The organism is Bradyrhizobium sp. AUGA SZCCT0105 (genome assembly GCF_018129565.1).
In the GTDB taxonomy this organism is placed as follows: Bacteria; Pseudomonadota; Alphaproteobacteria; order Rhizobiales; family Xanthobacteraceae; genus Bradyrhizobium.
On sequence record NZ_JAFCMK010000001.1, the window covers coordinates 1,879,389 to 1,937,059 of the forward strand.

Consider the following 57,671-nt stretch of genomic DNA (forward strand, 5'->3'; position numbering starts at 1 on the left):
GATCTTGACCTGCGACAGGATCACGAACGTCCCGGTCAGCGCCATTGCAAGATCCGGTTGCGACAGCACGTAGCGGAAGGCTTCGAGATACATGTTCGCGGGTTCGGCCGCGTGCTCGGCCGACACGCCGTGGCTGAGCGCAAAGAAGGCCAGGAACGAGCCGGCGAGCAGCTTGAGCGCGCCGAGCACGATCCAGCCGGGACCGGCGCTGAGCAACGCGATCCACCAGGCCTTTCGCGAGGTGCGGCGGTCGCGCGGCAGGAAGCGCAGGAAGTCGACCTGCTCGCCGATCTGCGCCACCAGCGCGAACACGACCGAGGCCGCCGTGCCGAACAGCAGGAGATCGAGGTTGCCCGCGGGATCGCCGTGCTCGCCGGCGAACTTGCGCCACTCGGTGAACGAATGCGGATTGGCCCAGGCGATCGCCGCGAACGGCATGATGTGGAGGATCACCCACAGCGGTTGGGTCCAGAGCTGAAAGCGGCTGATCAGCGTGATGCCGTAGACGACGAGCGGAATGATCACGACCGCGCTGATCAGGTAGCCGATCGGCCGCGGGATGCCGAAGCACATGTCCAGCGCGCTGGCCAGGATCACGGCCTCGATCGCGAAGAAGATGAAGGTGAAGGAAGCGTAGATCAGCGAGGTGATGGTCGAGCCGATATAGCCGAAGCCGGCGCCGCGGGTCAGCAGGTCGATGTCGATGCCGCTTTTCGCGGCATGGTAGGCGATCGGCAGTCCGCAGAGGAAGATGATGACGCTGACGACCAGGATCGCCGCGGAGGCGTTGATCGCGCCGTAGTTCAGCGTGATGGTGCCGCCGATCGCCTCGAGCGCAAGGAAGGAGATCGCGCCGAGCGCGGTGTTGGCGACGCGGGCGGCGGACCAGCGCCGCGCGCTCTTGGCGGTGAAGCGCAGCGCATAGTCTTCCAGCGTCTGGTTGGCGACCCATTGATTATATTGGCGCCTGACGCGGTCAATCCGCTGCCGCCCTGCCACTCGCTCTACTCCTGGTCCACGATGCTCTGATCGCGGGCAAATCCCGTACCAAAAACCTACGTCGCTATTTTGCGGTGCAGTATACGCGATCTCACGTATCAGTGCGCTGCACAAAAGTGAGCAATCCTCGCCCGATCAATAAGCGTTCTCGAACCAATGGGGTGCTCATGTCAGACGAAACCAAACCAGGCCTGAAGTCTCCGCTCCGCCGCAAGCTCTTGATGGGAATGGCGGCTTTGCCGGCTGTTTCGATGCTGGGGCGTCCCGCTTTTGCCGACGTTCCTGCAACCTCCGCGGTCAACACCACGGGTCTTGCAGTCACCGATAGCGAAGTCACGGTCGGTATCCTGCATTCGGTGACCGGCACTATGGCGATCTCCGAGACCGGATCGGTCGAGGCCGAGAAGCTCGCGATCGAGCAGATCAACGCCGCCGGCGGCGTGCTCGGCCGCAAGATCAAGTTCATCCAGGAAGACGGTGCGAGCGACTGGCCGACCTTCGCGGAAAAGGCGAAGAAGCTCCTGGTCAACGACAAATGCGCGGCCGTGATGGGCTGCTGGACCTCGGCCTCGCGTAAGGCGGTGCTGCCGGTGTTCGAGCAGTACAACGGCATGCTGTACTACCCGACCTTCTACGAAGGCCTCGAGCAGTCCAAGAATGTGATCTACACGGGGCAGGAGGCGACGCAGCAGATCATCGCCGGCCTCGACTGGGTCAACAAGACCAAGGGCGCCAAGAGCTTCTATCTGCTCGGCTCGGACTACATCTGGCCGCGCACCTCGAACAAGATCGCGCGCAAGCACATCGAGAACCATCTGCAGGGCTGCAAGGTCGTCGGCGAGGAATACTTCCCGCTTGGCTCGACCCAGTTCAACTCGGTGATCAACAAGATCAAGCTGACCAAGCCGGACGTGATCTACGCGATCATCGTCGGCGGCTCGAACGTCGCGTTCTACAAGCAGCTCAAGGCGGCCGGCATCGACCTGTCGAAGCAGACGCTGCTGACGATCTCGGTCACCGAAGACGAGATCGACGGCATCGGCGGCGAGAACATCGCCGGCGCCTATGCCTGCATGAAATACTTCCAGTCGCTCGACAATCCGAACAACAAGGCCTTCGTGCCCGCGTTCAAGAAGATGTGGGGCGAGAAGACCGTGATCGGCGACGTGACGCAGGCCGCCTATCTCGGTCCGTGGCTGTGGAAGTTGACGGTGGAGAAGGCGGGCTCCTTCGACATCGACAAGATCGCTGCGGCTTCCCCCGGTGTCGAATTCAAGGGCGCGCCGGAAGGCTATGTCCGGATCCACGAGAACCATCATCTGTGGTCGAAGACCCGCGTCGGACGTGCCAAGGCCGACGGCCAGTATGAGCTGATCTACGAGACCGCCGATCTGGTCGAGCCGGATCCGTTCCCCAAGGGCTACCAGTGAGTTCTAGCGCTTAAAGCGCAACCTCACTTCAACGCGTCGCGGCGTGGACGTCATCGTCCACGCCACGGAACGAGCGTCGCTTGACCGGCGGCGCGTGCCCTTTGGAATGACGGAGGACCAGATGTTCGGCGACTATTCGATCAGCGATCTCGGCGCCATCCTTGCGATGCAGGGATTTGCCGGGCTCATCCTGTTCTCCGTCTATGTGCTGATGGCGCTGGGGCTTGCCATCATCTTCGGCCAGATGGGCGTCATCAACATGGCCCATGGCGAGTTCATGATCCTGGGCGCCTACGTCACCTGGATGACGTCGAACGCCGTGCAGCACGTCGCGCCCTGGCTGTTCCCCGGTTACTTCTTCATCGCGATGATCCTGGCGTTCATCGCCTCCGGCGCGCTCGGCATGCTGGTCGAATGGGCGCTGATACGCCATCTCTACAAGCGCCCGCTCGATACGCTGCTGGCGACCTGGGGGCTCAGCCTGATCCTGCAACAGGCCTATCGCTCGATCTTCGGCGCGCGCGAGGTCGGCGTCGAATTGCCGGAATGGATGATGGGTTCCTGGCAGGCGACCGACTCGATCCAGATCCCGATCAACGGCATGTTCGTGATGGCGCTGACCATGCTGATCACGATCGCGGTCGCCTACGTGCTGTTCTGGTCGAGCTGGGGCAAGCAGGTGCGCGCCGTGGTGCAGAACCGCGTGATGGCAGGCGCCGTCGGCATCAATACCGAGAAGGTCGATCGCTACACCTTTGGCTTGGGTTGCGGCATCGCCGGCATTGCGGGCTCGGCCTTCACCATGATCGGCTCGACCGGGCCGACCGCCGGCCAGCTCTACATCGTCGACACCTTCTTGGTCGTCGTGTTCGGCGGCGCCGCTTCGCTGTTCGGCACCATCGCCTCCGCCTTCTCGATCTCGCAGACCCAATCGACGCTGGAATTCTTCCTGTCGGGATCGATGGCCAAGGTGATCACGCTCTTGACCATCGTCGCGATCCTGATGGTGCGTCCGCAGGGGCTCTTCGCGCTCAAGGTCCGCAAATAAGAACAAGCAGGCAGGTCATGGTCATCAACTCGCGCTTTTTCAATCGCTCCGAACTGCTCGGCTTCCTTGCGCTCGCGGTGCTGTTGCTTCTCATCCTGCCGCTGTCGCTGGATATCTTCCGCCTCAATTTGGTCGCCAAATACCTGACCTACGCCTTCGTCGGCATCGGCCTCGTGTTGTGCTGGGGCTATGGCGGCATCCTGAGCCTGGGGCAGGGCGTGTTCTTCGGTCTCGGCGGCTACTGCATGGCGATGTACCTCAAGCTCGAGGCGTCCTCGGTCGCGAACACCAAGATCCAGTCGACGCCGGGCATCCCGGACTTCATGGATTGGAACCAGATCACGCAGCTTCCGCTGTTCTGGAAACCGTTCCACAGTTTTCCGGTCACGGTGCTGGCGATCCTGCTGGTTCCTGCGTTGTTCGCGCTGATCATCGGCGCTGCGATGTTCAAGCGCCGGGTCGGCGGCGTGTACTTTGCGATCATCACGCAAGCGATCGCGGCGATTCTCACCATTCTGATCGTGGGGCAGCAGGGCTACACCGGCGGCATCAATGGCATCACCGACTTGCGCACGCTGCACGGCTGGGACATCCGCACCGATCACGCCAAGTTCATTCTGTATTTCGTCGAGGTTGTGCTGCTGTTCGGATGCATCGTTACCGCGCAATTCATCCGGCTGACAAAACTCGGGCGCATCCTGGTGGCGATGAGAGAGCAGGAGGATCGCGTGCGCTTCTCCGGTTACAGCGTCGCCAACTTCAAGATCTTCGCGTTCTGTGCCGCGGCGGTGTTCGCGGCGATCGGCGGCGCCATGTTCACGCTCGAGGTCGGCTTCATGTCGCCGTCCTTCGTCGGCATCGTGCCGTCGATCGAGATGGTGATCTACACCGCGGTCGGCGGCCGGATGTCGATCTTCGGTGCGGTTTGGGGCGCGCTGCTGGTCAATTTCGCCAAAACCAGCCTCTCGGAGTCCTTCCCGCAGCTCTGGCTGTTCGGCCTCGGCGCGCTGTTCATCGCGGTGGTGCTGACCTTCCCGAACGGGCTCGCCGGTGTCTGGGCGGACCATATCCAGCCGGGCATCGATCGGCTGTTCGCATCACGCAAATCGAAATCGGCGGCCGGCCTGGTCGCCGACGGCGCACCGGCCGAGTGAGGAGGGACCATCATGCTCGTCGGCCATCAGCCCAAGGATTTCCTGCTCGCGGTCTCCGGACTCACCGTGTCCTTTGACGGCTTCAAGGCGGTGAACGATCTCTCCTTCTATGTCGAGGAGAACGAGATCCGCGTCATCATCGGCCCGAACGGCGCCGGCAAGACCACCGTGCTCGACCTGATCTGCGGCAAGACAAGGGCCACGTCAGGCTCGATCCAGTTCCGCGGCCAGGAGCTGACGAGATTGCGCGAGAACGAGATCGTGCAGGCCGGCGTCGGCCGCAAGTTCCAGACGCCGTCGGTGTTCGAGGACCTCACCGTGTTCGAGAACCTCGAAATCTCCTACCCGCGCGGCCGCACCGTGTTCGGCTCGCTGACCTTCCAGCGAGATGAAGCCGTCAAGCAGCGGGTCGAGGAGGTCGCCGAGATGATCTTCCTGAAGGACCGCCTCAGCACCTATGCCGACCAGCTCAGCCATGGCCAGAAGCAGTGGCTCGAGATCGGCATGCTGCTGATCCAGGACCCGGACCTCTTGATGCTCGACGAGCCGGTGGCCGGCATGAGCGTCTCCGAACGCGCCAAGACCGCCGAGCTGCTCAACCGCATCATCAAGGACCGCTCGGTGCTGGTGATCGAGCACGACATGAAGTTTGTCGAGGACATCGCGCACAAGGTCACTGTGCTGCATCAGGGCCAGATCCTCTCCGAGGGGACGATGGAGCACGTCAAGAACGATCCTAAGGTGATCGAAGTTTACCTGGGTCATTAAGGAGCGCGTCGATGCTGGCAATCAATGATCTTCACGTCGCCTACGGCCAGAGCGAGGTGCTGCACGGCCTCAACGTCTCCGTCGCGCCCAACGAGATCGTCGCGATCATGGGCCGCAACGGCATGGGCAAGACCACGCTGATGAAGTCTCTGATGGGCATCCTGCCGGCCAAGAGCGGCAAGGTGACCATGGACGGCATCGAGCTCGGCGCGATGAAGAGCTACGAGCGGGTGGCGAAGGGGCTCGCCTACGTGCCGCAGGGCCGCATGATCTTCTCCACCATGACGGTGAAGGAGAACATCGAGACCGGGCTCGTGGTGTCAGGCGGCTCCGAGGTGCCCGGCGACATCTATGAGCTGTTCCCGGTGTTGCTCGAAATGAAGGGCCGCCGCGGCGGCAATCTCTCGGGCGGACAGCAGCAGCAGCTCGCGATTGCCCGCGCGCTGGCGACCAAGCCGAAGGTGTTGCTGCTCGACGAGCCGACCGAAGGCATCCAGCCGTCGATCATCAAGGACATGGCGCGCACCCTGAAACGGATCCGCGACGAGCGGGGGCTGTCGATCGTCGTCTCCGAGCAGGTCCTGAGCTTCGCGCTCGACATCGCCGACCGCGTGCTCGTCATCGAGAACGGCGAGATCGTCCGCGACGATCCGCGCGCCAGCGTCGATGCCGCACAGATCTCGAAATATCTGTCCGTCTAACCAGTAAACGAAGGGGAGCATCTCGATGCCTGATACACTGATCAAGGTCGATCTCAGCAAGTCGGCCTATGAAAACGACAAGATTCACAACCGCTGGCATCCGGAGGTTCCGATCGTCGAGTGGGTCAGCCCGGGCGACGACTTCATCATCGAGACCGTCGACTGGACCGGCGGCTTCATCAAGAACAACGATTCCGCCGATGACGTGCGCGACATCGATCTGTCGATCGTGCACTTCCTGTCCGGTCCGATCGGCGTCAAGGGCGCCGAGCCTGGCGATCTCCTCGTCGTCGACCTGCTCGACGTCGGTCCCTTGAAGGAGAGCCTGTGGGGCTTCAACGGCTTCTTCTCCAAGCAGAATGGCGGCGGCTTCCTCACCGACCATTTCCCGCTCGCGCAGAAGTCGATCTGGGACATCAAGGGCCTCTACACCTCGTCGCGTCACATCCCCGGCGTCAACTTCGCCGGCCTGATCCATCCCGGCCTGATCGGCTGTCTGCCCGACGCCAAGATGCTGGCGGCCTGGAACAAGCGCGAAGCCGAGCTGATCGCGACCAACCCGACCCGCGTGCCGGGCCTCGCCAATCCGCCGTTCGCGCCGACCGCGCATGCCGGCCAGGCCAAGGGTGACGTCAAGGCCAAGATCGGTCTTGAGGGCGCCCGTACCGTGCCGCCGCGTGAGCATGGCGGCAACTGCGACATCAAGGATCTGTCGCGCGGATCGAAGATCTACTTCCCGGTCTATGTGCCGGGCGGCGGGCTCTCGATGGGCGATTTGCATTTCAGCCAGGGCGACGGCGAGATCACCTTCTGCGGCGCCATCGAGATGGCCGGCTGGCTGCACATCAAGGTCGACATCATCAAGGACGGCGTATCGAAGTACGGCATCAAGAACCCCGTGTTCAAGCCGTCGCCGATCACGCCGAACTACAAGGACTATCTGATCTTCGAGGGCATCTCGGTCGACGAGGCGGGCAAGCAGCACTACCTCGACGTCCACATCGCCTATCGCCAGGCCTGCCTGAACGCGATCGAGTATCTGAAGAAGTTCGGCTATTCCGGCGCCCAGGCCTATTCGATCCTCGGCACCGCGCCGTGCCAGGGCCACATCTCCGGCGTCGTCGACGTGCCGAACGCCTGTGCCACGCTGTGGCTACCGACCGAGATCTTCGACTTCGACGTCATGCCGTCGTCGGCCGGACCGATCAAGCACATCAAGGGCGACGTGCAGATGCCGATTTCGCCCGACAAGTGATCCTTCAAGTGATCCCTGCGCGACGGGTGCGGGACGGCTGCGTATTGGCCGCCCCGCATCCATCGCCGGATGTCACACACGACTGCGCAAGGATTAAGGAAATGCCGATCTACGAATATCTCTGCAACGATTGCGGCCCGTTCACCGACATGCGGCCGATGGCGGAATGCGACCTGCCGCGGGACTGTCCGCAATGCGAGACGACGTCGCCGCGCGTGATCCTGACCGCACCGGCGTTCTTTTGCATGCCGTCGGACAAGCGCAAGGCGCATGCCACCAACGAGCAGAGCCGGCACGCGCCGAAGACGCTCGATCAGTACAAGGCCGCGCACGGCCCGGGCTGCGGCTGCTGCTCCACGACGGGGAAGAAGAAGCCGGCGCGGCTGATGACCAAGACGAGGAGCGGCGCCAAGGGTTTTCCGACCGCGCGTCCCTGGATGATCAGCCACTGACGGGGCGCTGATCGTCAGGCCTGTTCGGCGACCTTCAAGGCCTCGGTGCGGATCTCCTCGACCAGCCGCTCCTTCAGGGCGACGAATTCGGGCGTGGTCTTGATCTTGTAGGAGCGGGGATGTGGCAGATCGACCGCGATCTCGGCCTTGATGCGGCCGGGACGCGCGCTCATCACGATTACGCGGCTGCCGAGGAAGATCGCCTCCTCGATATCGTGGGTGACGAACAGCACCGTCTTCTGGTCGCGCTCCCAGATCCCGAGCAGCATCTCCTGCATCAATGCCCGGGTCTGGTTGTCGAGCGCACCGAACGGCTCGTCGAGCAGCAGGATCTTCGGATCATTGGCCAGCGCGCGGGCGATCGCAGTGCGTTGCTGCATGCCGCCCGACAACTGCTTGGGCCAGTGATTCTCGAAGCCGGATAGCCCGACCCGGCGGATGAAGGCGTCGGCAATGTCATGGCGCCCTTGTTGCGGAACGCCGCGCTCGCGCAGGCCGAAGGCGATGTTCTCCCGCACGGTCAGCCACGGAAACAGGGTGTAGGACTGAAACACCATGCCGCGATCGGCGCCGGGGCCGGTGACTTCGCGGCCGTCGAGCGTGACGTGCCCGCTGGTCGGCCGGTCGAGCCCGGCGATGATCCGGAGCAGGGTGGACTTTCCGCAGCCGGAGGGGCCGAGGATGGTGACGAAGTCATTGTCGCCGACATCGAGCGTGGTCGGCTCGAGCGCGCGGGTCGGCGCGTTGCCCGCGCGGGCCGGGAAGATTCGCGAGACCTGTTCGATCCTGAGCGCGGTCATGCGAGCTTCCATGGGAACAGCCAGGCGTTGAACGCCTTGAACAGGAAATCGGAGATCAGGCCGATCAGCCCGATGACGATGATGCCGAAGATGATCTGCCCGGTGTTGAGCAGCGCCTGGCTGTCGGTGATCATGTGCCCGATACCGGACGATGAGCCGATCAGCTCGGCCACGATGACGTAAGTCCAGGCCCAGCCGAGCACCAGCCTCAGGATCTCGGCGATCTCGGGCGCCGCGGAGGGCAGTAGCACGCGGCGGATGACGCCGCTGTCGCGGGCGCCGAGCGTATACGCAGCCTCGACCAGGTCCCGCCGTGTGGCGCCGACCGTCACGGCCACCATCAGGATGATCTGGAACACCGCGCCGATGAAGATCACGAGCAGCTTTTGTAATTCGCCGATGCCGGCCCACAGGATCAACAACGGGATGAAGGCGGATGCCGGCAGATAGCGCGCAAAGGAGACGAAGGGTTCGAGAAAGGCCTCGACCGGCTTGTAGGCCCCCATCAGCACGCCGATCGGCACCGCGATGACGGCGGCAAGGGCAAAGCCGCCGATGACGCGCCAGATCGTCATTCCGATGTCGAACAGGAAGCCTTGCTTGGCGAGCAGCTCATAGCCTTCCTGCACCATGGTGAGCGGGTTGGCGAGGAATGTCTTGGATACATGGCCGCCGAACGTCGCCCAGGACCAGAGGGCGACGAACAGCACGAAGAAGGCGAGGCCGTAGACCACGCGCTGCTTCGATGTTGTGGGCTCAAGGGGACGCATCAAATTTGTCCAGGCGTATCTCATGCGCCAGTCCCGCCCGGCTTGTCGCGAGGCGGGACTGGCCGAAATGATGGCTGCGTTACTTGACGAAGCTGGCGTCGTAGATGTCTTCAACCTTCGGCGCGGCCTTGATGATGCCGACCTCGAGCAGCAGCTCGGCGGCATCCTTGTTGAAGGTGAGGAAGTCGCCGGCGAAGAATTTCTGGTTGGCGGCCTTGTCCTGCCAGCGCAGGTACTTTGCCGAGTTGCCGAACTGCTCGCCGGACTGCTTCACGTCCGCGCCCATGATCTCATAAGCCTTGGCCTGATCCTTGGCGATCATGTCGATCGCCTCGAAATAGCTGTCGGCCAGCGCCTGGGCTGCCTTCGGATTGTCGGTCAGGAATTTCGGTGTGCAGCCGAACGTGTCCATCACGATCGGATAGTCGAGCGTGGTGGCGATGATCTTGCCCTTGTCGGGCGCGGCGCGCACGGTCGACAGATAAGGCTCGTAGGTCATCGCGGCGTCGTTCTGGCCGGAGACGAAAGCCTGCGCCGCGGCGGCGGGCTCCAAATTGACCACGGTGACGTCCTTCACCGTGAGGCCGTTCTTCTTCAGCATCCAGGCCAGCGCGAAGTAGGGCGAGGTGCCCGGCGCCGATGCCGCGACGGTCTTGCCCTTGAGGTCCTTGATCGCGGCGACGTCGTTGCGCACAGCCATACCGTCGGCGCCATAACTCTTGTCGAGCTGGAAGATCTGCTTGGTCGCGACGCCGTTGGCGTTCCAGGAGATCCAGGTCTCGACCGTCGTCGCCGCGCACTGGATGTCGCCCGAAGCGATCGCGAGATGGCGGTCCTTCTGCGGGATCTTCTTCAAGGTCACGTCGAGGCCGTTCTTCTTGAAGATGCCGGCTTCCTTGGCGAGCGTCAGCGGCGCGAAGCCGGTCCATCCGGAGATGCCGACGCCGACCTTGACGTCATCCGCGAACGCGGCGGTGGACGCGAGCAAAGCTGCGATTGCGGGCAATAGCTTGAAGGAACGCATGATTGTCGACCTCTTGGACGATGGATTGAACCCTGTTGATGTCTTCACGTCAGCGATGTCTTCACGTTGCGGCGGATAGCCGCACGGAAACGTCGGTGGATGGTGGCCCATGATGCATTGCATGAAATATGCCGCGCAAGCCGTTCAGCCTCCCTTGAAGCGAGCCACCAAGCGGTGCGTGTCGCCTGGATAGTGCAGCCGCACCGCCGTCACCGTGCGCGCGCTGCGCCAGGTATAGCGGTCGATCACGAGGCAGGGCGCGCCGACCGCGATGTCGAGCGCCTTCGCTGTGCGATCGTCCGCGACAACCGCGCTGATCGTATGTTCAGCCTCGGTCCACGGCACGTGATGCAGCAGCCATGATCCCGGGGGTTCGCGTGCAAAATCCGCCGTCGCGGCCTCCGGAACCGTGGAGAGATCGATCAGCCTGTCTTCAACCGCAAACGGCACATTGTCGGCGCTGTGTCGGCAGGCGATCGCGATCACCTTACCGGCCGTGCTCATGCCGAGCCGGGCACGATCGGCAGCGGTCGCGGTGCGCCGCCGGCAATCGATCAGCTGATAGCCGTAGCTGCGGCCGAGCGCCGTGATCTCGGCGCGCATGTCGGCAATCTTGAGCACCGCCGACAGATGCTGCGGACGGCGTACGAATGAGCCGGCCCGCCGGCGCCGCTCGATCAAGTCGGCCTGCGCCAGCTCCGACAACGCCTTGTTCACCGTCATGCGCGAGCAGCGATAGCGCGCCATCAATTGGTGCTCGTAGGGGATACGGTGGCCCGGCGGCCATTCGCCGGTCAGGATGCGGGTCTCGATATCGAGCCTGATCCGCTTGTAGAGCGTCGGCTTGACGGCTGCGGCAGGGCGGGCCCGGTCGGAGGCGAGGCTCATGCGGCAAGCCTCCGGACGCTCGCATTGAACCGCTCGCGCGCCTTGTCGCGCAGCCGGTGCCGTCCGCCCGCGACCACCTTGTCGCCGCCGGCCCAGACGCAGTCGATCGCATCGCTTCCGGACGCAAACAACCAGCCGTCGAGAACGGCATCACCCGACCGTCCCGCCAGGGATGGGTGCGCGGTATCGAGGCTGACGATGTCGGCGCGGGCGCCGGGAACCAGCCCAGCTTTGGTTTGTGCCAGCGCTTGCGCGCCGCCCGCGAGCGCGTGGTCGAACAGGGTACGGCCGGTGGATGCACCCGGGCGTCCGGAGAGCACATTGCGCTCGCGGTGCTTCAGCCGCTGGCCGTATTCGAGTTGACGAAGCTCGTCGGCGACCCCGACCAGCACATTGGAATCCGTTCCGATGCCGAACCGGCCGCCCGCGGCAAGGAATTCGCGGGTCGAAAAGATGCCGTCGCCGAGGCTTGCTTCGGTCACCGGGCAGAGGCCTGCAACGGCGCCGCTGCCGGCGAGCGCAGCGACTTCCCTTTCCGTCATGTGGGTTGCGTGAATCAGGCACCAGCGACGATCGACGGGCGCATGTTCGAGCAGCCATTGCACCGGCCGCTGCCCCGACCAGGCCATACAGTCCTCCACCTCGCGCACCTGTTCGGCGGCGTGGATGTGGATCGGGTCGGTGCCGGCAAGCGGAATGATCGCCGCGAGCTCATCGGGCGCCACTGCGCGCAGGCTGTGCGGGGCGATGCCGATGTTCGCGCCAGGCAGTTTTCGGATTGCCTCGCGCGAGGCAGCCGTCAGCGTGGCGAACTGATCGACCGAGCAGATGAAGCGATGCTGCCCGGCATGCGGCGCTGCGCCGCCGAACGTGCCGTGGGCATAAAAGCTCGGCAGCAGGGTGAGTCCGATGCCGGACGCCTCAGTCGCCTGCGCGATGCGCACGGCCATCTCGGCCGGATTGGCGTAAGGCGAGCCGTCCCGATCATGATGGAGATAGTGGAATTCGCCGACCCGGGTAAAGCCGCGCTCGAGCATCTCGACATAGAGCAGGGTCGCAACGGCCGCGACGTCGTCCGGCGTCATCGTCAGCGCAAAGCGATACATCGTCTCGCGCCAGGTCCAGAACGTGTCGGTCGTATCGCCGCGCAGTTCGGCAAGGCCGGCCATGCCGCGCTGAAACGCGTGGCTGTGCAGGCTCGCCAATCCCGGAACGGCCAATTGGTGACGTTCATCGCCGGCGGCGGGGGGCACGCCTGCCGTCACCGAGGCGATCGCGCCGTCGGTGACCACGATTTGCACGTCATTGGCCCAGCCCGAGGGCAGCAGCGCGAATGCGAAATGCAGTCGTGTCATTTTTCCATGCCGGCTGGACAGAACCCGGACACGATTATATGTCTAGACATATAAGTCAAGCATCCCACCTCGGGGGACGATCGCATGGCAGAGCGTTTCGACCGCATCTGGCACAACGCCCGGCTCGCCACGATGCGCGGCGCCGATCTCGGCGAGATCGAGCAGGGCCTGATCGCGGCGCGCGACGGCCGCATTGTCTATGCAGGCGTGCAATCGGACTTTCCTGTGGATGCGGACGCGGTCGAGCGGATCGATTGCGGCGGCCGCTGGATCACACCCGGGCTGGTCGATTGCCACACGCATCTCGTCTATGGCGGCAACCGCGCGCACGAGTTCGAGCTGCGCCTGAAGGGCGCAAGCTATGAGGAGATCGCGCGCGCGGGTGGTGGCATCGTCTCGACCGTTGCCGCAACACGCAACGCGACCGAGGCCGAGCTCGTCGCCGGCGCGCTGCCACGGCTGGACGCGCTGATCGGCGAGGGCGCAACCACCGTCGAGATCAAGTCCGGCTATGGCCTCAATGCCGAGACCGAGATGCGGCAGCTTGCGGCGGCACGCAGCCTCGGCCGTTTGCGGCAGGTTGCGATCCGCACATCTTTTTTAGGTGCTCACGCATTGCCGCCCGAAGCCAATGGCGACAAGGACCGCTACATCGATCTGGTCTGCAACGAGATGCTGCCGGCGGTGACCAAGGCCGGCCTTGCCGATGCCGTCGACAGCTTCATGGAGGGCATCGCATTTTCCGGCGAGCAGACCGCTCGGGTGTTCGCGGCGGCGCATGCGCTCGGATTACCCGTGAAGCTGCATGCGGATCAGTTGTCGAATCTCGGCGGTGCCGCGCTCGCGGCAAAATTCTCCGCGCTATCGGCCGATCATCTGGAGCACACCGATGAAGCCGGCGCCGCCGCGATGGCCAAGGCCGGCACGGTCGCGGTGCTGCTGCCCGGTGCGTTCTATTTCATTCGCGAAACGCAGAAGCCGCCGGTTGAGTTGTTCCGCAGCCACGGCGTGAACATGGCGCTGGCGACGGACTGCAATCCCGGCAGCTCGCCGCTGACCTCGCTTCTGCTTACGATGAACATGGGCGCAACGTTGTTCCGGATGACGGTCGCCGAGTGCCTCGCCGGGGTGACGCGGGAGGGGGCGCGCGCGCTCGGCACGCTCGCCGAGACCGGTACATTAGAGGCCGGCAAATGGTGCGATCTGGCGATCTGGGACATCGAGCGCCCCGCCGAGCTGGTCTACCGCATCGGCTTCAATCCGTTGCACGGCCGGGTGTGGAGGGGGCAATGAGCGATCCGGCTGCGCCGATTGTCGTAACGCCCGGAACGGTCGGCCTCGATGTGCTCGCGCGCGTGCTCGCCGGCGTACCCATCGTGCTTGATCCGTCGTTCTGGCCGCGCGTCGAGGCGGCTGCGGCAATCGTGGCGAAAGCGGCGCATATCGACGTTCCCGTGTACGGCATCAATACCGGCTTCGGGAAGTTGGCATCAACGCGCATCGCGGCCGACCAGACCGCGCTGCTTCAGCGCAACCTGATCCTGTCGCATTGCTGCGGAGTCGGGCCGGCCACGCCCGAGCCGATCGTGCGCCTGATGATGGCGTTGAAGGTGATCTCGCTCGGGCGCGGTGCGTCCGGCGTGCGGCGTGATGTGATCGAGCAGTTGCAGGGCATGCTGGCGCGCAGCGTCTCACCGCTGGTGCCGCAGCAGGGCTCGGTCGGCGCCTCCGGCGACCTGGCGCCGCTCGCCCATATGACCGCCGTCATGATCGGGGAGGGGCAGGCATTCCTTGAGGGCAAGATCGTGCCGGGTCATGAAGCGCTTGCGGCTGCCGGTCTCGCGCCGTTGACTCTCGGTCCCAAGGAGGGGCTCGCGCTGATCAACGGCACGCAGTTTTCGACGGCCTATGCGATTTCCGGCCTGCTGCGCGCGCATCGTCTGGCGTGTGCTGCACTGGTGACTGGTGCGCTGTCGGTCGATGCGGCGATGGCCTCCACGGTGCCGTTTCGTCCCGAAATCCAGGCTTTGCGCGGCCATGAGGGGCAGATCGCCGCAGCTGCTGCCTTGACCGCACTGCTCGACGGCAGCGACATCAGGCAATCGCATCTCGAGGGCGATGAGCGGGTGCAGGACCCGTATTGCCTGCGCTGCCAGCCGCAGGTCGCGGGTGCCGTGCTCGACCTGCTCGTGCACGCCGCGCGCGTGCTGACCATTGAAGCCAATGCCGTGACGGATAACCCGCTGGTCCTGGTCGATACCGGCGAGATCGTCTCCGGCGGCAATTTTCATGCTGAGCCGGTGGCCTTCGCCGCCGACCAGATCGCGCTGGCGCTGTCGGAGATCGGCGCCACCAGCGAGCGCCGGATCGCGACCCTGGTCGATCCCGCCTTGAACTTCGGCTTGCCGCCGTTCCTGACACCCGAGCCCGGCATCAATTCCGGGTTCATGATCGCCGAGGTGACGGCGGCAGCGCTCTATGCCGAGAACAAGCAGCGCGCGATGCCGTGCTCGATCGACTCCACGCCGACCAGCGCCAATCAGGAAGATCACGTCTCGATGGCCGCGCATGCCGCGCGCCGGCTGTCCGACATGGCCGACAACCTCGCGGCCATCCTCGGCATCGAGCTTCTGGTCGCCGCGCAAGGCATCACGCTGCGCGCGCCGCATGCGACCAGCGCGCCACTCGCTGCGGTGATCGCCGCGTTGCGCGAGCATGTTCCGGCGCTCGCCGCGGACCGCTACATGGCTGGCGATCTCGCGCGGGCCGCGTCGCTGATCGAAGCCGACGCGTTGCCGGCCGCTGCGATCGCGGTCCTTTCGTCCGATCCGTTTCCAAAACTTGCTTAGCCGATAGGGACATCCGTCATGAACCGCCGATTGGATAACGAACGCATCATCCGCGCGTCCCGAGGCACCGACATCAGCGCGAAGAGTTGGTTGACGGAAGCGCCGCTGCGCATGCTGATGAACAATCTGGATCCCGATGTCGCCGAGCGTCCGAGCGAGCTCGTGGTCTATGGCGGCATTGGCCGTGCGGCGCGCGACTGGGAGAGCTTTGATCGGATTGCCGCCTCCTTGCGCAAGCTCGAAGGCGACCAGACGCTCTTGGTGCAATCCGGCAAACCGGTCGGCATCTTCCGCACCCATGCGGATGCGCCGCGCGTCCTGATCGCGAATTCGAACCTGGTGCCGCATTGGGCGACGCTCGATCATTTCAACGAGCTCGACCGCCTGGGCCTGATGATGTTCGGCCAGATGACGGCGGGGTCGTGGATCTATATCGGCAGCCAGGGCATCGTGCAGGGGACCTATGAGACGTTCGTCGAGGTCGGCCGCCGGCACTATGGCGGCAGCCTCGCCGGCAAATGGATCCTCACGGCGGGCCTCGGCGGCATGGGTGGCGCCCAGCCGCTGGCCGCGACTATGGCCGGCGCCTCGATGCTCGCCGTCGAGTGCCAGCCGAGCCGCATCGAGATGCGGCTGCGCACGGGGTACCTCGACCGCCAGGCGACGACGCTCGATGAAGCACTGGCGATCATCGCCGACGCGGCCAAGACCCATAAGCCGGTGTCGGTCGGCCTGCTCGGCAATGCGGCCGAGATCTTTCCCGAACTGGTGCGCCGCGGCGTGCGCCCGGACATCGTCACCGACCAGACTAGCGCGCACGATCCGATCAACGGTTACCTGCCGAAGGGATGGACGCTTGCCGATTGGGAAGCGCGGCGCGCGGCTGACCCGAAGGCGGTCGAGGCGGCGGCCAAGACCTCGATGGTCGATCACGTGCAGGCCATGCTGGATTTCCACGCGCAGGGAATCCCGACGCTCGACTACGGCAACAACATCCGCCAGATGGCCAAGGACATGGGCCTGAAGCAGGCGTTCGACTTTCCGGGTTTCGTTCCGGCCTATATTCGTCCGCTGTTCTGCCGCGGCGTGGGGCCATTCCGCTGGGCGGCGCTGTCGGGCGACCCCGAGGACATCTTCAAGACCGATGCCAAGGTCAAGGAGCTGATGCCCAATGATGGCCATTTGCACAACTGGCTCGACATGGCGAAGGCGCGCATCAAGTTTCAGGGGCTGCCGGCGCGGATTTGCTGGGTCGGTCTCGGCGACCGCCATCGGCTTGGCCTTGCCTTCAACGAGATGGTGGCGCGCGGCGAGCTCAAGGCGCCGATCGTGATCGGCCGCGATCATCTCGACAGCGGATCGGTGGCAAGCCCGAACCGCGAGACCGAGGCGATGCGCGACGGCTCGGACGCGGTGTCCGATTGGCCGCTGCTCAACGCGCTACTGAACTGCGCGAGCGGGGCCACCTGGGTGTCGCTGCACCACGGCGGCGGCGTCGGCATCGGCTATTCGCAGCACGCCGGCATGGTGATCGTCGCGGACGGCACGCCGGAGGCGGCGCGCCGGCTCGAACGCGTGCTGTGGAACGACCCGGCGACGGGGGTCATGCGCCACGCCGACGCCGGCTATGAAACGGCGATCGAATGCGCCCAGGCCAACGGTCTCGATCTGCCGAGCTTGCGCGGGTGAGATGACGTTGGCGAGAAGCCACTGATGGCGGTTCTCGCCGACCCGGCTCAATCGGCCGACAGCGGCTCGCCGGTCAGCGACCAGCTCTCGCCATCAAACGTCGCGATCCGCAGGGTTCTGAACGGCGTGTAGTCGCCGGGCCGGGTGCTGATCGAGACGCCCGGGAGCATCATCGGCAGTCGCTCGCCGCCGAGCGACGTCGCCTGCTTGATCAGGTTTTCGCGGGTCAGATCGTCGCCGCATTTGCGCAAGGCCAGCTCCACGGCGTGCACATTCATATAGGCAACGAGCACGGAATAGTCGTCTGGGTTGGCCGAAGCTGCGTACGTCTTCAGGAAATCCTTGTAGGCCTTGACCTCGTCGTCATTGGCCCAGGCCGGGTCGCCCGGCTGCTTGAGGAATTGCGTGGTGACCAGCCCCTTCGATGCCTCGAGGCCCGCGGGCTTCAGGATGGTTTCGACCGATGCCGTGGAGCCGCCGATCACGTGCAGCGGCTTCCAGCCGAGCTCGTAGACCTTGCGGATCGATTGCGCGGCGGCCTTCGACGACGACTGCTCGATCAGCGTGTCGACGCCGGCGGCCTTCAGCTGGACGATCTGCGAGTCGATCGTCGGGTCGGCAAGTTCATAGGAGGCCTGCGCGACGATCAGCTCGGCCTTCGGACCGAGACCGGCGCGGAGGCCTTGGAGATAGTCCTTGCCGTAGTCGTCATTCTGGTAGAGCACGCCGATCCTGGCGTCGGGCTTTGTGCGCAGGATGTATTTGGCGACAACGCGGCCTTCGGTTTCGAAGTCCGGATAGAGCGGGATCGTCCACGGGAACGTCTTGGGATCGTTGAAGCGGCGTCCTCCGGCGGTGATGAAGAGCTGCGGCACCTGCTTGCCGTTGAGGTATTTCTGGATCGCGACGTTGGGCGCGGTGCCGATCGTGCCCACCTCGGCCAGTATACCGACGCCTTCGATCAGCTTGCGGGATTGCTCGACCGCCTTCGGCGCGCTGTAGGCGTTGTCGAGCTGGGTGAAGTTGATCTTGCGGCCGTTGATGCCGCCCTTCGAATTCAGCATCTCGAAATAGCCGACCACGGCGCGCCCGGCGCCGGCGCCGAAGGCGGAGGCGGGGCCGCTCAGCGGCGTCGATTGGCCGAGCTTGATCTCGGTGTCGCTGGCGCCGGGTCCATAGGCTTTCTGCGCGTAGGCAGGCGCCGCCAGCAGGGCTGACAGCGCGACGGCCGCCAACGCCCGGTCGATGATGTGCTTCAAGGTCGTTCCTCCCTGTAATTCGTTTCTTGTTGCAATCGATCTGCGCTAGCGCAGCAGCTCGCGGGCGATCACCACGCGCTGGATCTGGTTGGTGCCTTCGAAGATCTGGGTCAGCTTGGCGTCGCGCATCATGCGTTCGACCGGGTAGTCCATGGTGTAGCCGTAGCCGCCGAAGATCTGGACCGCGTCGGTCGTGACCTTCATGGCCATGTCGCTGCCGACGCATTTGGCCATGCTGGCAAGCACGTTGAGCCGCTTCCAGTCGCCGGCATCGCCGGCGCGGGCGCATTCGTAGACCAGCGCACGGGCCGCCTCGATCTGCATCGCCATGTCGGCGAGCATGAATTGCACGCCCTGGAATTCGGCGATCGGCTGCTTGAACTGCTTGCGTTCCTTGGCGTAGGCAATGCACGCATCGAGCGCGCCCTGGGCGAGGCCAACCGACTGTGCGCCGATGGTCGGGCGGTTGAGGTCGAGCGCGCGCATCGACGCGCGAAAGCCCTTGCCTTCCTCGCCGACGAGGTTTTCAGCCGGCACCCGGACATTGTCGAAGAAGATCGGGGTGTTGGGGGCGCCGCGAAAGCCCATCTTGCGCTCGTGGCGGCCGAACGTGATGCCCGGCATCTTCTTCGGCTCGACGATGAAGGCGCTGATTCCGTCGGCGCCGGCGCCGTCACTGGTCCGCGCCATCACCACGATGTAGTCGGCGACGACGCCGTAGCTGCACCACTGCTTGCGGCCGTTCAGGACATAGCTGTCGCCGTCCTTGCGGGCGCGGGTGTTGAGCGCGGCGACGTCGGAGCCGGCCTGCGGCTCCGAGATCGCGATCGCCGTAACCACGCCGCCCTGGGCGATGATCGGCAGATATTTCTGGCGTTGCTCTTCCGAGCCGAAATGCAGCAACGGCATGATGAACATGGTGTTGAGCGCCGCGATCGATGCGCAGGCAGGCGAGACCTTCGAGATTTCCTCGCGCGCGATGCAGGCCATGGTGAGGTTGCCGTTCGGGCCGCCATAGCGCTCCGGCACCCAGAGCTGCATCAGCCCCATCTCGCCGAACAGCTTGACCAGCTCGAGCGGGAAGCGGTCGGTCTCGTCGATTTCGGCGGCGATCGGCGCCACGTGTCTGGCGACCATCCTGCGCAAATTGTCGCGGAAGGCGACCTGCTCCTCGGAAAAACTCATATGGACTCCCCGTCTGTTTTCTTTGCCGGAAGCCAAAAAAGGGGCTTCCATTGAATGGGTGATCCATTTAATAATTCACCGCATGAGCACCAAGTCAAGCCCTCGCGCGCCGCAGCGCCCCCGCACCGCCTCGCCGAACCGGCGCGAGCGGGTCACCGATCTCCGTGCGGCCGGCACCGCGGCCACGCCGACGTTCAAGCCGATCCATACCCGCCGGACGTTCGAGGAGATATGCGAGCGCATTCGCGAACAACTGGCGCTCGGCGTGCTGAAGCCCGGCGACAAGCTGCCGGCCGAGCGCGAACTCGCGCAGCAGCTCGGGGTCAGCCGCAATGTGTTGCGGGAAGCGCTGCGCAGCCTGGAGATGGCTGGCGTGCTGCGGCTGCAGAAGGGCGTCAAGGGCGGGGCCTTCATCCAGCAGGGCGACACCCGGCGCATGAACGAGGTCATGCGCGACATGCTGAGCCTCGGGACGATATCGGTGCGGGAACTGTCGGAGGCGCGGGTCCACGTGCTCGACCTCGTGGTGCAGCTGGCGTGCGCAAATGCGCGAAGGGCCGACCTCGATGCGCTGGAAGCCAATATCGAGCGGACCGAGCTTGCGACGAAGGAAGGCCGGCTGCTCGATCGGGTCGAATGCTCGCGCGAGTTCTACAAGCTGCTCGCGGCCTCGACCGGCAACAAGGTGATCGCGATGATCGTGGACTCGGTCACCGAGATCCACATGCGCTTCGTCTATGCCAAGGTCGCTTCCAGCGGGGTCGCGATGGCGCGGCTGGCCGAGAAGCGGCGGCAATTCCTGGCGGCGCTGAACGAACGAGACGTGGCGCTGGCGAGCCGGCTGCTGCGGTCGCATCTCGAATCCGTGCAGCGCATGCTGGAGCAGGATCCGGGAGCCATGTCGCTTCATGTCGCATTGGCCGACGTGCAGCCCGGGCTGCGCCGGTAGCGCGCCGCGCCGGCGAATAGATCAATACTCAAACAGCAATAACAATGGAGGCAAACGTGTCCAACTACGCCAAGTATGAATGCCTGAAGGTCGAAGTCGCGGACAAGGTCGCGACCGTGACCTTGTATCGCCCAGAGGCGCGCAATGCGATCAACCAGAAGCTGATCCGCGAGCTGCGGACGATCTGGGACGACCTCGCCGACGATCACGCCGTCAATGCCGTGGTGCTGACCGGCGCCGGCGACTTCTTCAGCGTCGGCGGTGACGTGAAGGCGATGTCCGAGCGGCCGGGCGGCGACGTGCTCGAGGAGGGCGAGGTGCACGATCCCATGATCAGCCGGCGCGGCGTCACCCGCCAGCTCGAGCTCGACAAGCCGATCATTGCGGCGATCAATGGCGACGCCATCGGCCTGGCGGCGACCCATGCGCTGCTCTGCGACATCACCGTGATGGCCGAAGATGCGCGGATCGGCGACACCCACGTCTCGCGCGTCGGCCTGGTCGCGGGCGACGGCGGCACGGTGATTTGGCCGCTGCTGATCGGCATCAACAAGGCCAAGGAATTCCTGATCCGCGGCACGCTGCTGAAGGGCAAGGAGGCGGAGCGGATCGGGCTGGTCAACCATGTCGCGCCGCGCGCGGAGGTGTTGGCCAAGGCCCACGAGATTGCGGTCGAGCTCGCCAACGGTCCGACCTGGGCCATTCGCTGGACCAAGCTGTCGATCAACCAGATCGTCAAGGAGCGCGTGAACATGCTGCTCGAGGCCTCGATGGCGCTGGAGCAGGTGACGTTCGAGACCGCCGACCACAAGGAAGCGACTATGTCGTTCAAGGAGAAGCGCAAGCCCAAGTTCGGCCAGGCGTAGCTCGGGGCCGGGCCATGGCCGCGATCGAAGCGTCGAATGACGATGTCGCAGGGATGCTGCGCGACTCCTTGCGCGGGTTCCTCGACGAGCATTGGCGTCCGCGCGGCGCAACGGCGTCGTCAACGCCGGACGAGGTGTCGACGATCTGGCGCAGGCTGGTCGGGCAGGGTGTTGCCGCGCTCGGCGCGACGAGCGGCGAGGGCGGGCTCGCCGAGATCCTCGTTGTCATGGCGGAGCTCGGCCGGGCCGGGTGTCCGGCGCCGATGTGGTCTGCGGCGCTCGCCAATCTTGCGATCGCCGGATCGCAGGACGACGTCGTGGTGGATCTGCTGGAGCGGCTGCATTCCGGGAAGGCGATCGTCGCCTTCTCGTTCGGGGCGCTGGATCGCGATCCGGGGGCGGGCTCGGTTGAGGTCACGGACCTCAAGGCAACGGGCGTGCTTCGCTTTGTCGAGGCGGCCGGTGGCGCCACGCATCTTCTGGTCGTGCTCGATCAGGCCCATCTTGCGCTGGTCGATCTTGACGGTCCCGGTGTCGAATGCGTCGCGACCCGCGCGATGGGGGCGTGGGGACTCTCCGAGGTCAGGCTGAACGCAGCGCCGTTCACGCGCATTCCCGTCGGGACGGTCGATCTGGACGACCTCCGCATCAAGGGCAAAGCGGCGTTGACCGCGCGCGCTTACGGCGCGGCGCGGCGTGCGTTTGAGCTGGCCGCGGACTACGCCAGGGAGCGGCACCAGTTCGGACAACCGATCGGCAAGTTCCAGGCGATCCAGCACAAGCTGGTCAACTGCCTGATCGCGCTCGAAGGCATCAGGCTGATCCTCGAGCATGCCGCCAGACTGCATGATGGCGGCGACGACGACTGGCGCTACTTCGCCGATTGCGCATCGGCGTTCTCCGGCAATGCGCTGCGGCAGGTCTCGCTGGAGACGCAGCATACATTCGGTGCGATCGGCTATGCCGAGGAGCACGAGGCGCCGATCCATTTCAAGCGCGTGCACCTCGATACGATCGCGCTCGGCGGCGCCTCGGATGCAAAGCGCAGACTTGCCGAGCGACTGCTGGATGCGGGCGGCGCCGGGCTGCCGCAATATGACCTCGGGTCCGCCGGAAATGCGCTTCGCGAGCAGGTCCGGCGCTGGCTCGAACAGAACTGGACCGGAGATACCAAGCAGGCGTTCGACCAGAGGCCTTTCGCCAAGCGCGAGTTCGATGCGAGCTTCGCCCGAGATATCGGCGAGACCGGGTGGATTGGGCTCGGATGGCCGGAGCAGTTCGGCGGCCAGGCACGCTCTCCGCTGGAGCAGATCGCCTTCATGGAGACGATGGAGCGGGGCGAAGCACCAAGGATCGGCGCGGCGATCCAGGCCAATGCGCTGATGATGTTCGGCACATCAGAGCAGCAGCAAAGATACCTTCCGGAAATCCTGCGCGGCGAAGCCATGCACGGCATGGGCTACAGCGAGCCGCAGGCGGGCTCGGATCTTGCGGCGCTGCGCACCAGTGCGATGAGAGACGGCGAGCACTGGGTGATCAACGGCCAGAAGATCTGGACCACCACCTGGTGGGGCAAATACATGTTCCTCGCCGCGCGGACCGACAAGGATGCAAAGCCGCCGCACGCCGGCATCAGCATGTTCATCGTGCCGATGGATGCGCCGGGCATCACCATCCGTCCATCTGTCACCATGTATGACGGCACCTTTGCCAACATCTTCTACGACAATGTCCGGATCCCCGCCGAGAACCTTGTTGGCGAGGTCAATGGCGGCTGGAAGGTGCTGACCGGCGCGCTGGCCTTCGAGCGAGGGTTGGTCGGTGGCGGGATCGTCCTGAAGGTCGCACACGCCTTCGAGCAGCTGCGTTTGCATGTCATCGGCGATCCGTTTCTGGCCGATGACCCCCTCGTCCGCGACAGGATGGCGACCCTGGCATCGGAGATCGAGATCGGCCGTCTCTTGATGATGCATTGTGCCGAGCTCGCAGCCGACGGCATGACTCCGCCGGAGTATGGAGCGATCAGCAAGGTGTTCTCCGGAGAGCTGATGGAGCGTTTCGGAGAGGCCGCGCTCGACATTCTCGGGATGCGCGCCGCGCTGTCCGAACAGATGCCGGGCGCGATCGACAACGGCCGCTTCGAGCAGAACCTGCGGCATTCGCTGATGTGGGTCATCAGCATCGGGACCAACGAGATTCAGCGCAGCCTGATCGCGCAACGCGCGCTCGGGCTGCCGAGATAGGAGAGATCGGATGCAGAAGGATGGCGACAGGGCGCCGCTCGCCGGGGTGCGGGTGCTGGATTTTTCCATCATGGTGGCGGGGCCCTATTGCGCGCGGCTGCTCGCCGACGTCGGGGCCGAGGTCATCAAGATCGAGCCGCCGGAAGGCGACGACATGCGGCTGCGGACGCCGCTGCGCGAAGGCCACAGCACCTATTTCGGCCAGCTCAATGCCGGCAAGCGCAGCCTCGCGCTGGACCTGAAGAACGCCGATGCCATCAAGCTCGTGCATCGCATGGTCGCGGAGGCGGACATTCTCGTCGAGAACTTCCGTCCGGGCGTGATGGAGCGGCTCGGCCTCGGCTATGACGCGCTTCGCGAGATCAACCCGCGCCTGATCTATTGCTCGATCTCGGGCTATGGCCAGTCCGGCCCCGCTGCCGAGCGCGCGGCCTACGCGATGATCGTGCACGCCGAAAGCGGATTTGATACATCGCTGATGCGCTATGCCGGCGACCGGGAGCGTCCGGCGGCCGGAGCGATCTTCGTCGCCGACATCCTCGGCGGCATCTTCGGCTATTCCGCGATCCAGACCGCGATGGTACAGCGCGAACGCACCGGCAAGGGGCAGCGCGTCGATGTGGCGTTGATGGACTGCATGCTCAACCTGCTGGTCTATGAGCTTCAGGAAGCCCAATTCCCGATCCGCTCGCCGCGTCCGACCTATGGGCCGGTGCGTACGCGCGATGGCGATATCCTGATCGCTCCGGTCACGCCGCGCAATTTTGCGGCGCTATGTGAGGTCACGGGGCAGGACGAGCTGGCGAACGATCCGCGCTTTGCGACCATTCCGGCGCGCGGGGCCAACTGGACCGCCATGATGCAGGTGATCGAGCAATGGACCGAGCGTCACACCGGCGCCGAATGCATCGCGGCACTGGATCGCGCCGGCGTGCCTTGCGCCGAGTACCGGACGCCGGGCGCGGCGCTGACCGATGCCCATCTGCGTCAACGTGGTGTGTTTGGGACGGTCTCGGATGGTGCCGGCGAATTCGTCGGCGTCAATGCGCCGTGGCAGATGTCCGGCGCCGATATCTCGATCGGAAGTCACGTTCCCGGGATCGGCGCGCAGCGGGACGATGTGCTGTCACGGATTCTGGGATTGTCGCCGCAGGCAATCGCGGCGCTCGCGGTCGCGGGCACGTTCGGCAGGGCGCCGGCCTAGGCAGCCGGAAGCCCAAAATCTCAGGTGTCGGACGGAGCGTCCGGCGGCGGAGCCTTCGCGATCGCGAGCAGGCATTTCAGGAAATGCGCGCGGTCTTCCTTGCGCAAGGGAGCCAGCATGATGTTTTGCAGCTCGGCGGCAGCGGGGATGACGGCGAGAAGGGCTTCCTCTCCCTTGGCGGTGATCTGCACCTGGAGCGAGCGGCGGTCGTCCGGATTGTTCTTCTTTGAGACCAGCCGGCGCGCGACCATCCGCTTCAGCATTTCGCTGAGCGTGTTGCGGTCGCAGCTGATCCGCTCCGCCAACACCGAGGGGGTGAGCGGACCCAATTGGTACAGTGCCATCAGCACGCCGAATTGCCGCGGCGTGATGTCGCTCTGGCGGGTCATGCTTTGATAGAGCCCGTCGTAACGGGCTTCCAGCAGCCGCAGCAGAAATCCGACGCCGCCTTCGAGCTGCCAGTCGCGCGCAATATCTGTGGCCGTGCTCGTTTTCGTACCCTTGTCGGCTGCCATGCCGTCGTTGGACTCCGATTTTTCGAATTCGCGTTAGCCGTTAGCAGCTTGGCCTGACGTCCTCAACCCTGCGGTGAACCGCACCCGGCCTGTTCACGGCCCGATGCAATTGCGTTCGGCCCTTGTCAGCCATCTGGCAATGTAGTACGTATACGTATCAAATTCGATGCGAAGACATCGTGCAGGGAGGTTGAACTTGGACCTGCGTGAGCTGCTGTCGATCCCCTATTTGCTGGAGGCCGAGGCCGTCGAAACCGAGCCGGGGCAGTGGCGGGTTCGCCTTGCCTATCCGGAGCTGCCGGGATGCACGGCGGAGGCCGCCGTCGTCGAGGACGCATTGCGTGAACTCGAGCGGCGCCGCATCGAATTGATCGTCGGCCTGGTGGAGGAGGGCAAGCAGCCTCCCATTCCACGCAAGCCGCTCACCGCATCCGATCCGCTTTGGACCGCTCAGGATCTCGGACTGTCTGGCCGCGTCGCCGCGCTTCTCGGCGGTGCGGCGGGCCCGGCCACACGCAATTGAAGGAGGCAAATCCATGCTCTCGCGCGAAGACAATGAACGCCTGGTGAGGGTCGGCAAGGGAACGCCGCTCGGCGATCTCTTTCGTCTTTACTGGATTCCCTTCCTGCCGTCGGCGGACCTCGCCAAGGACGGACAGCCGAAGCGCATCCGGCTGCTCGGCGAGGATCTGGTTGCCTTCCGCGACACCGAGGGACGCGTCGGGCTGGTCGATCAGGCCTGCCCGCATCGCGGCGCGCCGCTGATCTTTGGACGAAACGAGGATTGCGGGCTGCGCTGCGTCTATCACGGCTGGAAATTCGACGTCACCGGCGCGGTGACGGACATGCCGGCCGAGCCGGTGCGCAGCCGCCTCAAGGAGCGCGTGCGGATCAAGGCCTATCCCTGCAAGGAGCGCAACGGAATGATCTGGACCTATATGGGTCCCGACCAGGCCGAACTTCCGCCGCTGCCGAACCTCGAATGGAATCTGGTGCCGGCCGAGCAGGTGCACATCTCGGTTCGCGTCCAGGAGTGCAACTGGCTGCAGGCGGTCGAAGGCGAGATCGACTCGGCGCACGCGCCGCTGCTGCACGGTCGGCTCGACGCCCAGGGCACGACGAGCGCCTGGATCCAGAAGCGCGACCTGCGGCCGACCTTCGAATGCATCAAGCAAGACTTCGGCATGAGCATCGCCGCGCGGCGCAATTACGACGCCAACACGCTGTACTGGCGCGTCAACCAGTTCATGCTGCCGTTCTATACGCTGGTGCCCCCGCTGTCTCCGTTTCCGGATCTGAGCGGGCACGCCTGGGTGCCGATCGATGACGAGAACACGCTCTGCATCATGTTCTCCTATCATCCGTCGGAGCCGCTGCTGGAGAAGACGCGGCAGGTCTTCGCCGAAGGCCACAAGGGCCGCGAGAGCGGCCATGCCAGCCGCCACGCGCTGGTCCAGCACCCGGTGACGGTGCCGTACGCCGGCTACTGGACCAAATACAATCCGCAGAACGGCTTTCAATTCGACTACGAGGCGCAGCGCACCACCTGGTTCTCGGGCCTGCCGGGGCTGTGGGTGCAGGACGGCGCCTGCCAGAGCGGCGTCTCGCCGATCTTCGATCGCACCAGGGAGACGCTCTGCTCGAGCGATACCGGCATCGCGATGACGCGGCGCTTCATTCTGGAGGCGCTCGGCGCCTATCGCGATCACGCGATCAAGCCCAAGGGCGTCTCAGACCCCGACGTGTTCATGGTGCGGGCGGTGTCGCTGCGGCTGCCGCCGGAGGAGTCCTGGGTCGATGTCGGCGCGCCGTTCATGCGGGCGAAGCTCGGCGCCGATTTCGGATACGAGCTGTGAGCGCATCCGGCCATGGCTGAGGTGACGCAGGACGTGCTGGTCAAGCGCATCGGCTACGAGGCCGAGCGGATCAATTCCTATGAGCTGATCGCACGGACGGGCGGAGAGCTGACGCCGTTCACGGCCGGCAGCCATATCGACCTGCATCTGCCGAACGGCATGATCCGCAGCTACTCGCTGGTGAACGATCAGCGCGAGCGACACCGGTATGTTATCGCTGTCAACAAGGATGCCGAGAGCCGCGGTGGCTCCAGCTTCGTCCACGACTCCGTGAAGGTCGGCGACATCATGACGATCTCCGGGCCGCACAACAATTTCGCGCTGCACGAAGAGGCAGAGCATTCGGTCCTGATTGCCGGCGGCATCGGCATCACGCCATTGCTGTCGATGATCCGGCGGCTGGAGGCGCTCGGACGCCGCTGGGAGCTGTTCTATGCCGCGAGGACGCGCGCGGCCGCCGCATTCCTCGACGAGCTCGGCCCATTCCGATCTGATTTTCGTTCCAGGATACATGTCGATTTCGACGACGAGCGATCGGGGCGTCTGTTCGACCTGCCGGCAATTGTCGGAACCGCGCCGGCGCGGGCGCATCTCTATTGCTGCGGTCCGGTGCCGATGCTCGCGGCATTCGAGGCGGCGACGGCCGATCGGCCGTCGGATCGCGTGCATGTCGAATACTTCCAGGCGCGGGAAGCGCCCTCAACGGAGGGCGGCTTCGACGTCAAGCTTGCGCGAAGCAATCGCACGATTGCGGTCGAGCCCGGCAAGACGATTCTCGATGCCTTGCTGGCTGCCGGCATCACCGCGAATTACGCCTGCAGCGAAGGGGTCTGCGGCACCTGCGAGACGCGCGTACTCGAGGGCACGCCCGATCATCGCGACCAGTTTCTGAGCAAGGAAGAGCAGGCGGCGAACAAGAGCGTCATGATCTGCTGCTCGGGCGCCAAGTCCCGCACGCTCGTGCTCGATCTCTAAGACAACAACATACGACGGGTGGGAACAATGAAGTATCTTTCGCAAATTGCCGGAGTGGTCCTGCTGGCCGCCTGCGCCAGTTCGCCCGCGTCGGCGGACGCTGCGCGCTCCCTCAAGATCGGCGTGCTCAACGACGCATCTGGCCCTTATTCGGACAATGCCGGCGAAGGTTCGGTGACGGCGGCCCGGATGGCTGCCGAGGATTTCATGCTGCTTCATCCGGACTTCAAGGTCGAGATCGTCTCGGCCGATCACCAGAACAAGGCGGATGTCGGCGCCGCAATCGCGCGCCGCTGGATCGATCAGGAGAAGGTCGATGCGGTCGCCGACGTGCCGAACTCGGCCGTCGGGCTCGCCGTCAACGAAGTCGTGCGCGGCACCAAGGCGGCGCTGATTGCATCGAGTGCGGCGTCCTCCGACCTGACCGGGAAATACTGCTCGCCCAACACGATCCAGTGGACCTTCGACACCTGGGCGGCCTCGCACACGATCGGTGCCTATCTCGTGCGTCACGGCGGCAAGAAATGGTACTTCATCGCGACCGACAATGCGCTCGGCAAGTCGATGGTGCGCGACGGCACGGCGGTGATCGGCGCCGGCGGCGGCACGGTTCTCGGATCGGTCAATGTGCCGATCAACAATGCGGACTATGCCTCGTTCATCCTGCAGGCCGAGAGCTCCGGCGCCGACGTGATCGCGTTCGCAACCGCCGGCGGCGACACGGTCAGCCTGATCAAGCAGTCCGCCGAGTTCGGGCTGAAGCAGAGCGGACGCACCTTCGCGGCGCTGTTGACCACCACCAACGATGTCGAGTCCAGCGGACTTGCGGTCGGCGAAGGACTGATCATCACCCAGCCGTTCTACTGGGACCTCAACGATGCCAGCCGTGCCTGGTCGGCCAGGTTCAGCGCACGTCAGCGCGGGCAATCGCCGACCGCGTTCCACGCCGGCGTCTACTCGTCGGTGCTGGCCTATCTCAACGCGGCGTTGGCGGCAGGAACCAATGACGCGCCGGCCGTGATCCAGAAGTTGAAGGAGAAGCCGATCGACGACGCCTTGTTCGGGCCGGTCGTGGTGCGCGCGGACGGCCGCGCCATTCACAACATGTACATCTTCAAAGTGAAGAGCCCGAATGCGTCGAAGAGCGAGTGGGACCTGCTGGAGCAGGTCGGCGTGCTGTCCGGGCCGGAGGCGTTTCGGCCGCTCGACCAGGGCGGATGCTCGCTCGTCGAGCCGCCGAAGAGCAATTGACGACGACGGCTGCGGCCCTCGGATCAACACTTCTCAAACTGACGGACCTCCCGATGCTGGATCAGCTTGAAGCCGACTTCCCCGAGCACACGCCGCGCCCTGTCGATGCGCCAAGGGCGCTCGAGGGGGTCCGGGTGATCGATTTCTCGCATTTCATCGCGGGACCGTTTGCGACCATGATCCTTGCCGACATGGGCGCCGAGGTAATCAAGATCGAAGCGCCGGGCCGCGGTGACGATTTGCGCCGTTATCCCCCGGTGCATCCCGATCTCAGGCACGGCGCGCCGTTCCTCTGGACCAACCGCAACAAGCGCAGCGTTGCCCTCGATCTCAAATCGCCGGAGGGCCTGAAGGTCGCGCGCGAGCTGATCGCGACGGCGGACGTCCTCGTGGAGAATTTTTCGGCGAGCGTGATGGCACGGCTGGGGCTCGACTATGAGAGCTGCCGCAAGGTCAAGCCCGAGATCATCTATTGCTCGGTGTCGGCCTATGGCCGGGACGGGGCATTTTCGGACCGGCTCGGCTTCGATCCGATCGCGCAGGTCGAGAGCGGTTTTGTCTCTATGAACGGCTATGCCGACCGGGAGGGCGTGCGCGCGTTGTCACCGGTGATGGATATCAGCACCGCGATGATGGCCAGCAATGCGATCCTTGGCGCGTTGTTCGCGCGCGAGCGGAGCGGGCAGGGCCAGGCCATCGAGGTGTCGTTGTTCGAGAATGCCGTCCTGATGACCGGCTACGCGACCATGCAGTCGCTCTTCAGCGGCACCGATCCGAAGCGAAGCGGCAACACCAGCCCGGACACCTGTCCGTCGGGTGTGTTCCTGGCCAGCGATTGCGCCTTCTATATCAACTGCGGCAACGACAAGATCTTCCAACGCCTGATGGCGCAGGTTCTCGAGCGCGAGGACCTCGCGGCGGCCGAGATCTATGCAACCGGCCCGGATCGAATCCGCCGGCGCGAGGAGCTGTTCGCGATCCTTGGCGCCGCCTTTGCGCAGCAGCCCTGGTCGCACTGGCAATCGCGAATGCGGGCGGCCGGGGTGCCCTGCGGTCAGGTACGCACCGTCGGCGAAGCGATCCGCTCCCCGGAGGCAAGGGAGCGCGGGATCGTCACCCGGATCCCGCACGAGACGGTGGGTTGGGTGCCGAACGTGAACCTGCCGATCCGCTATTCGCGGACGCCGATCGTTGATCCCGTCGCGGCACCGGCCGTCGGGCAGCACACCGAGAATGTCCTGCGTGAGTTGCTCGGCTACGATGAGGCGGAGATCGCGCGCCTTGCCGCAGGCGGTGCCTTCGGCAGCCAGCCCTCGCGACAGGATGCCAAACCGTGACGGCGCGCGGGCGAGACCAGCGGACGCTGCGGGGGCGTGTGGCCGTGATTGGGATCGGTGAAACCGAATATTGTCGCCACGGCGCTTCTCCCGACCCGGAATTCAAGCTCGCGCTGAAAGCCATTCTGGCGGCTTGCGAGGACGCTGGCCTCGATCCCCGCGAGATCGACGGGTTCTCGTCCTACAGCGACGATCGCAGCGAGGCCTCGCGGCTGGCCGCGGCGCTGGGTACGCATCGATTGCGTTCAGCGACCATGCAATGGGGCGGAGGCGGCGGCGGTTGCTGTGCTGCGGTTGCCAACGCGGCGGCCTCGATCGTCGCGGGCCTCGCCGATTGTGTCGTGGTGTTCCGCTCATTGGCGCAGGGCCAATATGGCCGGTTCGGACAGGCGGGCGGCATCCACACGGTTTCGGGCGAACGGTCCTACCTGATGCCTTATGGTGTGTTGGCGCCGCCGCAGCGTTTTGCCATGCGGGTGCAGCGCTACATGTACGAGCACGGCGTACCGCAAGAGGCGTTGCGCGCGATCGCGCTCGCCTCCTATCACCACGCCCAGGCCAACCCGCGCGCCGTGATGCATGGCAGGCCGCTGGACGTCGAGAAATACGATGCCTCGCGCTGGATCGTGGAGCCGTTCCATCTCTACGATTGCTGCATGGAAAATGACGGCGCGGCGGCATTGCTGCTGGTATCGGCGGAGCGCGCCGCAGAATTCCGAAATAAACCGGCCTATCTGCTCGGTGCCGCCTTCGGATCCGGACATCGCGCCGCGGCGACGGCGCACAACGCGCCGCTCTACGCCACGGCGAGCTTCGACACCGTCGCGCCCGACCTTTACCGCATGGCCGGAGTAGGGCCGGCCGATGTCGGCGTGGTCCAGGCGTACGAGAATTTCACCGGCGGTGTCGTGATGGCGCTGGCGGAGCACGGGTTCTTCAAGCCTGAGGAGGCCAACGACTTCCTGACATTCGAGAACCTGATCGCGCCGTCGGGGCGGCTGCCGCTCAACACCAGCGGCGGCAACCTCGCCGAATGCTACATGCACGGTTTTGAGCTCGTGCTGGAAGCGGTTCGCCAGGTGCGCGGCACCTCGACGAGCCAGGCTCGACGCAGCGACGTCGCAATGGTCATCGGAGGTCCGATGGTCTCTCCCGCGAGCAACCTCATCTTGGGTTCGGAGGCCACCTTATGAGCAAGCCGAGCGCGCGCTATCTCCCGGCAGGCCTGCCGATCCCGGTTGCAGAACCTGACGGCCTCTCTGCGCCTTACTGGGAAGGATTGCGTCAGGGCAAGCTGTTGGTGCAACGCTGCGGCCGCTGCGCCACGTGGCAGTTCGGACCCGAATGGCTCTGCCACCGCTGCCACGCCTTCGACCCGGTCTGGACCGAGGTCGCGCCGCGCGGCCGGATCTTCAGCTGGGAGCGCGTGTGGCATCCGTCGCATGCGGCGCTGAAGGGGCGTGGACCGTACATCGCGGTGCTTGTCGAATTGCCGCATGCCGGCGGCATTCGCATGGTCGGCAATCTGCTCGGCGATCCCGAACAGGCGGTTGCAATGGGCGCAGATGTCGAAGGGGTCTTCGAGCATCACCCGGAGTCCGATCCGCCTTACTCCTTGCTGCAATGGCGCCGGGCGTAGGTTTCCCCGGAGTTACTATCGATCCCTGCGCCTGATACGGGCAATCGATCGCGCGTCTACCGGAGATAGACGGTCCATAGACCGCTGCACCTGTGATCATTTGCGGGCGACATCTGGTTTGCCTGCTTTCGCGTCAGCGCCGCTGACAGGATGAGCTGCCTGGGTCCTTGTCTCGCGGCAGATGACATGCAATCTTCCGCCCCCGGCAATGCTGTTCGAGAGCAACAAGAACAATAATCCCTCTCGTCCCTCCAATTCTGTCGAGGGCCTGATCATGTCGAACCTTACCCAAGCGACCTCCGCTCCGTGGCGGATAGGCGTGCTGTTCTCGCGAACCGGCTTCATGTCGGTGATCGAGGAGACCCAGTATCAGGGCACGCAGCTTGCGATCGAGGAGGTGAACGAGGGAGGCGGGGTCTGCGGCCGCGAGCTGGTTCCCGTCGCCTACGACCCTGGCTCGGACTCGGCCGCCTATGGCCACTACGCCAAACGGTTGATGGTGGAGGATCAGGTCAGCACTATATTCGGCTGCTACACCTCGTCGAGCCGCAAAGCGGTGCTGCCGGTGGTCGAACGGCTGAACGGCCTGCTTTGGTACCCGACGCTGTATGAGGGTTTCGAGGCGTCGCCGAACGTCATCTACACCGGCGCCTCGCCGAATCAGAACAGCCTCGCGCTGTGCCGCTATTTGATGGATACGTTCGGAACACGATTTTATTTCGTGGGGTCGGACTACATCTATCCGCGCGAGTCCAACCGGGTGATGCGGGAGCTGCTGAAGAGCAATGGCGGCTCGGTCGTGGGTGAGCGCTACGTCAATGTCTACGCGCGCTGGCAGGACTTTGTCCCGATCATCCAGGACATCAAGCGGGTCAGGCCCGACGTGATCTTCTCGACCGTCGTGGGGGAAGGCACGGTCTTCCTCTATCAGGCCTACGCGAATGTCGGGCTCGATCCAAAGCAAGTGCCGATCGCCAGCCTGACCACGACGGAAGCCGAAATCGCCGCCATGGGCTTCGACGTCGGCGAAGGACACGTCACCGCGGCATCCTATTTCCAGGGCGTCGAGGGCAGCGCCAACAGCGCGTTTGTGCAGCGCTTCAAGAAGCGGTTCGGCGCCGACATCTCTACCAACATGTGCGCCGAGGCATCCTATTTCCAGCTGCATCTGTTTGCGAAAGCGCTCGAGCAGGTCAATTCGCTCGACACGGAAGTGCTCCGCTCCATGGTGTTCGGCACCAGCTTTGATGCACCGCAAGGTGCCGTCACCGTCAACCCGATGTCGGGCCATACCGATCTGTGGACACGCATCGGGCGCGCCAACCGCCAGGGACAGTTCGATGTGGTCAGCCAGTCGAAGGAGCCGGTGCATGCAGATCCGTTCCTGATCGGGTATGGTCGTGCAACGCAAACAGGAAGCGTCCAATGAACGAGCAGTCGCGTAAGCCGTCGCTGAGCCGAGACGTCGGCGGACGCAAGACCATGGTTCAGGAACTTGCCGATCTGTCGGCCGTCGTGGTTGCGCCGGTCGACGATCAGGTCGGCATGTTGTTGCGCGAATTGCAGCGATTCAGGATGCGGGTGCGCCAGGTCTGGCCGATGCCGGAGAGCGTGCCGGCCGATGCCGACGTGGTGTACTGCGAATATTCACCGGATCTGGCGCGGCGCTTGCCGTGGATTCCAGGCGATGCGCGTTCCGCGCTGGTCGTGATCCTGCCGGCGACGGAAGCCGTTCACGCCGATGCGCTGTGTCACGCAACGCCCAACGCCGTTCTGCCGCGGCCTTTCACGCAGAATGCAGTGTTGTCCAGCCTCGTGCTGGCGCGCAGCCAGTTCAGCTACGAACGGCGGCTTCGCAGCAAGATCGAGAAGCTCGACGACAATCTGCGCTCGATGCGCACGGTGGAACGCGCCAAGGCCATCCTGATGGCGACGCGCCAAATGCCGGAAACCGAAGCCTATGGCTTCATCAGACGACAGGCGATGGATCGTCGCGTGTCGGCAAGTGCAGTCGCCGCGGCGATTGTTGACTCGTTCGAACTGCTTGGCTACGATCATCAACAGTAAGCCCCAATAGCGGGGCTGGCGGCGACAGCGCCGCCTTCGACACAACCGGCAACAAAGCCCTCCCAATGCTCGCGTAAGCGCGCATCGGGAGGGCTTTTTTGTTTTTTCAGTCCTGAAGGGAGCTAGGGATGAGCATTTCACGGCGGACTTTGCTGAGGAATACCGCGGCGCTTGGCGCATTTGCCGGCGCCGGACTGCCGCATATCTGGATCAAGAACGCCGACCTCGCTTACGCCGCGGGCGGCGAGATCAAGGTCGGCGTGCTGTTCTCGCTGACGGGAACGACCGCGATCATCGAGGAATCGCTCAACAAGGCGACGCTGCTTGCGATCGAGGAAATCAACGCCGCCGGCGGCATCAAGGGCAGCAAGATCGTGCCGATCGTCGAGGATCCTGCGTCGGATCCGGCGACGTTCTCGGAGAAGGCCCGCAAGCTCGTCGTCGGCGACAAATGCGTCAGCGTGTTCGGCTCCTATACCTCGGCGAGCCGCAAGGCGGTGCTTCCGGTCTTCGAGCGGCAGAACAATCTCTATTGGTATCCGACGCTCTATGAGGGCCGCGAGTGCTCGAAGAACGTCATCTACACCGGCGCGGTGCCGAACCAGCAGCAGGACGAGTTCGTGCCCTGGCTGGTCAAGAAGTTCGGCAAGAAGTTCTATCTGATCGGCTCCAACTACATCTATCCGAAGGAAGAGAACAACTACTGCAAGAAGCTGCTCGAGAAGCTCGGCGGCGAGGTCGTGGCGGAAGAATATGTGCCGCTCGGCCATTCCGAATTCTCTTCCGTCATCAACAAGATCCGCTCGACGCAGCCGAACGTGATCTTCTCCACCGTGGTCGGCGATTCCGTGGTCGCACTGCATCGTCAGTACAAGGCGGCCGGTCTCGATCCCGAGAAGATGCCGATGGCGAGCCTGACGACCTCCGAGAACGAGGTCGCGGCGATGGGCGGAGAAGCTGCCGCCGGTCATTTCACCTCGGCGCCGTACTTCATGGTGCACAAGTCGCCTGAGAACGAGAAATTCGTCGAGGCCTACAAGAAGCGCTGGGGCGCCGACAAGGTGACGCATTTCGTCTCTGAGGCCTGCTACTTCCAGACCTATCTGTTCAAGCAGGCGGTCGAGAAGCTTGCGACCAGCGATCTCACGCCGCCGAACATCCGCGACGCGGTCAAGGGCCAGGAAGTGATCGCGCCGCAGGGCAAGGTCCGGATCGAGTCGGAGAATCTGCACACCTGGCTGTGGCCCAAGATCGCGCAGGCGAAGTCGAACGGCCAGTTCGAGATTCTCGTCGAGGCCAAGGATTGGCTGAAGCCGGTGCCGTACGCGGCCTATCCCGGGCAGTCCTGCACCGAGAAGGGCCTGGTCGAGAAGAGCTGACGGGGGCTGACGACGGCCGTCGGCGTGCGGCGCCGGCGGCCGGCTTCCGGCAACGAAAGCGGCCTCTCGCACACATGCGAGGGGCGCAGGCGCCCAAACGAACATCGAAAGCGGATCCCGACGTGGACCAATTCATCGAACAAATTGTCACCGGCCTCAGCATCGGGTCGATCCTGCTGCTGGTCGCGCTGGGACTGTCGATCATCTACGGCTCGATGGGCATCATCAATCTCGCGCATGGCGAGTTCGTGATGCTCGGCGCTTACGCCGCCTGGGTGTTCCACACCTATCTCGGGCTCGGCCTGCTCGCGAGCCTCGTTCCGATCTTCCTGGTGGTGGCCACGTTCGGCTGGGTCATCGAACGCTACGTCCTGAGCCTGCTCAACAACCGGCCGCTCGACACGATCCTCGCCACCTGGGGCGTCGGCATCATGCTGCAGCAGGCGGTGCGGCTGATGGTCGGCAGCGAACTCCGCTATGTGCAATTGCCGCCGGCGCTGGCCGACAGCATGGACGTGTTCGGCATCCCGATATCGTCGTATCGGGTGTTCCTGTTCGTCGTGTCGATCGCGCTGTTCGGGGCGACCTGGTTGCTCATGAACCGCACCACGGTCGGGATGAAGCTGCGTGCCATCATCCAGGACCGCTCGGTTGCCGCCTCGTTCGGCATCAACGCCAAGCGGGTCTATGCGCTGACCTTTGCCTATGGCGCGGGCCTTGCCGGACTTGCCGGCGCGCTGGTGTCGCCGCTCAAGAGCGTGTCGCCCGATATGGGCACCGGCTACGTGGTCGACGCCTTCATGGTGGTCGTGCTCGGCGGCGTGCAGAGCCTCGCCGGCACCGTGGCGAGCGCCTTCATCCTCGGCGAGCTCTCCGGCGGCATCGCCTTCCTGCAAAACGACACGGTGGCCAAGACGATCGTGCTGCTCGCCATCGTCGTGCTCATCCGTTTCCGCCCCGAGGGGCTTTTCACCGCACGCGTGCGGGCCTGAGACAGATCGCTCATCTATGCCTTCGAATATTTCTAACTCCACCGGATTGCAGCGCCTGATCGCGCAACTTGCACCGTTGCTCATCGTTTCCGCGCTGGTGTTCGCGCTCCCGGTGCTGCTCAACAATGACTTCCTGCTCAACAAGGTCGCGCGCTATCTCGTGCTGGGCATCCTCACGATATCGCTCGGGCTGTCCTGGGGCTTCGGCGGCATCCTCAATCTCGGCCAGGCGATGAGCTTCGGGCTCGGCTCCTACGCCATGGCGATGGCGCTGAAGCTCAAGACCGTGCCGGTGCATACGGGGGCCAGCGGACTGCCGGACTTCATGGTCTGGAACAATGTCCAGCATCTGCCATGGTTCTGGGAGCCGTTCCGGTCGCTCAGCTTCGCCATCGCCGCGGGCCTGCTCGTGCCGGCGCTGGTTGCGGCGGGACTCGGCTGGTTCATGTTCCGGGGGCGCGTCACCGGCGTCTACGTCTCGATCATCACGCTCGCCACCATGGTGGTGATCAATCTCGTGATCATCGACCAGCAGAGCTACACCGGCGGCTTCAACGGCATCACCGATCTCGCCCAGCTCGAGCTGTTCGGCGTCGCGTTCGATGCCTACGGCCGCGCGACCTACTATCTCGTTGCCGGATGTGTGCTGCTCAGCCTGCTGGTTGCCTTTGCCTTCACCAAGTCCAGGGCCGGCCTGATCGTGCAGGCGATCCGCGACCACGAAAGCCGGGTGCGCTACTTCGGCTACGACGTCGCGCTTTACCAGATCTTCGTATTCGCGCTGTCGGCTGCGATCGCAGGCCTCGCCGGCATGCTCTACACGGTGGTGATGGAGTTTGCCTCGCCGACCTTCCTCGGCGTGCAGCTCTCGCTCTCGGTGGTGGTGTGGTGCGCCGTCGGCGGCAGGCAAAGCCTGGTCGGGGCATTCCTCGGCGCGGTGCTGGTCGCGGGCATGCAGGGCGCGCTGTCGGAATCCGCGGCGTTCCTGGAAACCTGGACGCTGGTGATGGGCGCGCTGTTCGTACTCGTGGTGCTGTTCCTGCCGAAGGGGCTCGCCGGCCTCGCACAGGCCACCTGGCGCTGGGTGGCCCAGCGCAGACAGGCCGCCAGCGGCGCCGTCGCACGAGGCGTCAGCCAGACGGAGGGCAGCACATGAGCTCCCATCTCGATCTCCGCGACGTCTCGGTCAGCTTCAACGGTTTCAAGGCGCTCAATTCGCTCAACATGAGCGTGCGCAAGGGCGAGCTGCGCTGCCTGATCGGGCCGAACGGCGCCGGCAAGACCACGGCGCTGGACATCATCTGCGGCAAGGTCAAGCCGAGCGCCGGCACCGTCAGCTTTGACGGCACCGCGCTGCAGGAGCTCGAGGAATACGAGATCGCCCGCGCCGGTGTCGGCCGCAAGTTCCAGGTGCCGAGCGTCTTCCGCGAGCTCTCGGTCAGCGACAATCTCGAAGTGGCGCGGGCGCGCCGCACCTCCGTGTTCGGCAATCTGCGCTGGAGTATCGGCAATGCCGGGCGCGACGACATCGAACGTCTCGCCGAACTGGTCGGGCTCACCGAACAGCTCGACCGGCCGGCCGCCTATCTGTCGCACGGCCAGACCCAGTGGCTGGAGATCGGCATGCTGGTCGCCCAGGACGCCGAGCTGATCCTGATGGACGAGCCGACCGCCGGTATGACGGCGCAGGAAACCCGCAAGACCGCCGAACTGTTCGCACGGCTGAAGGGCAAGCACACGCTGATCGTGGTCGAGCACGACATGGGCTTCGTCAAGGCGATCGGCGACATTATCTCGGTGATGCATATGGGCCAGATGCTGGCCGAGGGCACCGCAGCGGAAGTGGAAGCGCATCCAGAAGTGCGCCGCGCCTATCTCGGATCGGGAGGCATCAGCCATGCTTGAGCTGACCGACGTCGACGCTTTCTATGGCAACAGCCGCGCCCTGCAGGGCATCAACCTGATGGTCGGCAACGGCGAATTCCTGTCGGTGCTCGGCCGTAACGGCGTCGGCAAGACCACGCTGATGCGCAGCATCCTTGGCCTGATGGACCGGTGCACCGGACGCCTGTCGCTCGACGGCGCCGACATCTCGCCGTTGCGGACCCATCAGCGCGCCAAGGCCGGCATCGCCTATGTGCCGCAGGGCCGCGGCATCCTGCCGCGCTTCACCGTGCGGGAGAATTTGACGCTAGGAACCTTCGCCGCGAAATCGGCCAACGGCATCGAGGAGTGGGTGCTCGAGCTGTTTCCGGTGCTCAAGGATTTTCTCAACCGCTACGGCGGCAATCTCTCCGGCGGTCAGCAGCAGCAGCTTGCGATCGCACGCGCGCTGCTTGCCCAGCCCAAGGTCATCCTGCTGGACGAGCCGACCGAGGGCATCCAGCCGAACATCGTCGAGCAGATCGAGGACGTGATCGTCAAGCTCAATCGCGAGCGCGGCATCACGGTGGTGCTGGTCGAACAGAATGTCGCGTTCGCGCGGCGCGCGTCCCACCGCTTCGCGTTGCTCGAAAAGGGACGCGTCGTCGCCAAGGGCGCGATCGGTGAACTCACCGATGATCTCATCCAGCTGCACATGGCCGTGTAGCGGGAATTATCGTTCAGAAAGGGAGTCGAGACATGTTGCATGGAGATATATCGAGCAGCAAGGACACGGTCGGCGTCGCCGTGGTCAATTACAAGATGCCGCGTCTGCACACCAAGGCCGAGGTGCTGGATAACGCGCGCAACATCGCCAAGATGGTCGAGGGCATGAAGCTCGGTCTGCCGGGCATGGATCTCGTGATCTTCCCGGAATACTCGACCCACGGCATCATGTACGACTCCAAGGAGATGTACGAGACGGCCTCGTCGGTGCCGGGCGAGGAAACCCGCATCTTCGCCGATGCCTGCCGCAAGGCGAAGGTCTGGGGCGTATTCTCGCTGACCGGCGAGCGCCACGAGGAGCATCCCAACAAGGCGCCGTACAACACGCTGATCCTGATGAACGACAAGGGCGAGATCGTCCAGAAGTATCGCAAGATCATGCCGTGGGTGCCGATCGAAGGGTGGTATCCCGGCGATTGCACCTATGTCTCGGAAGGGCCGAAGGGCCTGAAGATCAGCCTGATCATCTGCGACGACGGCAACTACCCGGAGATCTGGCGTGACTGCGCAATGCGCGGCGCCGAGCTGATCGTCCGCTGCCAGGGCTACATGTATCCGGCCAAGGAGCAGCAGATCCAGATCTCGAAATCGATGGCCTGGGCCAACAACTGCTACGTCGCGGTCGCCAACGCATCCGGCTTCGACGGCGTCTATTCCTACTTCGGCCATTCCGCGCTCATCGGCTTCGACGGCCGGACGCTCGGCGAATGCGGCACCGAGGAGAACGGCATCCAGTACGCCCAGCTCTCGGTGTCGCTGATCCGCGACGCCCGCCGCAACATGCAGTCGCAGAACCATCTCTTCAAGCTGATGCACCGCGGCTATACCGGCCTGATCAACTCCGGAGAGGGCGATCGCGGCCACGCGGTCTGCCCGTACACCTTCTACAAGAACTGGATCACGGACCCCGAAGGTACGCGGGAGATGGTTGAAGCCATGACGCGTCCGACCGTCGGGACCGACGAATGTCCGATCGAGGGCATTCCGAACCAGAAAGTCGCACATCGTTGATCAGAAAAGCCGAGCTGTGCCGGCGCGATCATTCGCGCCGGCGCGGTTCTGAAACTGTTGCAGCGGGAAACGGGGGTTACCATGAGCAGCGAAGCAAATAGCGGACTGGTGCAACAGACCGAGGGGCAGATCGACGACCTTCTCGGTCACGAGTTCGAGCATGAGCCGGTGCCGATCAGTGCCCGGCGCAGCGCCTTCTCGGTTACCATGGTGTGGCTGGGCTTTCCGATGATCATCACCGGCGCAATGACGGGATCGCTGCTGGTGCTGGGCATGGGCTTCAAGAATGCACTGGTTGCCATGATCATCGGCAATCTGATCATGTTCGCCTATGTGGGCGCGCTCGGCCTGATCGGCACCAGGCGCGGCATGAACTTCGCGCTGATCGCGAGCATTGTGTTCGGGAAGAAGGGTTATGTGCTGGCGTCGGGCCTGCTGTCGACCCTGCTGCTCGGCTGGTACGCGGTGCAGACCGGCATCACCGGCGCATTGATCTCCTCGACCTACGGCCTCAATTATGTGGCGATGACCATCGTCGCGGGCGTGCTCTATATCGGCATCACCTTCGTCGGCGTGAAGGGGTTGCACTATATCGGGCTGGCGTCGGTGCCGTTGTTTGTCGTGCTCGGCCTCTGGGTCGCGGCCGATGCAGCCTCGACCACGACGGCAGCGGCGATCTTCAGCTATGCCGGCAACAACGGAGTCGCCAGCATGTCGATGGGCGTCGGCCTCACGGTGGTGCTTGCGCTGTTCATTGACGCCGGCACGGTGACCGCGGACTTCAACCGCTGGGCGCCGAGCCCGCGGGCATCGCTGTTCGCCACGTTCAGTGCGTTCCCGTTCGCCAATCTGGTGGCGATGCTGGTCGGCGGCGTGATGACGGCTGCGCTTGCGGTGCCGAACGCCAATCCGTTCGGCGTCGACAACATGTTCGGCTACATGAACGGCAAGCAGCTCACCTGGCTCAGCATTCTCGCCTTTATCTTCCTCTACGCCAATCTCGGCTCGGTCTGCTCGCACTGCCTTTACAATGCGGCCACCGGCTGGTCGCGCATTCTCGGGACCAACATGCGGCTGATGGCCGTGATCCTCGGCGCCATCGGCATCGTGGTGGCCGCGGGCAACGTCTGGGCGTTCTTCATCCAGTGGCTGTCGCTGCTCGGCATCCTCGTGCCGCCGATCGGTGCGATCATCCTGGTCGATCAGTATCTGTTGCGCACCGGGTCGCGTGCGGACGTCGACTGGCGCGCGAAGCCTTTCATCGCCTGGGGCATCGGGTCGCTGTGCGCATTTGCGGTTGAAAATCTGATGCCGGGGCTGTCCACTGCGATATCAGCCGCGCTGGTCGCCGGCATCGTGTACGGGGCGATCGCGCGGGTGGAATCGTCCACTGAAAAGGTGGCACGCCCGGCGTAAGCGACAAGCTCGATCAAGCAAGAAGGGTACATCAATGAGCGTCGACTATCAGATCTATGATCTCGGCAATCTGACCTTGCAGCGCGGTGCGACCCTCCGCGACTGCAAGCTCGCCTACAAGACGTTTGGCCAGCTCAACGCGGCCAAGGACAACGTGATCGTCTATCCGACCTGGTACTCCGGCCAGCACTACGACAATGAATGGCTGATCGGGCCGGGCATGGCGCTCGATCCGGCGAAGTACTTCATCATCATTCCCAACATGTTGGGCAACGGCCTGTCGTCGTCGCCGAGCAACACGCCGGAGCCTTACAACGGGCCACGTTTTCCGCAGGTGACGGCCTATGACAATGTGCGCGCTCAGCACCGGTTGGTGACCGAGAAATTCGGCATCAAGCACATCCGTCTGGTCGTCGGCTGGTCGATGGGCGCGTTGCAGACGTTCCATTGGGGCGCGCTCTATCCCGACATGATGGATCTGCTGGCGCCGTTCTGCGGCTCGGCCAAATGCTCGCGCCACAACTACGTGTTCCTGGAGGGCGTGAAGGCCGCACTCACGGCGGATGCGGCGTGGAAGGAGGGGTGGTACACCGATAAGCCGGCCCGCGGCCTGCGCGCCGCCGCGCGGGTCTATGCTGGCTGGGGCTTTTCGCAGGCCTTCTATCGCGAGCAGCTCGACATCAAGACGATGGGCTTTTCGTCGCTGGAGGATTTCCTGGTGGCGTTCTGGGAGGGTTTCTTCCTGCCGAAGGATCCCAACAACCTGCTCACCATGCTGTGGACCTGGCAGAATGGCGACATCAGCGCCAACGAGATCTACAACGGCGACTTCAAGGCTGCGCTGAAGGCGATCAAGGCCAAGGCCTATGTCATGCCGGGGCAGACCGATCTCTACTTCCCGCCTGAAGACAGCGAGAACGAGGTCGCGAACATGCCGAACGCCAAGTTCGTGCCGGTGCCGTCCATCTGGGGACACTTCGCGGGCGGGCCGGGGACCAATCCGGTCGATGTCGCCTTCATCGATACCAAGCTCAAAGAATTGCTCGCATCGTGAGTTCAATCGATTGCGAACGGCTGCCTGCGCGATCATGGGAGGCGTGAGCTTGTCCAATCCCGCTTTGCTGCTCGACCAGTACCGCATCCGCCAGGAGCCGTATTACCGGCCGCTCAAGGATGAGGTCGAATTGTTCGGCGCAGCCTATGCGAACCGCATGCCGGTGATGCTGAAAGGCCCCACCGGCTGCGGCAAGACCCGCTTCATCGAATACATGGCCTGGCGGCTCGGCCGTCCGCTGATCACGGTCGCCTGTCACGAGGACATGACGGCGGCGGATCTGGTGGGACGCTGGCTGCTCGACGCGGAGGGTACGGTGTGGAGCGACGGGCCGCTGACGACGGCCGTGCGTCTCGGCGCGATCTGCTACCTCGACGAGATCGTCGAGGCGCGCCAGGACACGACGGTCGTGATCCATCCCTTGACCGACGATCGGCGTGTGCTGCCGCTGGAAAAGCGTGGCGAGCTGATCCACGCGCATTCCGACTTCCAGCTCGTGATTTCCTACAATCCGGGCTACCAGAGCGCGATCAAGGACCTCAAGGAATCCACCAAGCAACGCTTTGCGGCGCTGGATTTCAGTTATCCCGACCGGTTGGCGGAAACCGAGGTGGTGTCGCGCGAGGCCGGTATCGAACCGAACCTCGCCGATCTCCTGGTGAAGATCGCTCAGCACAGCCGTAACCTGAAGGGCCAGGGTCTCGACGAAGGCGCCTCGACCCGGATGCTGGTCAATGCCGGCCGCTTGATCGGATGCGGCATCAGCCTCGAAAAGGCGTGCGAGACCACGATCGTCGTTCCCTTGACCGATGATGCGGACACCAGGAACACGTTGCGAGACGTGATTTCGGCCTCTGCGTGAATGGAAGCCCGGAGGTGGCGGTCGCGCAAATCAGTTCGCTCGATGGCTTCCGGTCCGGGCGCCGGCTTGCGGAGCTCCTGCGCGGCCACGATGAGATTGCCGTGGCGGTGCAGGCGGCGCGGGCCGCCTTGCACCGGATGGGGGCGTTCGATCGTCTGGCGGCCTGGGACGAGGCGGTGCACGACCTGTTCGAGGCCAACCTCGGCCAGGCCGTGGTTCTGGGCTTTCTAAAGCTATCGGCGCAATGGCAGGCGCCGCGATCGACCGATGATCTGATCGCGATCGGACGCGCCGCGGGCGATATCGGCCGCAGTGCCGGAAGCCGCACGGCCCATGCTTTGCTGACCGAATTGTCCAAAGTGCTGCCGCGGCTTGCCGCCGGAGAACTTGCCGCCGTTCTTGCCGCGCTTGGCCAACTCGCAGATGCAGGCCCGGAATCGGTGGGCCTTGCGATCGGCCGGCTGGAACCGCTGCTCGCGCACGCCGGGGCCGACGACTTTTCCGCCTGGGTTTCGGCCGGCTTGCGCGCAAGCGGCGGCCGCGCATCGCGCCGGCGCGCCTATTTCGCGCTCGACGATCCGCTCTCGGTGCGACTGTTCGCGGTCGGCCGGACCGGCGATGATTTTGCACGGCTGGAAAAGCGCCTCGCCGCAACCACGCTCGCGCTGTGGAACAGGAAGCCGCGTTTCCGCAAGCTGGCCATTGCACCGACGCCGGTGCCGCGGCGTGCCTCGCTCGCCGCCGGCCTGATCGGGCTCCCGGAGACCTTTCCCGGCTTCGCGGGCGAGGGGGCGGACACCGTCTATCTCGCCGCGGTCGCGCATGCCGGCGCGCATCTGGTGCACTCCACCGTCCGCTTTCCTGTGGGGCGGCTGAAGGCGCTGCAGATCGCGCTGGTCTCGCTGATCGAGGATGCCAGGGTCGAGACGCTGGCGCTTCGCGAGATGCCCGGGCTGCGCCGGCTGTGGTTGCCATTCCACAGCGCGACGCCAAGCGGCCAGGCAACTGCCGCCGGACTGATGATGCGATTGGCGCGGGCGCTGATCGATCCGGACTATCAGGATTCGGATGCGTGGGTGACCAAGGGGCGGGCTCTGTTTGCCGGTGCCGCCGACCGCTGGATTGATCCTGCCATCAGCCGCGAGATCGGCGGGCTGCTCGGCAACGACATCGGGCAGATGCGGCTGCAGTTCAACGCCAGGAGCTACGTCGTCGAACCGGCCTATCGCGATGACAATCTGGCGCTGTGGGATTTTGGCGATCAGCCGGACAGCCCGGCCGAGACGATCGAACTTGCAGTCGATTCCGTACGGATCGAGCGCCGCGACGACGCCGATGGAAAGTCCACCGACAACGACGCAAATTCCGACGAGACGCTGCACGCGAAGGCCGCAGCGGTGACCCTGCTGGACGGATTTCCGGTCGCGAGCTACCCGGAATGGGACTATGCGACGCGCACCGAGCGGGCGGACTGGACCACGATCCTGGAGGCTGATGCAGCGGTATCCGCCCAGCCGTTCGACCCTTCGATGGATGCCGAGGCGATGCGCTGGATCACCGAGTTGACCCGCGACGCCTCGATCGGCCGCCGCATCAGACACAAGGGCCAGCGCGACGGCGACGCGCTCGACATCGACGCGGCAATCGCGCTGACGATCGAGCGCCGTGCCGGCAGTATCAGCGAGCCCAGGGTCTACCAACGCGATGCGCCGGGACCGCGCGATCTTGCCGTTCTGCTGCTGTTGGACCTGTCGCAATCGACCGCGGACCGCGATGGTCGCGGCCGGACGGTTCTCGACGTCGAGCGCAAGGCCGCCGCGATCATGGCGACGGCGGTCGAGGCCGCCAATGACGCGATCGCGGTGCACGGCTTCAGCTCCGACGGCCGCGAGCGCGTGCGCTATCTCCGCATCAAGGGCTTCGAGGAGCCGATGGACGCCGTTGTGCGCTCGCGTCTCGCGGGCCTTGGCAGCAGCCATTCCACCCGGCTCGGTGCCGCGTTGCGCCACGCCGGGGGCTACCTCGCGGGACGACGCGCATTCCGCAAGGTGTTGCTGGTTCTGACCGACGGCGAGCCGTCCGACGTCGATGCGCCCGATCCGCAATATCTGGTGGAGGACGCGCGCCGCGCCGCTCAGCAGCTGCGGCGGCGCGGCACCGATATTTTTGCCTTCGGCATCGGTGAGGACAGATTTCCCCAGCTCGATCGCATTTTCGGCGAGCGCCATGCGCTCCGGGTGCCGCGTATCGAGGTCTTGCCGCAACGGGTGATGCAGCTTTATGCGGAACTGAAGAAATAGTGCTGCCATCCCAAGCAGGCTCGATCCTGTTCCATGAGCCTACGCACCGCTGTCACACTTCGACGCTAACGTTGCAGATTGGACACAGTCGCCCGCCCTTGGGAAACAATCGACGCGGATACGATGAGCATTGGATATCTTTCGAGGGGCTTGGCAGGGCGCCCCTCAGACGCTCGTCGATTTTGCGTTTTGATCTGCGTCTGCATGCTGGGCGCGGGCAGCGATGTCGCGATGGGGCAGGAGAGTCCGATCGCTGCTGCGCCGCGCCTGACATTCGATATTCCGGCGCAACCTCTGACATCCGCACTGGAAAGTTATGGCGCCACGTCGCGGCGTGAGGTGCTCTACGATGCGCGGCTTGCGACTGGCCGGCTCTCAGGCGAGGTGAGGGGCGTCTTCGCGCCTTCTGAAGCCCTACAGATATTGCTCAATGGCACCGGCCTTGTCGGCCGCCTGACGTCGGAGAATGCCGTGGTGATCGTGCCCTCGGCTCCGGCTGCCGGGCAGCCGACGACGCCCGACGTCGATGCGCGAAAAGGCGATCCGGTCATTCGCGCCCGCTATTATGCCGTGGTGCAGGAGCGCGTTCGAGAGGCCTTCTGCAGGAACATGTTGCTGCGGCCGGGCCGCTATCGGATCGCCGTGCAGTTCTGGATCGCTCCAACTGGATCCGTGCAACAGACCAGACTCTTGAGCAAGACAGGCGATGACCGCGTCGACAGCGCGATCGAGACGACGCTGCGCGGATTGAGAATGAATGAGGTGCCGCCGCCCGGCATCTCGCAACCCCTCACGATGGTCGTTGCGGCGCATGCGTCGGAACGGGCGCAGGACTGCGCCGGGATCGACGCAATACGGACCAGCGGTGGGGTGAATTGAGCGTGCTGCGATGAGCGACGCAACCCGGACCATGCTGCGCAGCTTCCTCGCTGCCCGCTACGACGATCTCAAGCTGCGGCTGAGCCGCCGTCTCGGATCGGCGGAGCTTGCCAGCGATGCGTTGCAGGACACCTATGTGCGTCTCGGGCGGGCCGAGGTGACGGGGTCGGTGCAAAGCCCGGCCGCCTATCTGTTCCGCATGGCCTTTAACGTCGCAATCGACCGGCAGCGGGCCGAGAAACGGCGACTGGCCCGCAATGAGGTTCAGGATCTGCTTCATATTGTGGACGATGCGCCCGGGCCGGGTCAGATCACGGAGGCTCGCTTCGAGATCGAGGCCCTGGAGAAGGCGATCGCGGAACTGACACCGCGCCGCCGGGTCATCCTGCTGGCCGCGCGGCTTCAGGGAATGCCGCAGCGGGAGATCGCCAGCCGGCTGGGCGTCTCGTTGCGCCTGGTCGAGAAGGAACTCCGCCTCGCTCAGGAACACTGCGCGCTGAAGCTGGGAAAATAGTTGTGCGGTTGATGGCTATCGCGAACGTCAAGTGGATAGGCGGACGGTTCGGCCGCGGAGGCTGCCGTTTGCGTGCGCGGCGAGGCAAGTCCGCATGACGTACGAAGGCGGCAAATCGACGATAGGGCTCGGCGCGATGGAGCGGGAGGCACATGCCTGGGTGAGGCGCTTGACGTCCGGAGACGCGACAGTCGAGGACGCCGAGGCATTCCAGCTGTGGCGCCAGCAGAGCGCTGCCCATGCGATTGCCTTTGCCAAGGCTAGCAAGCTTTGGGAGACGGTTGGCAAAGCCGGCCATAACCTCCGGTATGACCCCGCGTCGCTGGGCATGTTGCTTGATGGCGAAGCGAAGCGCGTGATGACCCGCAGGCTGGTGCTCGGCGGCGGGCTTGCGACCGCCGCTGCCGCCGTCGGAGCGGTGACGCTGCGTCCCCCGCTCGAGCTCTGGCCGTCATGGTCCGAGCTTGCGGCCGACTACCGGACAGGTACGGGAGAGCAGCGCAAGCTCGCATTGAACGACAATGTGTCGATCAACCTCGACACACGAACCAGCATCGCGCTGCGCCCGGATCATGGTGACACCAGCCGCATCGAGCTGATCACGGGACAGGCATCGGTCGCGACGGCCCAGCAGCAGTCAAGACCGGTGACAGTGATCGCCTCCAGTGGTCAAACGGTGGCAACGCAAGCCTCGTTCGACGTGCGCTACCTCGGAGCCGAGGTGCGCGTCACCTGTCTCGGCGGCGAGGTTCGCGTCGAGCATCAGGGAAACGCCCGTATTGTTCGTGAAAGGCAACAGATCGCCTATGACGAGAGGCGCATGAGCGACATCGTCGCGATCGATCCGGCCGTCGAGGCGGCCTGGCAAGAGGGATTGCTGATCTTCCGTTACACGCCCCTGCCCAAGGTGGTGGAGGAGGTGAACCGGTACCGGTCGGGCCGGATCTTCGTCGTCAATGCCGAGCTGAACGCCCATCTGATTAACGGCCGCTTCCATATCGATCGGATCGACGAGGTTCTCCTGCAGCTCGAACAAGCCTTTGGCGTGAAAGCCAAAACGCTTCCCGGCGGCATTGTGCTGCTCAGCTGAGGAGGCCTCTAGCGGCTTGCAAAAAATTTCGCATCCGGCGTGCGGGTCGGCCCATTCGGGATCGTCACAGCCGCGAGGGTCTCGGTGCTGGCGCTGAGACGCGAAATGTTCGGCTGTCGTCGCCCGGCGCAAGAAAGCGATTCCATGGTTCCCCGCCTCTCCAGGTCTCTCACCCGCGCGACCGTTCGCACTACATTGTTTGGCAGCGTCAGCGTCGTGGCACTTCTCGCCAACACGCCGGTGGTCGCGCGCCCGTTTGGATCGAGCTGGACGGTGTCACCGTCAGCCGCGGCGATGGCGGCGTCGCAGTCGGCAGCGCAGGACGCGGCAGCAGCCGCCAAGCAAGGCCAGGATGCGATGGCGCGGGCCACGCGCGCCATCCAGGCGATCCAGGGCCTGCAGAACGCGGCGCGCGCCGCGGCGCAGACCTCGCAGCGTTCGGTGACGCTGCCGCAGGTCGCGGTGCCCAACGGCCTTGCGCCCGGCGGCCTGCAGGTAGCGCCGGGATGGCAGGGCGCGAATGCGCCGACGCAGGCGATCGATGCCGCCGGCCAGACCCAGGTCGGCATCGCGCAGACCAGGGCGCAGGCGATCCTCAACTGGAATTCATTCAACGTCGGCGCGCGCACTACGCTGACCTTCGACCAGCAAGGCAATGCGAACTGGGTGGCGCTCAACCGCGTCGTCGGCAGCACGGCGCCGAGCCAGATTCTCGGCAACATCAAGGCGGACGGCTCGGTCTATGTGATCAACCAGAACGGCATCATCTTCGGCGGTGCGAGCCAGGTGAATGTCGGCTCGCTGATCGCCTCGACCGCCAACATCACCGACACCCAATTCCTGCGCAATGGCATCTACTCGCAGCAGGCGAGTGGCCAATACGTGCCGAGCTTCACCGATGCCCGCGGCGCGGTGAAGGTCGAGGCCGGCGCGCTGATCTCGACCAACGCACCGTCCTCGGTGACGCAGGGGGGCGGCTTCGTCCTGCTGATGGGAACCGAGGTGAGCAATGCCGGCTCGATCAGCGCGCCGCGAGGCCAAGTGCAGCTCGCTGCCGGCAACGACTTTCTGCTGCGGCCGGGTTACAGCACGGATGCCAACCAGGCCTCGACCACACGCGGCAACGAAATCTCGCCGATCGTGCGCGACGCGATCGCGGCTGTCGGCAATTCCGGCCTGATCTTCGCCCAGCAAGGCGACATCACGCTTGCGGGCCGCGGCATCATCCAGGGCGGGGTGCTTGTCGCTACGACCTCGGTCAACACCCGCGGCACCATCCATCTCCTGAACGCAGCGTCCGATGCCGCGGGCAGCATCACGCTTGCCAGTGGCAGCCTGACCGCGATCCTGCCCGAGCTCGACAGCAGCGACACCGCGCTCGACAGCCAACGCGGCCAGTTGGTCGCCGATTCCAAGGCCTTCACCCACGCCCCGGTCGCCAACGCCCAGTTCGATAATCTTTCGCAGCTCGCCGACCGGCTCGACCAGGGACGTATCGAGATCGTCAGCGGCGGCAGCGTCAACTTCAAGGACGGCTCGACCACGCAGGCGCAAGGCGGCCAGGTGGCGGTCAGCGCCGGCCGCCGCGTCTTCGCCGAGAGCGGGTCGATCATCGACGTCTCGGGCGTGCGCGGCGTGCTGCTGCCGATGTCGACCAACAACCTCCTGATCAACGTGCAAGGCAACGAGCTGCGCGACTCGCCCGCCAATCGTGATCGGGACAATCTGAAGAACGCGGACGTCTGGATCGACGCGCGCGATCTGGTGCTGGTGCCGGCGGGCACCGGTGGCTATGCGACCGACCGCTACTATACGCCGGGTGGCCTGCTCGAGGTCTCGGGATATCTCGCCAATACCGCCCACCGGATCGGCGAGTGGGCCGCGGTCGGCGGTACCGTCACGCTGTCGGCGCAGGAAGTCGTCGCGCAGCAGGGGGCGGTGTTCGACGTCTCCGGCGGCTCGATCAGCTATCAGGGCGGCTACATCCGCACCACCAATTTCCTTGGCGCGGACGGCCGTCTCTACAGCGTCAACCAGGCACGCGCCGATATGCAGTTCTACGGCTTCGGCGCGGGCTTCATTCGCGAGCACAAGCTCGGCGGCAAGGTTGCACCGAATCTGACCGAGGTCTGGACCAGCCCGTTCGGCAAGGGCCGCGTGACCACCCGCTGGGAGGACGGCTACACCATCGGCCGTGACGCCGGCTCTCTCGTCCTGTCCACGCCGACGGCAGTGTTCGAAGCTGATATCGTCGCTGATGTCGTCACCGGCTCACGCCAGACGACGGCGCGGCCGGACGGCACCACCGACGGCTACAAGCTGTCTCAGAACGTCGCGCCGCTCCAGGGCAAGCTCGCGCTCGGTGGCTATTCGGGGCTTGGCCTCACCAGTGCATCCGCCGCGCAGGTCATCTTCGGCCGCACGCCTGAGATCACTGATGCGCTGAACGCCACGTCGGCCTTGCCCGACGATCGGATCGGGACTGCATTGTTCAATTCGGACGCGCTCAATGCCGCCAGGCTGGGCGGTCTCAGTGTTGCGAGCAGCAAGGAAATCCTGGTCGAGGCGCCGCTCGAGCTTGCTCCTGGCGCGCAGGTGACCTTCATGGCGCCGCATGTGGAGATCGGCGCGAACCTCACGGCGCATGGTGGCAGCGTGACGCTGACCAATCTCATGCACGCCGTGTTCGGCCAGGGGCAGAACGAGCTATGGTGGGCGCTCAACGCTGCGAACGGCAATTCGCAGGTCACGATCGGCCAGAACGTCGCCGTCGATCTCAGCGGGTTGTGGAGCAACGAGCTGACCGGCACCGATGGATCCGGCCGGGCGCATCTGGATGGCGGCAATTTCACCGTTTCGACCACGGGCGGCATCACGCTTGCGAGCGGGTCGCTCATCGATGTATCGTCGGGGGGCGCCATCCTGGTGAATGGCAAGACACAGGGCGGCAAGGGCGGCAATGTCAGTCTCGTCGCCAATGACTATTCGCATCTAGCCTGGACCCAGTTCTTCACCAATCCGCTCATCCTCGACGGCACCATTCGCGCTTACGGCTTCGGTGGCGGTGGCACGCTGACGCTGAACGCCGGCCAGGAGATATCGATCGGCGAAGCCGTGGCCGATGCGTTGGTGCTCGATCCGGCGATCTTCCAGTCCGGCTTCACGGCCTACAACATCAGCAGCAACACGGGCATCCGGATCGGCGAAGGCGCCCGTGTGGACGCCGAGGTGCCGGTCTATCGCTTCACCCCGCGCAGCTTCATCATGCCCAGCGGGAGCCTCGTCACGGACGCCGCGGACCTCTGGACGCCTCCCAAATTCACGATCAATTCCTTCACGCGCAGCGCCACGCGGCGCGTCGGCGCCGATCTGACCTTCTGGAGCCTGCATGATTTCACGCTGGCGAAGGGCGCGTCGATCGACGTCGATCCGGGGCGTTCGGTCTCGATCTTCGCCAATCGGCAGACTGTCATCGATGGTGCGATCAGAGCACCCGCCGGCAATATCCTGATCACGAGCCTGCAGGACGCCCCCGGCGACACCCGCTACAATATGGGTTACGGCGAGTTCGGCCTGACCCGTTCGTTCTGGATCGGCGATGATGCGGTGCTGGATGTTTCCGCGCGTGATGCGGTGGGACGCGACGACCGCGGGATCTCCTATGCAGCTGTGCCGGACGGCGGCACGATCCGCATCGGCGGGACGGGGGCGTTGGATCCCAAATATCCCGTCGTCAGCGATGCCTTCGTGATCGTTCGCCCGGGTGCGCTGATCGACGCGTCGGGTGCTTCTGCGGTCGTCGATGTGCAAAGCGGTAACGGTTATCTCCCGACGCTTGCCGCGAGCGATGGTGGGACGATCTCGCTCTATTCCAGCTTTGGTATGGTGCTCGACGGCACCTTGCGCGCAGCGGCCGGCGGCAGCGGCGCGTCGGGCGGCGCGCTGAACCTGACCATGTCGTGGCGCGGCTATATCGTCGGGCAGCCGAATGCAAGTGCGCCCTACGCCAGCGGCGATCTGCCTGAGGCGTTTCAGAGGTCGCGCGATATCACGCTCGTGCAAAACGCAGCGGGCAGCGGTCTAAACACTGATCTGTCGCCCGGTCAGGCCGATCCGGCCCTGCAATTCGGGCGGACGGTCATTGGGGTCAACCAGGTCCAGAAGGGGGGCTTCGGCTCGCTCGCGCTCTATACGCGCGATCTTCTCATCTTTGACGGCAATGTGGACCTCGGCCTCTCGCGCAGCCTTCGGCTGTCGAGCGGCGTCATCGCTGCGGCAGCCGGCACGCCAGACAGCGCCATCGTCTTGTCCGCGCCTTATGTCCGTCTTGATGGCGTCTACAACGCCGCAGATGCGCAGACGGCCGTGGGCTATGCTCCCGGGATCAACGATCTTCACGTCCGGAACCAGGCCGTGGGCGGCAGCTTCACCGTCGCAGGCAACTTGATCGACGTTTACGGCTCTGTCCTGTTCGGAGCCACTGGCTCGCAGGGCAGTGGGGCGCTAGATCTCGGTCTCGGACGTCCTGTCAGCATTCCGTTCGATGCCCGCGGCTTTCATCAGGTCGCGTTGCAGAGCAGTGGCGATATCCGGTTCGGCAATGGCGGGCTCGATGTCGAGAATCTCGCGCTGACCGCCGACCAGATCTATCCGTTGAGCGGCGCGGTTGCCACGATCGCGGTTGGGCTCCGTCCGAACGGAGCAAATGTCGCCTATGATCCGGACGCCCGTCTCGTTATCCGCCGCAACGACGACCAGACGCCGGCGGTACCGGCTTCGGTGTTCGGCGACCTGATTTTTGTTGCCGGCAATATCGACCAGGGTGGCGTGCTTCGCGCGCCGCTGGGGCGCATTTGGCTCAACAATGATACCGGGCCATCCAGCGCGCGGATCGTCTTTCGCAGCGGAAGCATCACCTCCGCGAGCGCAGCCGGCTTGATCATGCCGTTTGGCGGCACCTCGGATGGCATCACCTATCAAGGCGCGGACGGCACGCTGCACAATCTGGCGAGCGCGTTCTATGACGATCATTCGAGCAATGTAAGGATCGCCAGCGGCGTTTCGATCAATGCCGCATCCGTTGTGGGTGAGCCGGGCTCGGTGCTCGATCTCTCCGGCGGCGGCACGCTCACCGGCGCGGGCTTCATCTCCGGCCGTGGCGGTTCGGTCGATGTGTTGAAGACCGCGCTCGTCAACGCCAATCCGGTCAACAGCTACAGCGCCGCGGGCAACAAGGTCTACGCCATCCTGCCTGGCTACGCCGCCGACTACGCGCCGGTGATCGCATCCAATGGCGCCGGTGATCCGGCGATCGGCCAGCAGATCACGCTTCCTTCGGGTGCGCCAGGATTGCCCGCGGGCACCTATACGCTGCTCCCCTCGAGCTACGCGCTGTTGCCTGGCGGTTATCGCGTCGAGCTCGGCGCGACTGGAACGACCATGATGGCGCCCGTGACCGCGGGCAATGGCTCGGTGGTCACGTCAGGCTATCTCGGCGTTGCCAACGCCGGAATCAGGGACACGCTGCCGACGCGGGTGATCCTGACCTCCGGCCAGACCACGCGGCTTTATTCGCAGTATAACGAGACCGGCTATGCCGATTTCGAGCGCGCGCGGGCCGCCCAGTTCGCTGGCTTCCGGTATCGTCTGCCGGAAGACGGCAAGGTCCTCGTATTCAATCTTTTCCCGTCGCCGGACAATACGAAATCGCTGTCCTTCGCCGGCACCGCGCTGTTCGACGGCGCCAAAGGCGGCGTTGACGGCACGCTGGTCATCAGGCCGCGCGATTCGTCGGGTTACGGCGTGCTCGACATCACGGCGCCGGGGACCGCATCGATAGCGGGTCATACGTCAATTTCGAGCGACGACATCAATGCCTTCAAGGCATCGACGGTGTTGCTGGGCGGCGCGAGCGTGTACTCCGAGGTCGATAATCCCGGGGCCGGTGCCAACATTTATTTTGACGGAGGCGCGACCACGGCCGTCAACCTGCTCGATGGCGCCACGATACGTGCGGGCCAGGTGTTCCTGATCGGCAAGACGGTCAACATGGCGGGCGGCGCGACCATCGACACGCGCGGACTGAGCAGCAACGTAATCGATTCCACGTTGGGCTACTTCTACGCCAACATATCTCCCGACTCGACTGCAAACCCTGCCTATAGTCCGGCTGTGCTCGCGGTCGCCAATGGCCGGTTCCAATTCCTGGATGCCGTCGGGCCCGGCAACATCAGCATCGCGAGCGGTGCCTCGTTGCTCACGGACGGCAGCGTGGTGCTGGCTGCGCCGGGCGGGCTCTCGATGGGTGACGTCAATTTCGGCGCGCGTTACCTCAACGTCACGCAGGAGCAGATCAATGTCGGCACCGCGGCCGCGCTTGCCGCGGCGCAGGCCGCAGGCCAACTGCCGTCGGGCTGGAATCTCACCCAGAGTGTGCTCGACAAGCTGCTGCGGCCGTCGACGACTGCCGGCAGCCCGACGCTCGAGCAACTCATCATCACGGCAAGCGGCGCCTTCAATCTGATCGGCAGTGTCGACCTCGACGCCACGCGCCGGGGCGGCGCCTCCTCCGATTCCCTCAAATTCGTTCTCAATACACCGGCGATATATGGCCTCGGCTCCGCGGGCGACACCGCCGGCATCACAGCCGACACGCTGGTCTGGAACGGCATTCGCACGGGCAACGGCAGCACGACGAGCCCTTACGGCAGCCAGACGCCAGCCACTATCCTGCCCGGCGGGCCCGGCACGGGATCGGGGCATCTCGCCATCACCGCCAGCGAGATTCTGTTCGGCTACGACGCCTCGCTGAGCAAGCCGACCGATGGCGCAGCGCTGAACCGCATTGCGCTTGGCTTCTCCGATGTCACGTTGACGGCTACGAAGCGCATCACCGCGAACAGCAACGGCACGCTGAAGGTGGGGCTCAGCCAGGACAGCACCGGCGCGTTGCAGGGCGGTGCGCTCACCATTGCGGCCCCGCTGATCACGGCGAGCGGCGGGGCTACGCTCGACGTCAGCGCGGGCGCGGCCTTGCGTCTGGTCGCACCAGTGGGGGCCGCGCCCGCCGACACGCGTGGCGTGACGGATCTCGGCGGCACGCTCTCCTTCACCGGAGACAGTGTATTTGTCGACACCGCATTCGCTTTGCCGTCCGGCAAGCTGACGCTGAATGCGACGCACGACGTCGTGCTCGGCGCAAACGCCACCGTCGACCTGTCGGGCCGCGGCATCGCCTTCTTCGACGTCACCAAGTACAGCTGGGGCGGCGATCTCATCCTGAACTCCGCCAACGGCAATATCGTCCAGAATGCGGGTTCGGTGATCGATGTCTCGGCCGTGAACAATGCGGCGGGCTCGATCGCGGCCAAGGCGATTGACGCCGCACATGGCCAGGTTTGGTTCGGCGGCACGCTCAAGGGATCGTCGACGGGCGATTACGACAGCGGCCAGTTCACGGTCGCAGCGCAGAATTTCGGCGATTTCGCCGCGTTGAATGCCAAGCTCAACGATGCCGGTTTCTTCGGCGCCCGCAGCTTCGATCTCCGCCAAGGCAGCCTAGTCGTCGGCGATGGCGTGAAGGCGCGCTATGTGGCGGTCTCGGTCGATCAAGGCAGCCTCACCGTCGCGGGCAGGATCGACGCGAGCGGGACGAAGCCCGGCGCCATCCGCCTGTCCGCGCGCGATGATCTCAGGCTCAGCTCGAATGCCGTGCTCGACGTCCATGGCAATGTGCTTTGGATCGACAGCTACGGCGCGCCGATCGAAGCCAACAACACCGCGCATGTCGAACTCACCACCACGCACGGCACCATGACGCTGGCCGCGGGCGCGACCATCGACATGACGTCGCCGGATGGCGTGCAGCGCGGCAGGCTCGAGCTCAACGCGCCGCGCCGCGGCGGCATCGGCGGAGATGGTGCCGGCGCCAGCGATATCGCAATCGACGCGCGCGGGCAGCTCAATATTCGCGGCGCCGGCAGCATTGCGATGAACGGCTTCCGCACCTACGACCTTCCGGGCGGCAGCGTCATCGATCAGGCCTATCTCGATGGTCTGCACGACGACAGTACGGCATTCATCAACGCAGCGCTCCAGAATGGCGACTTGCAGAACCGCCTGGCCGGGCTTGCGGCCTATGGTTCTGCCTTCCATCTGCGGCCCGGCGTTGCCATCACCTCAAGCGGTGATCTGTCGACGAAGGGCGATCTCGATTTCTCCGGCTACCGCTATGGACCAAACGCCGATCCGGTCGTGCGCGGCTCCGGCGAGCCGGGCGTGCTTGTGGTCCGTGCCGCCAGCGATCTCAAGATCAACGGCAGCATCACGGACGGCTTCGCACCGCCGCCGGCGTCGCCTGACGCGGTGACCGTGATTGCTTCCGGCACGCTGCCGGCCGCCTACACCGTTCGGACCGATGGTGTCGTCCTCGGCAGCGGTTCGGCCATTCCGAGCAACGGCACAATCAACATGGAGCTGAATCTCACCGACGGAAGGGTCAGACAGAGCCCGAACGCCGCAAATCCGCTCCCTGTCGCGATTACCTTGTCGCAGGACTTCACTGTGAAAGGAGCCAACGTTCAGACCAGGAAGCTGAATGGCGGGCGTATCATCACGCCGGGAAAAACCTACAATCCCGGTGATACGCTTTTGACTGGCACAGTATTTCCGGCCGGCACCGTATTCGAAAAAGGCGTTTATTTTACCGGGCCGGTCTTCATCAACTCTGCCCTTTCCAACAATCTGGTTCTTCAGCCTGTGAAGCTGCCGGCGGGGGCCAGCCTTTACCTGTTTCTTGGGTACACGTTCACTGCCGATACGCCTCTGGCAAAGGGCACGATGCTGCCGGCCGGGATGACGAACGTCAATCTGACCGGGCCGGGCGATCGCGAGATCTGGGCGATCTCCCCGATGCTCGCTCCGGGAACGCAATCCTGGTCGATGCGCCTTGTGGGCGGCGCCGATCTTGCCAGCCCCGACAGCCGCATGTTGCAGACG

46 protein-coding genes (2 of these 46 cut by a window edge) are annotated in these 57,671 nt (G+C 64.7%); 37 read left to right on the top strand and 9 right to left on the bottom strand.

The annotated features are described in order from the left end of the window. Positions 1-999, bottom strand: partial view of an ATP-binding protein gene (locus tag JQ573_RS08495; RefSeq protein ID WP_212310882.1) — the start only. It extends 2,370 nt beyond the left edge of the window; 999 of the gene's 3,369 nt are visible here — the first part of the coding sequence; the start codon lies at positions 997-999; its stop codon lies beyond the left edge, outside the window. Positions 1,000-1,166: 167 nt separating this feature from the next. Between JQ573_RS08495 and urtA the strand changes: the two genes are divergently transcribed. From urtA to JQ573_RS08530, 7 genes are all read left to right on the top strand, one after another. Then, on the top strand, positions 1,167-2,429 hold the full coding sequence (gene urtA, locus JQ573_RS08500) for an urea ABC transporter substrate-binding protein (protein WP_050400067.1): 1,263 nt from the start codon (positions 1,167-1,169) through the stop codon (positions 2,427-2,429). Positions 2,430-2,550: 121 nt separating this feature from the next. Then, positions 2,551-3,477, top strand: a complete 927-nt coding sequence (urtB, locus tag JQ573_RS08505; protein WP_092125363.1) for an urea ABC transporter permease subunit UrtB — start codon at positions 2,551-2,553, stop codon at positions 3,475-3,477. A gap of 17 nt (positions 3,478-3,494) precedes the next feature. Further along, on the top strand, positions 3,495-4,631 hold the full coding sequence (gene urtC / locus JQ573_RS08510; protein ID WP_212310881.1) for an urea ABC transporter permease subunit UrtC: 1,137 nt from the start codon (positions 3,495-3,497) through the stop codon (positions 4,629-4,631). Positions 4,632-4,643: 12 nt separating this feature from the next. Then, on the top strand, positions 4,644-5,399 hold the full coding sequence (urtD, locus tag JQ573_RS08515) for an urea ABC transporter ATP-binding protein UrtD (protein WP_212310880.1): 756 nt from the start codon (positions 4,644-4,646) through the stop codon (positions 5,397-5,399). A gap of 11 nt (positions 5,400-5,410) precedes the next feature. Continuing rightward, the gene (gene urtE / locus JQ573_RS08520) at positions 5,411-6,100 is read left to right on the top strand and encodes an urea ABC transporter ATP-binding subunit UrtE (RefSeq protein ID WP_212310879.1); all 690 of its coding nucleotides are present in this window, start codon (positions 5,411-5,413) and stop codon (positions 6,098-6,100) included. 25 nt (positions 6,101-6,125) lie between these two features. Then, on the top strand, positions 6,126-7,355 hold the full coding sequence (gene fmdA, locus JQ573_RS08525; protein WP_173641970.1) for a formamidase: 1,230 nt from the start codon (positions 6,126-6,128) through the stop codon (positions 7,353-7,355). 101 nt (positions 7,356-7,456) lie between these two features. Beyond that, the gene (locus JQ573_RS08530; protein WP_212310878.1) at positions 7,457-7,807 is read left to right on the top strand and encodes a zinc ribbon domain-containing protein; all 351 of its coding nucleotides are present in this window, start codon (positions 7,457-7,459) and stop codon (positions 7,805-7,807) included. 14 nt (positions 7,808-7,821) lie between these two features. On the opposite strand, the gene JQ573_RS08535 is transcribed toward JQ573_RS08530, so the two are convergent. The 5 genes from JQ573_RS08535 to JQ573_RS08555 form a co-directional block, all read right to left on the bottom strand. Beyond that, entirely contained in the window at positions 7,822-8,607 is a 786-nt protein-coding gene (locus JQ573_RS08535; RefSeq protein ID WP_212310877.1) for an ABC transporter ATP-binding protein, read from the bottom strand. Continuing rightward, entirely contained in the window at positions 8,604-9,377 is a 774-nt protein-coding gene (locus JQ573_RS08540) for an ABC transporter permease (protein ID WP_212310876.1), read from the bottom strand. Before JQ573_RS08540 ends, JQ573_RS08535 begins: the two co-directional genes overlap by 4 nt. 79 nt (positions 9,378-9,456) lie before the next feature. Next, a complete protein-coding gene (locus JQ573_RS08545; RefSeq protein WP_212310875.1) occupies positions 9,457-10,401 on the bottom strand; it encodes an ABC transporter substrate-binding protein in 945 nt (314 codons plus the stop codon). Positions 10,402-10,545: 144 nt separating this feature from the next. Next, on the bottom strand, positions 10,546-11,289 hold the full coding sequence (hutC, locus tag JQ573_RS08550; RefSeq protein WP_212310874.1) for a histidine utilization repressor: 744 nt from the start codon (positions 11,287-11,289) through the stop codon (positions 10,546-10,548). Beyond that, complete coding sequence (locus JQ573_RS08555; protein WP_212310873.1) at positions 11,286-12,644, bottom strand: formimidoylglutamate deiminase; 1,359 nt, start codon at positions 12,642-12,644, stop codon at positions 11,286-11,288. Before JQ573_RS08555 ends, hutC begins: the two co-directional genes overlap by 4 nt. Before the next feature lie 84 nt (positions 12,645-12,728). On the opposite strand from JQ573_RS08555, the gene hutI reads away from it, so the two are divergent. Genes hutI through hutU form a run of 3 tightly spaced genes read left to right on the top strand, consistent with a single transcriptional unit; the run spans position 12,729 to position 17,182 of the window. Next, the gene (gene hutI / locus JQ573_RS08560) at positions 12,729-13,937 is read left to right on the top strand and encodes an imidazolonepropionase (RefSeq protein ID WP_212310872.1); all 1,209 of its coding nucleotides are present in this window, start codon (positions 12,729-12,731) and stop codon (positions 13,935-13,937) included. Continuing rightward, the gene (gene hutH, locus JQ573_RS08565; protein WP_212310871.1) at positions 13,934-15,493 is read left to right on the top strand and encodes a histidine ammonia-lyase; all 1,560 of its coding nucleotides are present in this window, start codon (positions 13,934-13,936) and stop codon (positions 15,491-15,493) included. The genes hutI and hutH overlap by 4 nt, the downstream gene beginning before the upstream one ends. A gap of 18 nt (positions 15,494-15,511) precedes the next feature. Next, a complete protein-coding gene (gene hutU, locus JQ573_RS08570; RefSeq protein ID WP_212310870.1) occupies positions 15,512-17,182 on the top strand; it encodes a urocanate hydratase in 1,671 nt (556 codons plus the stop codon). A 47-nt stretch (positions 17,183-17,229) separates the two neighbouring features. Here hutU and JQ573_RS08575 read toward each other — a convergent pair whose 3' ends face one another. Together JQ573_RS08575 and JQ573_RS08580 are read right to left on the bottom strand one after the other, a co-directional pair. Beyond that, a complete protein-coding gene (locus tag JQ573_RS08575; protein WP_312011401.1) occupies positions 17,230-18,432 on the bottom strand; it encodes an ABC transporter substrate-binding protein in 1,203 nt (400 codons plus the stop codon). A 54-nt stretch (positions 18,433-18,486) separates the two neighbouring features. After that, entirely contained in the window at positions 18,487-19,626 is a 1,140-nt protein-coding gene (locus JQ573_RS08580) for an acyl-CoA dehydrogenase family protein (protein WP_212310868.1), read from the bottom strand. Positions 19,627-19,708: 82 nt separating this feature from the next. On the opposite strand from JQ573_RS08580, the gene JQ573_RS08585 reads away from it, so the two are divergent. The 4 genes from JQ573_RS08585 to JQ573_RS08600 are packed head-to-tail and all read left to right on the top strand — an operon-like array spanning position 19,709 to position 24,888. Then, positions 19,709-20,575 (top strand): FadR/GntR family transcriptional regulator, encoded by an 867-nt coding sequence (locus JQ573_RS08585; RefSeq protein WP_212310867.1) that lies wholly within the window; start codon positions 19,709-19,711, stop codon positions 20,573-20,575. A 56-nt stretch (positions 20,576-20,631) separates the two neighbouring features. Continuing rightward, positions 20,632-21,441, top strand: a complete 810-nt coding sequence (locus JQ573_RS08590) for an enoyl-CoA hydratase-related protein (protein ID WP_312011385.1) — start codon at positions 20,632-20,634, stop codon at positions 21,439-21,441. Positions 21,442-21,455: 14 nt separating this feature from the next. Next, positions 21,456-23,684 (top strand): acyl-CoA dehydrogenase, encoded by a 2,229-nt coding sequence (locus JQ573_RS08595; RefSeq protein WP_212310865.1) that lies wholly within the window; start codon positions 21,456-21,458, stop codon positions 23,682-23,684. 10 nt (positions 23,685-23,694) lie between these two features. Continuing rightward, positions 23,695-24,888, top strand: coding sequence for a CaiB/BaiF CoA-transferase family protein (locus JQ573_RS08600; protein WP_212310864.1), 1,194 nt, complete (start codon positions 23,695-23,697; stop codon positions 24,886-24,888). A 20-nt stretch (positions 24,889-24,908) separates the two neighbouring features. On the opposite strand, the gene JQ573_RS08605 is transcribed toward JQ573_RS08600, so the two are convergent. Further along, positions 24,909-25,403 (bottom strand): MarR family winged helix-turn-helix transcriptional regulator, encoded by a 495-nt coding sequence (locus JQ573_RS08605; RefSeq protein WP_212310863.1) that lies wholly within the window; start codon positions 25,401-25,403, stop codon positions 24,909-24,911. A 196-nt stretch (positions 25,404-25,599) separates the two neighbouring features. Between JQ573_RS08605 and JQ573_RS08610 the strand changes: the two genes are divergently transcribed. From JQ573_RS08610 to JQ573_RS08720, 23 genes are all read left to right on the top strand, one after another. After that, a complete protein-coding gene (locus tag JQ573_RS08610; RefSeq protein ID WP_212310862.1) occupies positions 25,600-25,926 on the top strand; it encodes a hypothetical protein in 327 nt (108 codons plus the stop codon). 13 nt (positions 25,927-25,939) lie between these two features. Continuing rightward, a complete protein-coding gene (locus tag JQ573_RS08615; RefSeq protein ID WP_212310861.1) occupies positions 25,940-27,259 on the top strand; it encodes a Rieske 2Fe-2S domain-containing protein in 1,320 nt (439 codons plus the stop codon). 12 nt (positions 27,260-27,271) lie between these two features. Further along, positions 27,272-28,234: a PDR/VanB family oxidoreductase gene (locus JQ573_RS08620; protein ID WP_212310860.1), complete on the top strand. Its 963-nt coding sequence runs from the start codon at positions 27,272-27,274 to the stop codon at positions 28,232-28,234. Positions 28,235-28,261: 27 nt separating this feature from the next. Then, positions 28,262-29,485, top strand: a complete 1,224-nt coding sequence (locus JQ573_RS08625) for an ABC transporter substrate-binding protein (RefSeq protein WP_212310859.1) — start codon at positions 28,262-28,264, stop codon at positions 29,483-29,485. A gap of 53 nt (positions 29,486-29,538) precedes the next feature. Next, the gene (locus JQ573_RS08630) at positions 29,539-30,822 is read left to right on the top strand and encodes a CaiB/BaiF CoA-transferase family protein (RefSeq protein ID WP_212310858.1); all 1,284 of its coding nucleotides are present in this window, start codon (positions 29,539-29,541) and stop codon (positions 30,820-30,822) included. 44 nt (positions 30,823-30,866) lie between these two features. Then, entirely contained in the window at positions 30,867-32,015 is a 1,149-nt protein-coding gene (locus tag JQ573_RS08635) for a thiolase C-terminal domain-containing protein (protein ID WP_312011387.1), read from the top strand. Beyond that, entirely contained in the window at positions 32,012-32,461 is a 450-nt protein-coding gene (locus JQ573_RS08640) for a Zn-ribbon domain-containing OB-fold protein (RefSeq protein ID WP_212310856.1), read from the top strand. The genes JQ573_RS08635 and JQ573_RS08640 overlap by 4 nt, the downstream gene beginning before the upstream one ends. A 274-nt stretch (positions 32,462-32,735) precedes the next feature. Next, entirely contained in the window at positions 32,736-33,890 is a 1,155-nt protein-coding gene (locus JQ573_RS08645; RefSeq protein ID WP_212310855.1) for a transporter substrate-binding domain-containing protein, read from the top strand. Next, a complete protein-coding gene (locus JQ573_RS08650) occupies positions 33,887-34,528 on the top strand; it encodes an ANTAR domain-containing response regulator (RefSeq protein WP_092125390.1) in 642 nt (213 codons plus the stop codon). The genes JQ573_RS08645 and JQ573_RS08650 overlap by 4 nt, the downstream gene beginning before the upstream one ends. A gap of 128 nt (positions 34,529-34,656) precedes the next feature. Further along, positions 34,657-35,907 (top strand): transporter substrate-binding domain-containing protein, encoded by a 1,251-nt coding sequence (locus JQ573_RS08655; RefSeq protein ID WP_249131266.1) that lies wholly within the window; start codon positions 34,657-34,659, stop codon positions 35,905-35,907. Between the two features lie 122 nt (positions 35,908-36,029). After that, positions 36,030-36,899 carry an urea ABC transporter permease subunit UrtB gene (urtB, locus tag JQ573_RS08660; RefSeq protein ID WP_212310854.1) on the top strand — a complete coding sequence of 290 codons (870 nt, stop codon included), beginning with the start codon at positions 36,030-36,032 and terminating at the stop codon, positions 36,897-36,899. Positions 36,900-36,915: 16 nt separating this feature from the next. Continuing rightward, positions 36,916-38,055, top strand: a complete 1,140-nt coding sequence (gene urtC, locus JQ573_RS08665) for an urea ABC transporter permease subunit UrtC (protein WP_212310853.1) — start codon at positions 36,916-36,918, stop codon at positions 38,053-38,055. Further along, complete coding sequence (gene urtD, locus JQ573_RS08670; protein WP_212310852.1) at positions 38,052-38,804, top strand: urea ABC transporter ATP-binding protein UrtD; 753 nt, start codon at positions 38,052-38,054, stop codon at positions 38,802-38,804. Before urtC (JQ573_RS08665) ends, urtD (JQ573_RS08670) begins: the two co-directional genes overlap by 4 nt. Then, the gene (gene urtE, locus JQ573_RS08675) at positions 38,797-39,489 is read left to right on the top strand and encodes an urea ABC transporter ATP-binding subunit UrtE (protein WP_092125394.1); all 693 of its coding nucleotides are present in this window, start codon (positions 38,797-38,799) and stop codon (positions 39,487-39,489) included. Before urtD (JQ573_RS08670) ends, urtE (JQ573_RS08675) begins: the two co-directional genes overlap by 8 nt. 32 nt (positions 39,490-39,521) lie before the next feature. Then, the gene (locus tag JQ573_RS08680) at positions 39,522-40,559 is read left to right on the top strand and encodes an aliphatic amidase (RefSeq protein ID WP_092125395.1); all 1,038 of its coding nucleotides are present in this window, start codon (positions 39,522-39,524) and stop codon (positions 40,557-40,559) included. 81 nt (positions 40,560-40,640) lie between these two features. Beyond that, on the top strand, positions 40,641-41,975 hold the full coding sequence (locus tag JQ573_RS08685; RefSeq protein WP_212310851.1) for a cytosine permease: 1,335 nt from the start codon (positions 40,641-40,643) through the stop codon (positions 41,973-41,975). Positions 41,976-42,009: 34 nt separating this feature from the next. Then, positions 42,010-43,029 carry an alpha/beta fold hydrolase gene (locus tag JQ573_RS08690; RefSeq protein ID WP_212310850.1) on the top strand — a complete coding sequence of 340 codons (1,020 nt, stop codon included), beginning with the start codon at positions 42,010-42,012 and terminating at the stop codon, positions 43,027-43,029. Positions 43,030-43,078: 49 nt separating this feature from the next. Further along, positions 43,079-43,891, top strand: a complete 813-nt coding sequence (locus tag JQ573_RS08695) for a CbbQ/NirQ/NorQ/GpvN family protein (protein ID WP_283815046.1) — start codon at positions 43,079-43,081, stop codon at positions 43,889-43,891. A 14-nt stretch (positions 43,892-43,905) separates the two neighbouring features. Then, positions 43,906-46,191, top strand: a complete 2,286-nt coding sequence (locus tag JQ573_RS40740; RefSeq protein WP_212310848.1) for a VWA domain-containing protein — start codon at positions 43,906-43,908, stop codon at positions 46,189-46,191. Positions 46,192-46,269: 78 nt separating this feature from the next. Then, on the top strand, positions 46,270-47,070 hold the full coding sequence (locus JQ573_RS08705) for a TonB C-terminal domain-containing protein (RefSeq protein WP_212310847.1): 801 nt from the start codon (positions 46,270-46,272) through the stop codon (positions 47,068-47,070). Between the two features lie 10 nt (positions 47,071-47,080). Then, a complete protein-coding gene (locus tag JQ573_RS08710; RefSeq protein ID WP_212310846.1) occupies positions 47,081-47,584 on the top strand; it encodes an RNA polymerase sigma factor in 504 nt (167 codons plus the stop codon). Between the two features lie 94 nt (positions 47,585-47,678). Next, positions 47,679-48,674: a FecR domain-containing protein gene (locus JQ573_RS08715; protein WP_212310845.1), complete on the top strand. Its 996-nt coding sequence runs from the start codon at positions 47,679-47,681 to the stop codon at positions 48,672-48,674. A gap of 216 nt (positions 48,675-48,890) precedes the next feature. After that, positions 48,891-57,671 carry the 5' portion of a filamentous haemagglutinin family protein gene (locus tag JQ573_RS08720; protein WP_212310844.1) on the top strand. It continues 3,096 nt past the right edge of the window, so the window shows 8,781 of its 11,877 coding nt (coding positions 1-8,781); its start codon is at positions 48,891-48,893; the stop codon falls past the right edge of the window.

Coding starts and splice junctions, on each gene's coding strand:
- urtA (WP_050400067.1), top strand. CDS start 1,167: ATGTCAGACGAAACCAAACCAGGCCTGAAGTCTCCGCTCCGCCGCAAG.
- urtB (WP_092125363.1), top strand. CDS start 2,551: ATGTTCGGCGACTATTCGATCAGCGATCTCGGCGCCATCCTTGCGATG.
- urtC (WP_212310881.1), top strand. CDS start 3,495: ATGGTCATCAACTCGCGCTTTTTCAATCGCTCCGAACTGCTCGGCTTC.
- urtD (WP_212310880.1), top strand. CDS start 4,644: ATGCTCGTCGGCCATCAGCCCAAGGATTTCCTGCTCGCGGTCTCCGGA.
- urtE (WP_212310879.1), top strand. CDS start 5,411: ATGCTGGCAATCAATGATCTTCACGTCGCCTACGGCCAGAGCGAGGTG.
- fmdA (WP_173641970.1), top strand. CDS start 6,126: ATGCCTGATACACTGATCAAGGTCGATCTCAGCAAGTCGGCCTATGAA.
- JQ573_RS08530 (WP_212310878.1), top strand. CDS start 7,457: ATGCCGATCTACGAATATCTCTGCAACGATTGCGGCCCGTTCACCGAC.
- JQ573_RS08535 (WP_212310877.1), bottom strand. CDS start 8,607: ATGACCGCGCTCAGGATCGAACAGGTCTCGCGAATCTTCCCGGCCCGC.
- JQ573_RS08540 (WP_212310876.1), bottom strand. CDS start 9,377: ATGCGTCCCCTTGAGCCCACAACATCGAAGCAGCGCGTGGTCTACGGC.
- JQ573_RS08545 (WP_212310875.1), bottom strand. CDS start 10,401: ATGCGTTCCTTCAAGCTATTGCCCGCAATCGCAGCTTTGCTCGCGTCC.
- hutC (WP_212310874.1), bottom strand. CDS start 11,289: ATGAGCCTCGCCTCCGACCGGGCCCGCCCTGCCGCAGCCGTCAAGCCG.
- JQ573_RS08555 (WP_212310873.1), bottom strand. CDS start 12,644: ATGACACGACTGCATTTCGCATTCGCGCTGCTGCCCTCGGGCTGGGCC.
- hutI (WP_212310872.1), top strand. CDS start 12,729: ATGGCAGAGCGTTTCGACCGCATCTGGCACAACGCCCGGCTCGCCACG.
- hutH (WP_212310871.1), top strand. CDS start 13,934: ATGAGCGATCCGGCTGCGCCGATTGTCGTAACGCCCGGAACGGTCGGC.
- hutU (WP_212310870.1), top strand. CDS start 15,512: ATGAACCGCCGATTGGATAACGAACGCATCATCCGCGCGTCCCGAGGC.
- JQ573_RS08580 (WP_212310868.1), bottom strand. CDS start 19,626: ATGAGTTTTTCCGAGGAGCAGGTCGCCTTCCGCGACAATTTGCGCAGG.
- JQ573_RS08585 (WP_212310867.1), top strand. CDS start 19,709: ATGAGCACCAAGTCAAGCCCTCGCGCGCCGCAGCGCCCCCGCACCGCC.
- JQ573_RS08595 (WP_212310865.1), top strand. CDS start 21,456: ATGGCCGCGATCGAAGCGTCGAATGACGATGTCGCAGGGATGCTGCGC.
- JQ573_RS08600 (WP_212310864.1), top strand. CDS start 23,695: ATGCAGAAGGATGGCGACAGGGCGCCGCTCGCCGGGGTGCGGGTGCTG.
- JQ573_RS08605 (WP_212310863.1), bottom strand. CDS start 25,403: ATGGCAGCCGACAAGGGTACGAAAACGAGCACGGCCACAGATATTGCG.
- JQ573_RS08615 (WP_212310861.1), top strand. CDS start 25,940: ATGCTCTCGCGCGAAGACAATGAACGCCTGGTGAGGGTCGGCAAGGGA.
- JQ573_RS08620 (WP_212310860.1), top strand. CDS start 27,272: ATGGCTGAGGTGACGCAGGACGTGCTGGTCAAGCGCATCGGCTACGAG.
- JQ573_RS08625 (WP_212310859.1), top strand. CDS start 28,262: ATGAAGTATCTTTCGCAAATTGCCGGAGTGGTCCTGCTGGCCGCCTGC.
- JQ573_RS08630 (WP_212310858.1), top strand. CDS start 29,539: ATGCTGGATCAGCTTGAAGCCGACTTCCCCGAGCACACGCCGCGCCCT.
- JQ573_RS08640 (WP_212310856.1), top strand. CDS start 32,012: ATGAGCAAGCCGAGCGCGCGCTATCTCCCGGCAGGCCTGCCGATCCCG.
- JQ573_RS08645 (WP_212310855.1), top strand. CDS start 32,736: ATGTCGAACCTTACCCAAGCGACCTCCGCTCCGTGGCGGATAGGCGTG.
- JQ573_RS08650 (WP_092125390.1), top strand. CDS start 33,887: ATGAACGAGCAGTCGCGTAAGCCGTCGCTGAGCCGAGACGTCGGCGGA.
- JQ573_RS08655 (WP_249131266.1), top strand. CDS start 34,657: ATGAGCATTTCACGGCGGACTTTGCTGAGGAATACCGCGGCGCTTGGC.
- urtC (WP_212310853.1), top strand. CDS start 36,916: ATGCCTTCGAATATTTCTAACTCCACCGGATTGCAGCGCCTGATCGCG.
- urtD (WP_212310852.1), top strand. CDS start 38,052: ATGAGCTCCCATCTCGATCTCCGCGACGTCTCGGTCAGCTTCAACGGT.
- urtE (WP_092125394.1), top strand. CDS start 38,797: ATGCTTGAGCTGACCGACGTCGACGCTTTCTATGGCAACAGCCGCGCC.
- JQ573_RS08680 (WP_092125395.1), top strand. CDS start 39,522: ATGTTGCATGGAGATATATCGAGCAGCAAGGACACGGTCGGCGTCGCC.
- JQ573_RS08685 (WP_212310851.1), top strand. CDS start 40,641: ATGAGCAGCGAAGCAAATAGCGGACTGGTGCAACAGACCGAGGGGCAG.
- JQ573_RS08690 (WP_212310850.1), top strand. CDS start 42,010: ATGAGCGTCGACTATCAGATCTATGATCTCGGCAATCTGACCTTGCAG.
- JQ573_RS08710 (WP_212310846.1), top strand. CDS start 47,081: ATGAGCGACGCAACCCGGACCATGCTGCGCAGCTTCCTCGCTGCCCGC.
- JQ573_RS08715 (WP_212310845.1), top strand. CDS start 47,679: ATGACGTACGAAGGCGGCAAATCGACGATAGGGCTCGGCGCGATGGAG.